The organism is Dictyobacter sp. Z7_2 (assembly GCF_057551105.1).
The window spans coordinates 633,991-691,661 of record NZ_BAAJPE010000001.1 but is presented as its reverse complement, the minus strand read 5'-3'; the positions used below and the strand labels follow the sequence as shown (position 1 = coordinate 691,661).

General features: G+C 49.3%; 47 protein-coding genes and 1 pseudogene (2 of these 48 only partly in view). 16 read left to right on the top strand and 32 right to left on the bottom strand.

What is annotated here, in order from left to right:
• Window positions 1-636, top strand: partial view of an alpha/beta hydrolase gene (locus AC27N8_RS02730; RefSeq protein WP_487063705.1) — the 3' portion only. Its footprint begins 501 nt before the window's first position; 636 of the gene's 1,137 nt are visible here — the last part of the coding sequence; its start codon lies off the left edge, out of view; the stop codon is at window positions 634-636.
• A gap of 92 nt (window positions 637-728) precedes the next feature.
• Here AC27N8_RS02730 and AC27N8_RS02725 read toward each other — a convergent pair whose 3' ends face one another.
• A complete protein-coding gene (locus AC27N8_RS02725) occupies window positions 729-1,670 on the bottom strand; it encodes a hypothetical protein (RefSeq protein WP_487063703.1) in 942 nt (313 codons plus the stop codon).
• Between the two features lie 235 nt (window positions 1,671-1,905).
• Window positions 1,906-2,598, bottom strand: a complete 693-nt coding sequence (locus AC27N8_RS02720; protein ID WP_487063701.1) for an HAD family hydrolase — start codon at window positions 2,596-2,598, stop codon at window positions 1,906-1,908.
• A 304-nt stretch (window positions 2,599-2,902) separates the two neighbouring features.
• Here AC27N8_RS02720 and AC27N8_RS02715 point away from each other — a divergent pair, with 304 nt between their 5' ends.
• On the top strand, window positions 2,903-4,528 hold the full coding sequence (locus AC27N8_RS02715; RefSeq protein ID WP_487063699.1) for a UxaA family hydrolase: 1,626 nt from the start codon (window positions 2,903-2,905) through the stop codon (window positions 4,526-4,528).
• A gap of 222 nt (window positions 4,529-4,750) precedes the next feature.
• Here AC27N8_RS02715 and AC27N8_RS02710 read toward each other — a convergent pair whose 3' ends face one another.
• On the bottom strand, window positions 4,751-5,686 hold the full coding sequence (locus AC27N8_RS02710; RefSeq protein ID WP_487063697.1) for a D-alanyl-D-alanine carboxypeptidase family protein: 936 nt from the start codon (window positions 5,684-5,686) through the stop codon (window positions 4,751-4,753).
• Window positions 5,687-6,238: 552 nt separating this feature from the next.
• Here AC27N8_RS02710 and AC27N8_RS02705 point away from each other — a divergent pair.
• Window positions 6,239-6,709, top strand: coding sequence for a carboxymuconolactone decarboxylase family protein (locus AC27N8_RS02705; protein WP_487067893.1), 471 nt, complete (start codon window positions 6,239-6,241; stop codon window positions 6,707-6,709).
• 67 nt (window positions 6,710-6,776) lie between these two features.
• On the opposite strand, the gene AC27N8_RS02700 is transcribed toward AC27N8_RS02705, so the two are convergent.
• Complete coding sequence (locus AC27N8_RS02700) at window positions 6,777-8,063, bottom strand: MFS transporter (protein WP_487063695.1); 1,287 nt, start codon at window positions 8,061-8,063, stop codon at window positions 6,777-6,779.
• A gap of 651 nt (window positions 8,064-8,714) precedes the next feature.
• Here AC27N8_RS02700 and AC27N8_RS02695 point away from each other — a divergent pair.
• Window positions 8,715-11,198 carry a LuxR C-terminal-related transcriptional regulator gene (locus AC27N8_RS02695; protein WP_487063693.1) on the top strand — a complete coding sequence of 828 codons (2,484 nt, stop codon included), beginning with the start codon at window positions 8,715-8,717 and terminating at the stop codon, window positions 11,196-11,198.
• Window positions 11,199-11,293: 95 nt separating this feature from the next.
• On the opposite strand, the gene AC27N8_RS02690 is transcribed toward AC27N8_RS02695, so the two are convergent.
• The 22 genes from AC27N8_RS02690 to AC27N8_RS02585 all read right to left on the bottom strand — a co-directional run bounded on the left by AC27N8_RS02690 (window position 11,294) and on the right by AC27N8_RS02585 (window position 42,288).
• Complete coding sequence (locus tag AC27N8_RS02690; protein WP_487063691.1) at window positions 11,294-13,018, bottom strand: acetyl-CoA carboxylase carboxyltransferase subunit alpha; 1,725 nt, start codon at window positions 13,016-13,018, stop codon at window positions 11,294-11,296.
• A 168-nt stretch (window positions 13,019-13,186) separates the two neighbouring features.
• Window positions 13,187-13,399, bottom strand: coding sequence for a hypothetical protein (locus AC27N8_RS02685; protein WP_487063689.1), 213 nt, complete (start codon window positions 13,397-13,399; stop codon window positions 13,187-13,189).
• Window positions 13,400-13,413: 14 nt separating this feature from the next.
• Window positions 13,414-14,622 (bottom strand): cytochrome P450, encoded by a 1,209-nt coding sequence (locus AC27N8_RS02680; protein ID WP_487063687.1) that lies wholly within the window; start codon window positions 14,620-14,622, stop codon window positions 13,414-13,416.
• Between the two features lie 85 nt (window positions 14,623-14,707).
• A complete protein-coding gene (locus tag AC27N8_RS02675) occupies window positions 14,708-15,649 on the bottom strand; it encodes a DUF1702 family protein (RefSeq protein ID WP_487063685.1) in 942 nt (313 codons plus the stop codon).
• The gene (locus AC27N8_RS02670) at window positions 15,646-16,644 is read right to left on the bottom strand and encodes a DUF1702 family protein (protein WP_487063683.1); all 999 of its coding nucleotides are present in this window, start codon (window positions 16,642-16,644) and stop codon (window positions 15,646-15,648) included. Before AC27N8_RS02670 ends, AC27N8_RS02675 begins: the two co-directional genes overlap by 4 nt.
• A gap of 16 nt (window positions 16,645-16,660) precedes the next feature.
• Window positions 16,661-17,959 (bottom strand): cation:proton antiporter, encoded by a 1,299-nt coding sequence (locus AC27N8_RS02665; protein WP_487063681.1) that lies wholly within the window; start codon window positions 17,957-17,959, stop codon window positions 16,661-16,663.
• Between the two features lie 9 nt (window positions 17,960-17,968).
• The gene (locus tag AC27N8_RS02660; protein ID WP_487063679.1) at window positions 17,969-18,922 is read right to left on the bottom strand and encodes a DUF1702 family protein; all 954 of its coding nucleotides are present in this window, start codon (window positions 18,920-18,922) and stop codon (window positions 17,969-17,971) included.
• Window positions 18,919-19,884 carry a DUF1702 family protein gene (locus AC27N8_RS02655; RefSeq protein ID WP_487063677.1) on the bottom strand — a complete coding sequence of 322 codons (966 nt, stop codon included), beginning with the start codon at window positions 19,882-19,884 and terminating at the stop codon, window positions 18,919-18,921. Before AC27N8_RS02655 ends, AC27N8_RS02660 begins: the two co-directional genes overlap by 4 nt.
• Before the next feature lie 10 nt (window positions 19,885-19,894).
• On the bottom strand, window positions 19,895-25,486 hold the full coding sequence (locus tag AC27N8_RS02650; RefSeq protein WP_487063675.1) for a type I polyketide synthase: 5,592 nt from the start codon (window positions 25,484-25,486) through the stop codon (window positions 19,895-19,897).
• 57 nt (window positions 25,487-25,543) lie between these two features.
• Entirely contained in the window at window positions 25,544-27,268 is a 1,725-nt protein-coding gene (locus AC27N8_RS02645) for an NAD(P)/FAD-dependent oxidoreductase (RefSeq protein WP_487063673.1), read from the bottom strand.
• Complete coding sequence (locus AC27N8_RS02640) at window positions 27,265-28,995, bottom strand: NAD(P)/FAD-dependent oxidoreductase (protein ID WP_487063671.1); 1,731 nt, start codon at window positions 28,993-28,995, stop codon at window positions 27,265-27,267. The genes AC27N8_RS02645 and AC27N8_RS02640 overlap by 4 nt, the downstream gene beginning before the upstream one ends.
• A gap of 41 nt (window positions 28,996-29,036) precedes the next feature.
• The gene (locus AC27N8_RS02635) at window positions 29,037-30,821 is read right to left on the bottom strand and encodes an NAD(P)/FAD-dependent oxidoreductase (RefSeq protein WP_487063669.1); all 1,785 of its coding nucleotides are present in this window, start codon (window positions 30,819-30,821) and stop codon (window positions 29,037-29,039) included.
• Window positions 30,822-31,116: 295 nt separating this feature from the next.
• Window positions 31,117-31,536: an ester cyclase gene (locus AC27N8_RS02630; protein WP_487063667.1), complete on the bottom strand. Its 420-nt coding sequence runs from the start codon at window positions 31,534-31,536 to the stop codon at window positions 31,117-31,119.
• Between the two features lie 90 nt (window positions 31,537-31,626).
• Window positions 31,627-32,076 (bottom strand): hypothetical protein, encoded by a 450-nt coding sequence (locus AC27N8_RS02625; protein WP_487063665.1) that lies wholly within the window; start codon window positions 32,074-32,076, stop codon window positions 31,627-31,629.
• Between the two features lie 320 nt (window positions 32,077-32,396).
• Entirely contained in the window at window positions 32,397-33,089 is a 693-nt protein-coding gene (locus AC27N8_RS02620; RefSeq protein WP_487063663.1) for an NAD(P)H-dependent oxidoreductase, read from the bottom strand.
• A gap of 83 nt (window positions 33,090-33,172) precedes the next feature.
• Entirely contained in the window at window positions 33,173-33,490 is a 318-nt protein-coding gene (locus AC27N8_RS02615) for an SCP2 sterol-binding domain-containing protein (RefSeq protein WP_487063661.1), read from the bottom strand.
• 74 nt (window positions 33,491-33,564) lie between these two features.
• Complete coding sequence (locus AC27N8_RS02610) at window positions 33,565-35,622, bottom strand: GMC family oxidoreductase (protein WP_487063659.1); 2,058 nt, start codon at window positions 35,620-35,622, stop codon at window positions 33,565-33,567.
• Between the two features lie 79 nt (window positions 35,623-35,701).
• Window positions 35,702-36,646, bottom strand: coding sequence for a DUF1702 family protein (locus AC27N8_RS02605; RefSeq protein ID WP_487063657.1), 945 nt, complete (start codon window positions 36,644-36,646; stop codon window positions 35,702-35,704).
• A gap of 166 nt (window positions 36,647-36,812) precedes the next feature.
• Window positions 36,813-37,277 carry a nuclear transport factor 2 family protein gene (locus AC27N8_RS02600; protein WP_487063655.1) on the bottom strand — a complete coding sequence of 155 codons (465 nt, stop codon included), beginning with the start codon at window positions 37,275-37,277 and terminating at the stop codon, window positions 36,813-36,815.
• A gap of 384 nt (window positions 37,278-37,661) precedes the next feature.
• The gene (locus tag AC27N8_RS02595) at window positions 37,662-40,166 is read right to left on the bottom strand and encodes a LuxR C-terminal-related transcriptional regulator (protein WP_487063653.1); all 2,505 of its coding nucleotides are present in this window, start codon (window positions 40,164-40,166) and stop codon (window positions 37,662-37,664) included.
• Window positions 40,167-40,569: 403 nt separating this feature from the next.
• Window positions 40,570-41,034: an SRPBCC family protein gene (locus tag AC27N8_RS02590; RefSeq protein ID WP_487063651.1), complete on the bottom strand. Its 465-nt coding sequence runs from the start codon at window positions 41,032-41,034 to the stop codon at window positions 40,570-40,572.
• Between the two features lie 396 nt (window positions 41,035-41,430).
• Window positions 41,431-42,288, bottom strand: coding sequence for a thioesterase II family protein (locus AC27N8_RS02585; RefSeq protein ID WP_487063649.1), 858 nt, complete (start codon window positions 42,286-42,288; stop codon window positions 41,431-41,433).
• A gap of 343 nt (window positions 42,289-42,631) precedes the next feature.
• Between AC27N8_RS02585 and AC27N8_RS02580 the strand changes: the two genes are divergently transcribed.
• The 6 genes from AC27N8_RS02580 to AC27N8_RS02555 all read left to right on the top strand — a co-directional run bounded on the left by AC27N8_RS02580 (window position 42,632) and on the right by AC27N8_RS02555 (window position 48,607).
• Window positions 42,632-43,072: an SRPBCC family protein gene (locus AC27N8_RS02580; RefSeq protein WP_487063647.1), complete on the top strand. Its 441-nt coding sequence runs from the start codon at window positions 42,632-42,634 to the stop codon at window positions 43,070-43,072.
• Window positions 43,073-43,146: 74 nt separating this feature from the next.
• Complete coding sequence (locus tag AC27N8_RS02575; protein ID WP_487063645.1) at window positions 43,147-43,857, top strand: DUF899 family protein; 711 nt, start codon at window positions 43,147-43,149, stop codon at window positions 43,855-43,857.
• Between the two features lie 218 nt (window positions 43,858-44,075).
• Window positions 44,076-45,308, top strand: coding sequence for a cytochrome P450 (locus AC27N8_RS02570; protein WP_487063643.1), 1,233 nt, complete (start codon window positions 44,076-44,078; stop codon window positions 45,306-45,308).
• Window positions 45,309-45,442: 134 nt separating this feature from the next.
• A complete protein-coding gene (locus AC27N8_RS02565; protein WP_487063641.1) occupies window positions 45,443-46,306 on the top strand; it encodes an LLM class flavin-dependent oxidoreductase in 864 nt (287 codons plus the stop codon).
• A gap of 30 nt (window positions 46,307-46,336) precedes the next feature.
• Window positions 46,337-47,200 carry an LLM class flavin-dependent oxidoreductase gene (locus tag AC27N8_RS02560; protein WP_487063639.1) on the top strand — a complete coding sequence of 288 codons (864 nt, stop codon included), beginning with the start codon at window positions 46,337-46,339 and terminating at the stop codon, window positions 47,198-47,200.
• 30 nt (window positions 47,201-47,230) lie between these two features.
• Complete coding sequence (locus tag AC27N8_RS02555) at window positions 47,231-48,607, top strand: cytochrome P450 (protein WP_487063637.1); 1,377 nt, start codon at window positions 47,231-47,233, stop codon at window positions 48,605-48,607.
• A gap of 141 nt (window positions 48,608-48,748) precedes the next feature.
• Here the strand turns inward: AC27N8_RS02555 and AC27N8_RS02550 are convergent, their stop codons facing one another.
• Together AC27N8_RS02550 and AC27N8_RS02545 are read right to left on the bottom strand one after the other, a co-directional pair.
• Window positions 48,749-49,192, bottom strand: a complete 444-nt coding sequence (locus AC27N8_RS02550; protein WP_487063635.1) for an SRPBCC family protein — start codon at window positions 49,190-49,192, stop codon at window positions 48,749-48,751.
• A gap of 107 nt (window positions 49,193-49,299) precedes the next feature.
• Entirely contained in the window at window positions 49,300-49,557 is a 258-nt protein-coding gene (locus AC27N8_RS02545) for a muconolactone Delta-isomerase family protein (RefSeq protein WP_487067892.1), read from the bottom strand.
• A gap of 214 nt (window positions 49,558-49,771) precedes the next feature.
• On the opposite strand from AC27N8_RS02545, the pseudogene AC27N8_RS02540 reads away from it, so the two are divergent.
• Window positions 49,772-50,074: pseudogene (locus tag AC27N8_RS02540) on the top strand (UxaA family hydrolase); the annotation flags it as partial.
• A gap of 303 nt (window positions 50,075-50,377) precedes the next feature.
• Here the strand turns inward: AC27N8_RS02540 and AC27N8_RS02535 are convergent.
• Window positions 50,378-51,040, bottom strand: coding sequence for a hypothetical protein (locus AC27N8_RS02535; protein ID WP_487063633.1), 663 nt, complete (start codon window positions 51,038-51,040; stop codon window positions 50,378-50,380).
• A 576-nt stretch (window positions 51,041-51,616) separates the two neighbouring features.
• On the opposite strand from AC27N8_RS02535, the gene AC27N8_RS02530 reads away from it, so the two are divergent.
• The 4 genes from AC27N8_RS02530 to AC27N8_RS02515 all read left to right on the top strand — a co-directional run bounded on the left by AC27N8_RS02530 (window position 51,617) and on the right by AC27N8_RS02515 (window position 54,220).
• Window positions 51,617-52,231 carry a TetR/AcrR family transcriptional regulator gene (locus AC27N8_RS02530; protein WP_487063631.1) on the top strand — a complete coding sequence of 205 codons (615 nt, stop codon included), beginning with the start codon at window positions 51,617-51,619 and terminating at the stop codon, window positions 52,229-52,231.
• 109 nt (window positions 52,232-52,340) lie between these two features.
• Window positions 52,341-53,321, top strand: coding sequence for a TIGR01777 family oxidoreductase (locus AC27N8_RS02525; RefSeq protein ID WP_487063629.1), 981 nt, complete (start codon window positions 52,341-52,343; stop codon window positions 53,319-53,321).
• A gap of 159 nt (window positions 53,322-53,480) precedes the next feature.
• Window positions 53,481-53,807 carry a hypothetical protein gene (locus AC27N8_RS02520; protein ID WP_487063627.1) on the top strand — a complete coding sequence of 109 codons (327 nt, stop codon included), beginning with the start codon at window positions 53,481-53,483 and terminating at the stop codon, window positions 53,805-53,807.
• A 20-nt stretch (window positions 53,808-53,827) separates the two neighbouring features.
• Complete coding sequence (locus AC27N8_RS02515) at window positions 53,828-54,220, top strand: hypothetical protein (RefSeq protein WP_487063625.1); 393 nt, start codon at window positions 53,828-53,830, stop codon at window positions 54,218-54,220.
• A gap of 59 nt (window positions 54,221-54,279) precedes the next feature.
• Here the strand turns inward: AC27N8_RS02515 and AC27N8_RS02510 are convergent, their stop codons facing one another.
• From AC27N8_RS02510 to AC27N8_RS02500, 3 genes are all read right to left on the bottom strand, one after another.
• Window positions 54,280-54,873: a TetR/AcrR family transcriptional regulator gene (locus tag AC27N8_RS02510; RefSeq protein ID WP_487063623.1), complete on the bottom strand. Its 594-nt coding sequence runs from the start codon at window positions 54,871-54,873 to the stop codon at window positions 54,280-54,282.
• Window positions 54,874-54,909: 36 nt separating this feature from the next.
• Window positions 54,910-55,845: an SDR family NAD(P)-dependent oxidoreductase gene (locus tag AC27N8_RS02505; protein WP_487063621.1), complete on the bottom strand. Its 936-nt coding sequence runs from the start codon at window positions 55,843-55,845 to the stop codon at window positions 54,910-54,912.
• Window positions 55,846-56,063: 218 nt separating this feature from the next.
• Window positions 56,064-57,584: a carboxylesterase/lipase family protein gene (locus tag AC27N8_RS02500; RefSeq protein WP_487063619.1), complete on the bottom strand. Its 1,521-nt coding sequence runs from the start codon at window positions 57,582-57,584 to the stop codon at window positions 56,064-56,066.
• 52 nt (window positions 57,585-57,636) lie between these two features.
• Here AC27N8_RS02500 and AC27N8_RS02495 point away from each other — a divergent pair, with 52 nt between their 5' ends.
• Window positions 57,637-57,671: the beginning of a TetR family transcriptional regulator gene (locus AC27N8_RS02495; RefSeq protein ID WP_487063617.1), read on the top strand. Its footprint extends 562 nt past the window's final position; the window shows 35 of its 597 coding nt (coding positions 1-35); the start codon lies at window positions 57,637-57,639; its stop codon lies off the right edge, out of view.

The following is a 57,671-nucleotide window of genomic DNA, read 5'->3' as shown; positions in this document are numbered from 1 at the left end:
TTTTTCTCAACCATCTCTGAACTTGGATTTCCCATCCTGGACATTACCTATCGAGGCGATGAGGGCGCTCCCGCTAGTCCTGATGGACTGACACACCTTGGTGAGACAGAATGGCAAGATCTCGAGGCAAGTGTCACCTATGCTCTGGCAGCAGGAGCGCAGCATATTGTGCTCTATGGTCTTTCGTTAGGCGGAACCATTGTACACATATTTCTTCAGCGTTCTGCTCATGCAAGCAATGTTCAAGCCGTCGTTCTTGATTCTCCTATCCTGAACTGGAATGCAGCACTCACACGTGTAGCCAGGAAGAACGCGCTCCCATCGTGTATTGTCGCATTGACGAAGAAGATTATTTCGATCCGCACAGGCATTCACGTTGATCGCCTTGATTTCACGCAGGATCAACATGTGATACCAACACTCTTATTTCATGGTGTCAGTGATACGACAGCTCCTATTGAGGTAAGTGATACGTTTGCGGCCAGGCATGAGGCAACGATCACCTATCACCGTATTGCCGATGCGGAGCACACGCAGTGCTGGAATGTAGATCCCCACATGTACGAGGCTGCATTGCGCTCATTTCTGACCCGGGTGCTGGAAAGCAACGCCAGTAGTGCACAGCTACCTCACTGAGGAAGGATGCTCTATCCCTGAGATGATCAAGTGGAGAAAGGCTACTTTTGCTCTGCGCATGGTGCTCTTCTCAGAATATTTTTGATGCTTTTTTATACATCGATAGTAAAAAGTGGAGGCTGTCCTTTATACGTGCCTTGCTTCGTGTCTGAGAGGTGCAGAGAAAATGCCATTTTCTGAAGCTCCATACTTTTATCGAGCTTGAAGAACAGTTTGCTCTCCACGAGATCTTTGATTATGATGTTCTGCTTGACATGTGTAAGAGCGAGAGCACTACCAAACACAATATCGTCGCTATCATCATTGTTGGGGATTGGCGGAAACTGGAGCAGGGTGTGAGGTACATGTACATATGGTTTGACACCGTCGAGACAAACTTCTTCAAGTTGTCCCCAGGCATAGATCTCATTGGAGGTATTATTTTTGAATGTGCAGTCTAATTCGATAAACCATGTTTCGGGCTGGCCTTTCTCCTTCCAACCTGGCTCAGAATGATCGGGGATGGGACGGAACACACGGCGTTTTCTATATGCATGAACTATCACGGTCAGCATGCCAGAGCTATAGGGGGTATGGAAAAGCAAAGCTGGTGGAGTAGACAATAGAGTGATATGTGGAGGCACTACTCGTGAGAGAGGAACATGGGACGATGTAGGAAGAGGAACCTCAATGCTCTTCCGTGTCGAAGCACTGGAGTATGTCCTTCTCGGTAGAACGTAAAACCAGACAAATACCGCGAGGAGATTCACAAGTATGGTTATGCCCTCACAGAGCAAGGTGAAGGGCAGTGAAAAATGTGAGGCTTGTGCTACTCCAAGAACCAGCAAAACCTGACCAATCATCCATGGTCCTATGAAAGCCCAACCTCGTGTGTACGCGAAGAGTAAGACGAGAAAAAAGGCCAGCGTTTCTGATCTGGTCCATTTTCTCCCAAATCCTTTGGCCTGAAAATTTTTGCTGTAAGATATTATAAAAATGAATAAATAGGACAAAGCAGGCATAAGGAGCAAAACGCCCCCAATAATAAGCTGCATAGTTTTTTGTTCTCCTTTCTATTATGTAAACTTGTTTCGCTTTTGCCGAGAGGCTAGTAAAGAAAGAAGGGAAGGGATGAGTATAGAGCATTGATTTATACTATACTAGATCAGGTCGTTTTTCACAAATTATTCCAAACCGGTGCTTTTACAACCATTATCCTGGTGGGCAAGCCGCTCTGGATAGCGTGTTCATCAGGATAATGTGGGATTTTTGCTATAATACTGTTGGGATTTATATCTTATCCAGGAACTCTACGACATCGCTGAGTTTGGAAATGCGATGCCCTCCTTTAGAAGGCAAACATTCCAGTGGGTCGTATAATACCGAGATGGCTCCCACGGACAAAGCCAGTAATTCATCCGCATCTGGACTGTCCCCCACATGGATACATTGTGTGGGTTCTAGTTTAGAAGCCTGCGAGAACATGCGAAAAATCGCAGGATCTGGTTTTCGGACCCCTACGACGTGCGAATCCAGAACCATTTCGAAATAGGAAAGGATATTGAGATCCTGCAAAGTTTGGCGCAGGTTTCCATCCCAGTTGGATATGACAGCAAGACGAATACCGCGTTGACGCAAGCTTTCCAACGTGATGATGGTTTCAGGATCAAGAACCCACGTCTCTGGTCGTTGGTTCCAAACTTCATGTATATCTTGAGCCAGTTGTTTGAGATTCCCTTGAACGCCAGCAGCTTGAAGCCCAACTTCATGGTGAGTTAGCCACCATTCCAAGTGCATGCTTGGCCCCTTATAGCGCTCTTGAAAAAAGCGTTCACAGGCAACGGCAGCCAACTTGGCTGCATCAGGCGCTAATGGAATGCCAATTTGTTCGCACAAGTATGCGAAACGCCTTGTTTTATGCACCCAGAGGTGTATCAGGGTGTCTCCCGCATCAAAAGTGACGGCTTTAATTATGGGCAACAATTATGCTCCTTTCGACTATATGGGAGCAGTTCATGGCATCGCGAGATTGACACTCAAGCTTAATTCTATTAAAGCGTAGAGATAATGATGGAGAGTAATTGAGTTGCTGTACAATATCTTTGCTGATAGAGAAATCTATTATCTGGAACAAAGCGGCTCCCATACACAATCGCTGGCTATATTTTACCATACAGCGCTGGAACACGCAGAAGTTTATGGGTTATAGTGTATTCATGATACATACGTTGGGACTCATCACGACATGGGCAGAACATTGTCGCTCTGCCCACATGAAAGGTTGCTCATGGATATCCAATCCTCTCCGTCTCAGATCCATTCAATTATGCCTGGAATTATCTCGGATGGAAAACCCATCGCACTCAATGAGGTAGCTGTCCTCCTTCATCCCAGGGACAACGTCGCCATTGCGCGCATACCACTCAATCGCAACGTACGCTTGCTTCTGCCGCCGGAAATAGTTGGTGAGCAGACCTTTATCACTGTTACGCAACGCATCCTTTCGGGACATAAAATCGCGTTACGTGCCGTCGAGGTGGGACAACCTCTCTTGCGCTATGGCTCAATCATTGGATATGCCACGCAGCCGATTCCCGCAGGAGCGCATGTCCACAGCCATAATCTCGCGGTCGGCGAACTGATGCAGAACTACCAGTTTGGTGTAGATGCGCAGCCCCTTGAGCTTGTGCCCTCTGAACAACGTCTCACGTTTTCAGGCTATCGACGTCCCGATGGAAAAGCCGGGACGCGTAACTATATTGCGATTATCAGCTCGGTCAATTGTTCCGCCAGCACGGTACGCTTGATTCAACGTCGCTTCGGTCCCGAGGTCTTACGCACCTATCCCCAGGTTGATGGCATCATCGGCCTCACACATAAAAACGGCTGTGGGATGCGCCTGGGAGGTGAAGCCCTCGCCCAACTGCAACGTGTGCTGGCAGGTATGGCTGCCCATCCAAATATTGGAGCCTATCTTTTTATTGGGCTTGGTTGCGAAAGTAATCAATTGCAGGATTTGATCAACCAGTCACAGCTCGATCGGCAACCAGATTGGAAAAAGCCGCTCTTCTTAACGCTACAAGAACAGCATGGTATCGCCCAAACAGTTGACGAGGCTGAGCGTCTGATTCACGAACTACTACCACAGGTCAACGCCGTCCAACGAGAGCCAATCCCCATCTCTGAGCTCACGCTCGCACTCCAATGTGGTGGCAGCGATGGCTGGAGCGGCGTGACCTCGAATCCCAGCCTCGGCTATTGTGTTGACGAACTGGTGCGTCAGGGAGGAACAGCCGTACTGAGTGAGACTCCGGAGATTTATGGAGCAGAACATATTTTACTGCGACGTGCACATCACAAAGCTGTGGGTGAACAACTCGTCGAGCGTATCCGCTGGTGGGAACACTACACGGAAATTAATGCAATGGAGATGGATAATAATCCTGCTCCCGGCAATAAACTGGGTGGTTTAACCACTATTTATGAAAAGTCGCTGGGAGCTATCGCCAAAAGTGGTTCGACCACCTTGAACGCGGTCTATCACTATGCCGAGCAGATTACCGAGCACGGACTCGTCTTCATGGATACTCCCGGCTATGATCCTGTCTCGGTTACTGGACAGGTCGCAGGAGGATGCACGATGATTGTCTTCACGACCGGCAGAGGTTCTTGCTTCGGCTTTAAGCCAGCACCATCGATCAAAGTCGCATCCAATACAGAACTGTATGAGAATATGGCAGGAGATATGGATATCAATGCCGGGAGTGTCCTCAACGGTGTCAGCGCGCAGAGCATTGGGATGCACATTTTGGATGAGGTCATTGCGGTCGCCAGCGGTAAGCAGAGTAAGAGCGAGGCCCAGGATCTTGGCGAGGAAGAGTTTGCCCCCTGGATTCTTGGCGCTACGATGTAAGGCACGAATGGCTTGCTACTACCCTCAGGTGATGGTCAAGGGATCTTGTGTCTATCGACGGAGCAAGAAACCAAACAGTTATTAATTGCCTGGTTTCTTGCTCACCAGTGCTCAGGTTGATGCCATATTGTACGACACCAGAGTATTGTCTATATTGGCATCTGGCCTTGTTTTACAACCTCATTAATGATTATTTGGCAGCAATAAGTATATTCTCGATACTTATGCAGCCTGCTGGCTAGATGCTGAAAGGCTAAATCCCCAGTTCAGAAGCGCCTGTGCATCAGCGTAGCGCTGTGGATCGCTCGGACTGGAAAGGACTACTCCCAGCAATGTCACTCCGTTGCGCGTTGCGGCAAAAACGAGACAATAGCCTGCCGCAGGAGTGGTGCCCGTTTTGACTCCGATAGCACCAGTATAGGTTCCCAGTAATCGATTGGTATTGGACCAGGTATATGCATGATGCGCCGATGTCGCAGCCAGTGAATAGGTCTGGGACGCTACAATCTGGCGGAACAGAGGCGATTGCATTGCAATGCTTGTCAATTTGGTCAGGTCTGAGGCCGTAGAATGGCCAAAATTGCCCTGGCTATCAGGATTATGCAGTCCATCGACGGTAGTGTAATACGTCTGCGTCAGACCCAGTTGAGCTGCCTTCGCATTCATGCGTGCCACAAAATTTGTATCACTGCCAGCCAGAGCCCCGGCCAGTGCAAAAGCTGCATCACAACCTGATGGCAACAGCATGGCGTAGAGAAGCTGATTCACTGTCAGACGATCATTCACAAGCAAGCCTGCGTTGCTTGCATCATTCTCATTGACATAATCAACATCGGCCTGCGTGATCGTCACAACCTTGTTGAGCTCACCCGAATTAATCACCAGCAGAGCGGTCATAATCTTGGTTGTGCTCGCTATATCGGTCTCTGTCGTAGCCGCAGTCGATGTCAGCGTAACACCATGCGTCAGATCGTAAAGTTCCGTGTAAGGAGCACTAACCGTTGGCGCGGTTGTAGTACTTCGAGCTGAAGCATAAGCTGTTCCTTGTGGAAACAGGGCATAGGTTCCTACCATTAATAAAACAATGAACAAGCTCACAAAGAGAGGCAAATGTAAAATGGGTCGTTTGGAGCGTAAAATGTGTACAGACTCTTGCATCGTAATTCCTTTACATTATGTTATATATTCTCTGGCTTCATACCTTGATGGTTCTATTAGATGGATAGGTGGCAATACGTGGTAGTATTCCGGGTGGAAAACGTCGTAAATCCGTTACGGTGTAGTTTACCATCTGACCATCTTTATAAGATATCGTTGGAGATGGAGATAATGAAACCTATGAAGAACAAAGTACTATGGCTTCTCGCCTCATTCTACCCACTCATCCTGGGTTGTGCTTCTCAACCATCATTGAGATTTTGCGAGTCTCTCCCATTTTTGCAGCAAAAATAAATTACACCATTTTATTATTATTTACTTGAAATATATAATAAAATGGTGTATTATTATATAATGAGATAATGTCAAAGGTAATGTATAGTCGTCGTTATAAACATGTCCCATCTCTAGCATAGCATTTGACCACCGCCCTGACATCGTCAGAATTGAGTACTTCCTGGGAGGAGTGTTATCGAATATCCCTGCTCGGACTTCGTTGTGCTTTTATGCTCAGGATATCTATGTTGTGCAGTGAATAGCAAAAGAAGGAATATAGCTATGCGTCTTGACTATATAAAAATTGCACCGGAAGCGTACCGAGCCCTGGGCCGAGTTGAATATTATATTAAGAATTGTGGCCTGGAAGGATCATTGATTGAGCTTATCAAGATACGGGCCTCGCAGGTAAATGGCTGTGCTTACTGCATCGATAGACATACAAAAGATGCTCGTATCGCTGGAGAGAGTGAGCAGCGTATTTATCTTTTGAGCGCCTGGAGAGATGCTCCATTCTATACTGAGCGAGAGTGTGCAGCATTGGAATGGACTGAGGCTCTTACTTTAATTGCCAATGACCATGTTCCTGATGAGATCTATCAACGTGTGAAGCCTCATTTTACTGACGAGGAACTGGTAAACCTCAGTCTCACCATTGCTACTATTAATGCGTGGAATCGTCTTGTGATCAGCTTTCGTAGCGAGGTAGGTAGTTATCAACCAGTGCAAACTTCTGCTGCAACATAGTCGCATTTCTTTCTTTGATCCGCCTACGGTTTTGATAGAAAGAAGCACGGATACTCGTCACATCAGATCAGTTTGTAGAGACTTCTGTTGGTAGCTCGACCTCTTTGGCTATGGTGGTTGTAGACGTATCAGGAGTCACAGTATTGTGCCTGCTACTACGTGCAGCCAACCATGTCAGGAAGAGAGCGATGCCACACACGACAGCGAGCAACAGCATCCCTGCAATCATCTGGACATCAGGATTAACCAGAAGAGACCAGATAATACTTATCGCGATCGGTCCACAAACAAGACCAATATTCTGGCTCACATTTGCCAGCGCACTGGCCGTTCCCATCGTCTCGCGAGTACCAGAGCTCATTAAAAGCGTACGATTGGGACCGAAAAAGAGCCCCGCTCCACAACCGGTTAGCAAGAGTCGCCAGGCTACATTTATGCCAGTGGTTGGTTGCCCCACAATCAGCGCCAGAGTAATCAATCCAACCAGCATCAAGGTCAACCCGGTTAACATTGGTAACTTTACATTGAAGCGATCTGTCAGATAGCCTCCCACAGGACCCATCACAAACAGGCCCAGAGGTAAGGAAAAGAGAATAATACCTGCAACTTCAGGCGCAAATTTTTGCACACTACTCATGTTAAAAGGTATAAGATAGTAGACTCCACTCATGATTGTCGTACAACATAAGAGAGCTATCAAAGCCAGTAAAAACGGAAATCGATGAAACAACCTTCCCATCTGACTTTGCTCATTATTTGCCTGTTGTCGCTCTGCCTGGGGTTCCTCTGCCATCGTTACCATACGCAAACTGAAGAGCGCCATGGCAGAGACCAGCACACAGATAGGAAGATTGACAAAAAAGATGATAGACCATGTCTGGTGACTCAAGAGAAGACCTCCGAGGCTTGGACCAATCATATCTCCCAGTGGACCCAGTGTCAGCAATAGGCCCATGGCACGCCCACGTTCGGAGGGCTTAACGATGGCAGCGGTTACTGCAATGCCCTGTGTAAAAATCACCGCTCCAAAGAGTCCTTGTACCACACGCCCAACAAGTAACATCCAAAAGACCGTTGAGAGTCCACAAATGAGACTCCCGACCCCAAATCCGAGCACAGAAATCAGGAAGGTCGTAAGTGGATGGAGGCGATGCAGGACGAGACCCACGGGGATCAATGCCAACGTCATTGGTATCGTATAACTCAAAGTCACTGTAGAAGCCATCGTATTCGTCAGATGAAACGCGTGTGCGATAGTGGGCAACGCGATAGACACAATGGTCATATCAATTGTTACGATAAACAACGATAGGCCGAGGGCAAAAACGGCCCACCAGCGATACTTGTGGTACATAACATATCCTTTCTCTTGAACAGGCATCTCTCGTATACTTAACCTACTGGTTAAGTATACGAGAGATGGTAAACGGTGTCAAGGGATAATTATAGTGGAGGGAACGCCTCAAAAAGGATGAATAAAATAACGCACAAAAATTTGCAGCCATGATTAAAAAAAAACTAGTAAAATAGTTGTCGAGATATACAGATGCCTGTAGGTTTCGGACTTGACACCTTATTTTAATAAGTGTTATATTGAAAAAAGGCGTTATGACGAGTGTGTATTCATTTTTGATGAAAGGCTCTCATCCATCGGGACATTTCATTTAGCAAGTTATGTGGCTTGATTGATGCTTTTGATTTATTTGCTTTGTTACTGGTGACAACATCTTATTTGACCTCTCAGGACCAATAGCGGTTGAGGTAATTGACGAGGAAAGCGATGTGCTAAGTACGAGATGCCCCCAAACATACACAAACACATAGCATTTTTACTATCATAGATAGACAGGGAGAATAGTTACTATTTATCTATGATAGTATATCTATCATTTTGTAGTGCCAATCATGAGGAGATAGAAATACCGTAGAGAGATTTTTTGAGCGCGCCAAACAGTAAAAAAGCTTATATCGAATGTAGCTGCGTATATAAGTGCCTGGGAGATATATGCAAAATCAGCAAGGTCACAGCTCATATCAGAATACATCAGCCCACATTTTTAATCGCAATAACTCCTTTCAATTCCCCGGATTTAAAACAGAAAACGTATCGCAGCAGCAGTATTCCTCTTTTTTATTTTCATCCCAACGACTTTTAGCGTTGACACCGCTGATTGGACGAGCGCAAGAAGTTGCTGCTATCAATGAGCTTTTACGCAGACCAGAAATACGCCTCCTGACCCTGAGTGGTCCAGGTGGAGTAGGCAAAACGAGACTAATCATGCAAGTGCTGGCAGAAACAACAACTGCCTTTGCTGATGGCGGCTGTTGCGTTTTCCTGGCGCATATTCATACGCCTGATCTGCTCTTGCCTACGATTGCTCAAACGCTGGGACTCAACGACAGGCAGGATGAGAGCTTGCAATTATATCTACAGTCTCAATTGCACAATAAAGAATTCTTGTTGCTCCTCGATGGCTTCGAACATGTTATTGAAGCAGGGCCACAGCTGAAAGATTTGCTGGTTGCCTGCCCTCATCTCAAGATTGTGATTACAAGCCGTACCGTATTGCAATTACTGGAAGAGCAAGAATTCCATGTTGCCCCTCTGGAACTTCCCGAACTCACGCATCTCCCACCATTGGACGACCTGTCTCACATTGCCTCAGTTGAGCTCTTTTTGCAGCAGGTACGTACTATCCGACCAGACTTGATCCTGACCAACGAAAATGCCCACGTCATCGCCAGTATATGTGTCTGCCTGGATGGCCTACCACTGGCATTAGAGCTAGCTGCTGCGCGTATGAAACTTTTTTCACTCCATACCTTACTGGCACGCCTGGACCGCCGCCTATCCTTACTGACAAACGGTCCCCGAGGAGCACCAGATCGTCAGCAGACATTACGCAAGACTATGGAGTGGAGCTATCAACTTCTTACCGACGAGGAGCAGCGTCTGTTCCGACACCTTGCTGTCTTTGCCAATGGGTGCTCCTTGCAGGCTATTGAAGCTATAAGTGATGTAGTGGATGGATCGACTGAGAATACTGTGTTAGATATCATCAGCGCTCTGATAAATCACAGTCTCCTGCAACGAGAAGCACAAAGAGGTACCGAAGAGCAACGTTTCAAGATGCTTGAAACGATTCGAGAATACGCCCTGGAATGTTTGCAACAGAGTGACAACGCTCAGGTGGTCCATCAGGCGCATGCAGAGTATTACCTCTCTCAGATTCAAAGCATCGAACATCAGATGATGGATCGTGCACAGCCCTACTGGATGGAATGGATCGCCAACGATTTTGGAAATATCCAGGTTGCCTTTGACTGGTTTATTACAATGCGTGATGCAGAAAGAGCCCTGGCATTAAGTGGGGCGCTCTGGGCGTTCTGGTTACAGAATCCAAGCGATGAAGGGCGACGCTGGGTCAGATTGGCTCTTGAGTGCTGTCCGCAGAGCATCACTGAAGTACAGCCCGGTACCAGAGCTCAGGCCATCTATACAGCGGCACTATTTGAATATAATCGAGAGAATTGGGGCCAGGCCAAAACTCTGGCAGAGGAAGCACGGCACCTGTTCCAAAGCGAAGACAATACCTATGGTACTGCGAAAGTTCTCCTGATCCAAAGTAATGGAGCATTGCGGCAACAACACTACGAGGAAGCCCAGACCATCGCGGACCAATGTGTTCAGATCTTAAAGGAAACACACTATACCGGCCTTATGGTCGAAGCCTATCTCATTCTGGCATATAGCTACTACTTTCGTAACGATAATCATCGTGCCTATAAAATTGGGAAACAAGGTCTCCATCTTGGTCATAAGACAGGAATGCCTCATATTGTCATGCAGGCGATACATGCCCAGGCGCTCTTTGCCAGAGTGCTGGGTGACCAGGAGGAAGTTGGACAGTTATATGAAGAAGGATTAGCCATCACAAAAAAAGTCATTGAGACGAGAACGCATCTGCTGCTCGCGGTTTGTCTCGTAAGCATGGGGGCTATCATTGCCCAACAAAAGCAATATATGAGAGCGGTACGCCTGTGGGGAAAAGCTCGAACTCTCAGTAAAGAAGAAAGGCTCCCACAGCCAAGCACACATAGATGGCTCTCCACTATTATGAATAGCAACTATCTTTTTTCGCGCTTCACAAATGAGGTTCACCAGCACCTGGGCGAACGTGATTTTATCACGGCATGGAACCAGGGACAAAGCATGACATTGGAACAACTACTCACAGATTCTGAAAGCACAGACAAATCTGGAGTGAAAAACGAGAAAACATTAGAGCATGACGCAACTGATCTGACTGCCCGTGAAAGAGAAGTACTCATCCTGCTCGCTCAGGGCTTGAGTAGTGCATCAATTGCCCAGAAACTGATTATCAGTCTGGTAACAGTAAACTCTCATATCAGAACAATCTATAGCAAGCTTGGTGTCTCCTCGCGTAGCGCTGCCACACGCTACGCGATAGAGCATCATCTCGTCTAGCGCCTGTTCAGGGTCGCGAGTATGGGAGGGCTGATCTTCGAGAGCCCATGTATCTGGCAAAGAAATGCTATGAGTGAAACAGCCAGGCCAACACCTTATGCAGAGAACTGACCAAACTGTCGGAACCTGGTATGTCGCTGTGTTATCCTTGTCTGAGCTGGTATCTCGATGAGTTCAGCCAGAGTCTGATACAATTGTATGGTAAGCATCTGGCTTGCGACACTATAATCATGGTGTGCTCCACCGATCGGTTCAGGAATAACACCATCAATGATGCCTAGATGTAGCAGGTCATGGGCAGTAATACGCATCCATGCCGCCGCCTGTGGTGCTAACCTATCATTGCGCCAGAGAAGAGCCGCCGCCGCTTCAGGAGAGACGACGGTATAGATACTGTTTTCCAACATCAAGACACGATCGGCCATACCCAACGCAAGAGCACCACCACTTCCTCCTTCACCAATGACCACCGCAACCACTGGGACGCTTAAAGAACTCATCAAAGCCAGGCTTTCGGCGATAGCCTGGGCCTGCCCCCGCTCCTCTGCCTCAAGCCCGGGGAAAGCTCCCGGCGTATCGATGAACGTAACGATAGGGAATCCAAATTTCTCTGCATAGCGCATGAGTCGCTGCGCTTTGCGGTATCCTTCGGGCTTAGCCATTCCAAAATTGTACTTTCGTTGCTCTTGCGCATTGTGTCCCTTCTGATGCCCGATAAGCATAACTGCGCGACCCGAAAACGTTGTAATGCCACCAATAATAGCCGCATCATCCCCATACCTGCGATCACCCTGAAGCTCGAAGAAGTCTGTGCAGAGGAGACGGATATAATCACTGGTATGAGGGCGACTTACATGACGTGCAATTTGTACCTGATCCCACGAATTGCTAGAAACGTGTATTTCTTCTGACTGCCTGCTATATACTCCGTCCTGGATCTGGGGACTGGATAAACAATGATCATGTGCCTCATGTATCTGGAGCACGCGAGCTATAGTTGGGCGTAGTAGCGATCGTGGGACAATCTTATCGATCATACCATGTTTGAGCATAAACTCGGAAGTATCAGCATCAGCTGGCAATTTTTGGGCGGTAAACTGCTCCATTACACGCGGCCCGGCAAAACCGATCGCAGCTCCCGGTTCGGCCAGGATAATATCACCCAGCATAGCGAAACTGGATGTTACTCCGCCGGTTGCCGGATCAGTGAATAGAGATATAAAAGGGAGTTGCGTGGCACCCAGATGCTGTAAGGCAATGGTCGTTTTTGCCATCTGCATCAGAGAGAAGGCTCCCTCTTGTATGCGTGCGCCACCAGAAGCTATCACGATAAGTACTGGAAGATGTCGTGTGCAGGCCAGTTCGATCAGACGAGTAATCTTTTCGCCCACGGCCGAGCCCATGCTTCCCCCGATAAAACGGAAATCCATCACGGCCAGGGCCAACGTATGGTCAGCGATACGACCGATACCAGTGATAACTGCTTCGGTTAATCCCGTACGCTGTTGTTCATGAAGTAATTTTTCTCTATAGGTTGATGACTGGCCGCGAAACTGAAGCGGATCGTCAGAACAGATATGTGCATCAACCTCTTCAAAACTATCGGCATCTACAAGACTGACTATCCTTTCGGCTGCGGAGAGACGGAAATGATAGCTACAGTGAGGACAGACCTTGTGGCTGAGCTCAAAGTCATGTGCAGAGATGGGCATCTTACACTGCCTGCACTTGATTACCCCATCATTGTGCAGAGCAGCGTCGCTATTCTGTTCAATGGAGTCCTTATTACCAGATACGGCCATATGAATATGCTCAATCATGATTTTACTCCCCTATGTATTTCAAGTAGGTTTACTACTCTGCTCTTTTTGCTGTTATTACAACGACAATTCAACGCTGGAAGTATTACTCTGTCAAAGGTCATCGTGCCGATGCGGTATCAGTGATGTGCGTCCAAAACATCTCCGGAAGGCAATGGGGTGAGACGCTCACCGGCGTAGCGGCGCGGCTCCGCCGTGCTGTCTGTGACTCGTATGATCATGCTCCACATGGGGTTCCATTGAGACGACCTTCCCACGGTGGGACGTTTTCGTGCGTCCAGTGACAGCACGGCGGAGCCGCGCCGCTACGCCGGCTGTCCTGAGCGCCTGGCACGTCGCGATCAAGCGAATTGTAAGGGGCCATCCTTCTTTGCCTGGCAACGTTCCTATGTATCTTACTCCCATGTCACTTCGAGCCGTTCATACCCACGAAACAGGAGCGTAGGAATATGCGTCAAATGTTGGTCTGGAACGATTTTGAGGTGTGGTAAACGTTCACAGAGGACCTCGAATGCAACCTTACCTTCAAGCCGGGCCAGCGCTGCACCCACACAAAAATGGACTCCATGTCCAAAGGCAAGGTGATGATTGTTTGGACGCTGCATCTGAAACTCCTGGGCCTGGAGAAAAGTCGCTTCATCACGATTCCCCGAGCCATATAGGAGCAGCAGAGATGCATCCTCCGGCAACGTGACTCCACTTATTGTCACCTCGCGCGTCGTTGTACGAGCAAACATTTGAATGGGAGCATCATAGCGTAGAATCTCCTCAACCGTGGCTGGAATAGCATCGCGATGCTCACACAGGTAGCGCCAGCGTTCAGGTTGTTCAAGCAGCAACTGCAAGCCAGTGCCAATCATATTGGTTGTACTTTCGTGACCGGCCAGAATGAGTCCTTGCAGTGTAATGACTAACTCAACCTCTGTTAATGGTTCCTGGTCAGGAACATTTGCGTGGAGTAACGCGCTGATCAAGTCATTCTGTGGTCTCTCTCTACGTTCTGCAACCATTCGCGCCAGATAATGTTGGAAGGCGACCGTACTACGAGCACAGATAGCCTGCTGCTCTTCTTCCAGTTGCACAGACATGAGCATTAACCAATCATGGCTCCACTGGCGTGTCTGAGCGATGGCATCATGATGAACTCCCAGCAGCGTCAGGATCACCTCCAGGGCCAATGGATAGGCGAACTGGCTGATGATCTCTGTATGCTGGTGCTCGATAAAAGCGTCAACGAGCGTATTGGCTACCGTACGAATCATAGGGTCTACTGCTCTGATCCGTGCGGGGGCAAAAGCCTTCGTCAGAGGCAAACGCAGGCGTGTATGCTCTTCTCCATCTGTATTGAGCACAATTGGTACGGGAAGGTAGCCTTTGATGAGTTCCTCCAGGGTCGATGGATAAAAGGTAACGGGCGATGTGAGCGTGTCTTGTGATGAGAATACCTCAGGCTGGAGCAAAATCTGTTGGATTTCCTTGTATCCTGTAATCAACCAGGCATTCAATGCAGGATCGAATGCCACAGGATGCTTCTGTCTGGCGTGAGCATAAAAAGAATAGGGATTTTCAGCAAAAGGATTAAACATGTCTTCAAGAGCCTTCATGGTTCTGCTTCCTTTCTGTTGATTGTCGAACTGCGTCAAAATGCGCAAAGAATAACGACAATCAACCTTTTCTGAATGTCTCGCCTCAACGTGTTTGCACTGGCCTGGAAAATTGTTCCTGTATCCGCTGCCGCCAGAGTTCATATGCAGGCAGATCATCTGCAAGAGGAAGATCTTCGAGGGCGACATCAGCGATATGGGCAGCCGTAGCGCTGGAGCATCCGCAAAAAACATCGCATGCGATATCCGTATGTGCCGCAAAGTTGCTTGCGTGTGCACGACCCTGGGCAGCGATGGCCGTTCCACGTGCCAGCTGAGGGCGATAAGGAGCGGCTACTGCATAAATGGCCTCAATATCCTGGCGTCCTGTGCCACCTGCGTAGGCGCTGGCACAGCCGATACCGCTCCACAACTCGGCCTGTCGCTCCTGTGGGAAGGCATCAATAGTGCGGGCGATCCGCTCGATATTTGCACCACTGGAGAACCAGATCGCACGGCCTAATCCCTGGTCGAAGATCTTACGTCCATAGGCCGAGATCTTTTTGGAGACCTGACGCTCCTCAATCGTGCGTTTATACGCGAAAAAGCCTTCATGAAATCCATAGCCATCGACAATCACCCAGTTGAGCACCGGGTCGAGTCGAGCGAGGAAGCGCTCGGGATTGCGTCGCATACGTGCCAGGGCCAGACCGACCCCAATATAGAAAGGATAAATGTAAGGTGCGCCTGGTCCCTGGGCAAATTCATTGACGCGATTTTTCCAGGGAGTCAGACAATCAAGCGCGGCCAGTCCCATGCCTACCCCTTCAAAGGCAAAGCCCCGCAGTTCGATATCAACCTCCTGCATACGAGCAACCAGCACATCGACCCGGCTATCTTCGAGCGTGGCATGGTATCCAGCTACCAGTCCATGAGCAACTGGTTGAAAACGTTGGAAGGCATCTGATGCAAATCCCGGCTGGCTAAACACCGTTTCTTCGGAAGGAATACCAAAGAGGGAGCGGCGTACTTTTCCCAAAACAGTCATTGGACTGCCTCCTTCTGCTTGTGCAGATGCTCGGTCTGAGCAACAAATTCTGCCTCAATACGTTGGCGCCATGTTTCATAGGCTGGCTCGTAGACGGGGCCATCACCTTCCAGGGGGAGATTTTGCAAAGCAAGATCCGTGATATGGGCGACCAGCGCGCTGGACTGGCCCCAAAGTACATCACAGGCCAGTTCGGTGTGTGGCGCGGCATGCCCCGATTGCAGACGGAAGCGTGAGGCAATCGCTGATCCCACTCCCAGTTGCGAACGATGGAGACCAGCCAGAGTCTGTAACTTCTCAATCGCCTGACGATCAACGACGCCAGCGGCATAGGCACAGGCCAGACCAATCCCGCTCCACAGATCGGCGCGTCTGTGCAAGGGGAATGCCTCGATGGCTGTAAGGATGCGATCCGGATGAGCGCCCGTTGAGAACCAGAGACTACGACCAAGGCCCTGATCGAAGACACGACGCGCATAGGGAGAAAGGTGTACAGGAATCGCTTTATCCTCGACATAGCGTTGACTGGAGAAGAAACCTTCGTAAAATCCATAACCATCCAACACCAGCCAGCCAAGGACTGGATCAAGCTGCTTGATGAACTGCTCTGGTTTTTTTGGCACTCTGGGTAGAACCAGACCGGCACCTATATACACCAGACCAGTATAGTGGGCACCGGGTCCGGCCAGAAACGCTTGCAAGCGTTTCTGCCAGGGGAAAAGCGCATCCAGCACGGTCAGACCCATCCCGGCTCCCTCATAGGCAATGCCTCGTATCTCGGTTGGAAAAGCGTTGAGCCGGGGGACAAGCACCTTGAAACGACTATCATCCAGCACCGTGTGAAAACCAGCCACCAGTGTCTCGGCCACAGGTTGAAACCCGAGCCATGTTTGTTTCATATCATCCTGAAAACCGTAACGTTCCCCCGCCATCTGCTCAAAGGCATCAGCCGAGAGGCGGAAAATGGATTTCAAGATGCGACCAGAAATGGACATAAGACGACCTCCTTTTTTACTCTTTGGTTGTGATATACGCGAATTGTTTTTCGGCCATTTCAGGTCCAGGTGCCGCTTGCGGCGAGCGGAAGCGTCCATAGACGAACTCGAAGATTGGTGAAGACATAAGCGTCGTAATAATGGCCATGAGAACCAGCATTGTGAAGAGCGTCGTCGTGATGACCCCCTGCTGTAGGCCAATATTGAGTAAAATGAGCTCCATCAAACCACGTGCATTCATCAAGCTACCAATTGCCATCGCTTCCCGATTGTTTTCCTTGTTGAGAAGCGCCGCGAACCAGCATGCGATGCCTTTGCCTGAGATCGCCACGATAAGGATCAGTGAAGCATAAAGCCACAACTGCCAGGTATTGACTAACCTGAGGCTGGTATTCAAGCCCGAATAGACAAAGAACAGAGGGAGCAGAAAGTTGGTTGCTAGTGGCTCCAGCACGGCCCTTAATCTTTGAGCGAAGAGGCCGCGAGGCATTGCGAGACCGAGAATAAAGCCACCGAAGATGGAATAAATACCAATTGTATCGGTTAACCAGGCACAAAACATCAGGAGTAACAGGACCATAGCTAGCATTGGTCCTGTAATGCCACCAATGCGATCAGTCATCGTCCCCAGATGCTTGAGCAAGGATTTCCCCACCGTCAAGGTGATCACTGCGTAAAGACCTCCTCCAACGACAGCCAGTAACGCAATCACCGCATTCTGCTTGAAGACAGCCAGAACCATGGCCAGAATGCACCAGGATATGACATCGTCGATCGAGCCAGCGGCCAGTGCCAGAGTGCCCAGCGAGGTACCAGCCAGTCCACGTTCAAAGATAATGCGTGCTAACATCGGAAAGGCCGTGATCGAGACGGATGCGCCTAGAAAAAGCATGGCTTCTCCGATGTTGATACTGGGAGCGAACAGACCTGGCTGCTGGATCAGTAAGAGTGTCAGTGCTCCCCCCAGCAGTAATGGCGTCAGGATACCTGCCAGAGAGACAGAAGCTGCGCTGCGTAAGCGGGAACGAATAAGGCTGGTATCGAACTCAACGCCAATCAAAAACATGTAAATCACCAGACCGACCTGGCTGACCACATAGAGCGTATTCATCGGTGCCCCGCCTGGAAAGATTTGTTTTTGCAACTGAGGCAGGAACAGGCCAAAGAGTGTCGGACCCATCAGTACACCTGCGATCATCTCCCCTACGACCTGTGGCTGCCCGATCTTGCGGGACAGAAAACCAACCAGGCGACATACTCCCAGGATAACAGCCAGTTGGAGAAAAAAAAGTATCGATGATTCGGTGCTTGTCATTTTACCTCCCTATTGAACTAAATGCGCTTCACGTATTTCAGGAGAAGAGAGTGATGCTGCAATGCGTTGTCGCCAGATCTTGTAGATTGGTTCCCGGCTCTCCTGTGGCATATTTGTGCGTGCAGCATCGACGATGCGTGAGGCTTCTTCACTGGGCAAGCCGCATAAGACATCGGATGCTAATTCGGCATGGGGAGAGAGGTTACCAACACCATGGCGTGCATTTGTCGCCAGGGCTGCTCCCACAGCCAGATGCGTTTTATAAAGACCAGAAGCCTGCCGGAGAGCCTCGACCGTCGAGCGGGACGCTCCCCCCGTGTAGCCGCAGGCCAGTCCGACGCCACTCCATAAATCGGCCTGCCTGGCCACTGGGAATGATGCAATAGTGGCAGAGACACGCTCAACGTTGGTCCCACTGGAGAACCAGAGACTTCTTCCTAGACCATGATCAAAAACGCTCCGAGCGTAATGTGAGAGGTTCCTGGGCACCTCTTGCTTCTCCACAAAGCGCTTGCGCGCAAAGAATCCCTGGTGAAATCCATAGCCATCGATCACCAACCATCCATATAATGGATCGAGACGCGACAGGAAACGTTCAGGATTGCGATGCAGCCGTGCGAGCGCCATACCGCCACCGAGTGGAACCGCATAGACATAGGCTGATCCTGGCCCATGCAGAAAATCTAGCGTGCGGTTCTTCCAGGGAAACAGACAATCCAATGCGACCAACCCGATGCCAGCGCCCTCATAAGCGAAGCCGCGCAACTCGGTCTCGACCGCGTCCAAACGAGGCACCAGGACCTCATAACGGGGATTTTGGAGCGTCATATGACAACCTTTGGTCACCAGACGAATCACCGTTGCCAGGCGTTGTGCCGCCTGATGATCTCCTGTGCTAAAGGCAGTGGCCTCCTTTTCAGTGACTCCAAAAAAAGGCCTGAGCACCTTTCCTAAAACACTCACAATGTCGCCTCCTTTACCTGATAGCTCTGTGCGCACCTATCGGCGAACTGCGCTAAAATTCGCTGTTGCAGAATCTCAAACGCGGGCTTGTCAGCCTGCATGGGTAACTCCTCAAAGGCCTTGTCCGTCAAAGACGCTGCGACGTCACTGGTGATACCACAAAAAATTTCACATGCCATATCACTATGCCGCGTCGGGTTTCCGGCTAATTGCCGTCCTTTTGCCACCACCGCAGCGCCCAGGGCAAGGTTCGGGGCGTATGGGCCTGATGCCTGTTGCAATTGTTCGGCCTCGGTGAGTACAATGCCTCCCGCATAGGCACTGCACACGCCGATACCACACCAGAGATCGCCTTGTCGGACGGGAGGGAAGCCATTTACTGCCTTTACCACACGTTCAACATTGGCTCCATTTAAGAACCAGATGGCGCGTCCCAGCCCCTGGTCAAAGATGCGGCGACCATAGAGCGAGAGATGGGTGGGGAAAGCCTGTCCCTCAATGTAACGACGGCTTTTAAAGAAGCCCTCGTGGAAACCGTAGCCATCCAGAGCCAACCATCCCAGTACAGGATCTAGCCGCGAGAGATAGCGCTCAGGCTTGCGGCGGAGACGCGCCAGTGCCTCACCTGCTCCAATATGAACCATGTAGGTATGGTTACCACCAGCATCTGCCAGGTACGCTTGAAAGCGGCTCTTTCCGGGCAAAAAACAATCCAGGCCCATGAGCCCCATGGCCGCCCCTTCATAGGCGAAGCCGCGCAGATCCGGCTCGATAGTATTCAGCCGGGGTATAAGGACAGCCAAGCGGTGATCGTCGAGTGTTGCATGATAGCCTTCGATGGCGGCCAGGACAGAGCGTTCCAGGCATTGCCAGGCATAGCTATCGCCTGCGCTGAAAGATGTTACGTCTTTCAGCGGCACGCCGATGATTGGTTTCAGGATTTTCCCTAATGTGCGGCTCACAACTCCCTCCTTATACGCTTGTTTCTTGTTCTTGTGTATGCTCCAGTTCGGCGAGCATACGCTCCAACTCATCGCTATCCAGTTCATTTACCAACTGCTCAATCTCTTCATGAGAAAGATCCTCTTGGGGCGTGGCACCATCGAGATGCAACGACTCTAACAGGCGAGCAGCAAGCTGAGTAATGTTGATGCCCTGGAGCAGTTCAAGCACGGATATATCAACTTTTAGGCTTGTATCGATGCGACGCTTGACTTCGACGGCCATCATAGAGTCCATACCAAGACTACTAAGAGACTCCTGGTTGCCGAACTGCGCTGCATCGAGCTGAAGTACGCGTCCAATAAGCCCTTGAAGATGCGTTTCCAGGCATTCCTGACGATCATCTGGCTGTATTTCATCCAGCTGAGATAGGATGGAAGTATCCTCGGCATTTTCTTGTATCGCGGTCTCCTCGTCTTCCACTCCCAAAAGCTTGAACATCGGCGGCATCGTCCCCAGAGGCGATGTCTCACGGGCGATCATCCAGTTTGCACTGATGACTGTCAGGTGCGCAGGCATCTGATTCTGCACGCGTGCCAGCATCTGCATACCGATCTCCGGCGTAATCAGGTTGATACCACGGCGTGCATAGAACTGTTGCAGGTTCAGCTGCTCCACCATACCGACAGACCAGGGTCCCCAGCTAATACTCAGTGCCGGTAGACCTTTGGCGCGGCGATAATAAGCCAGCGCATCAAGAAATGCATTCGCGGAAGCGTAGTTTCCTTGACCAAGCGATGCAATGACCGAACCAGTCGAGGAGAAGAGCGTAAAGAAATCGAGTGGCGCATCTTTCAGCAATGTATGTAAAAGCCAGCTGCCACGCAGTTTAGGCCGCAATACCCGTTGGAATGTTTCTTTCTTCATGCGTAGGAGCAACTCGTCTTGAACCACGCCAGCCGTATGGATCACGCCACGGATGGGTGGCCAACCCTGCCGCTTATAATCAGTCAGGAATGCAGCCAGCTGATCTTTTTCCGTCACATCGAGCGCCGCAAGATGAATTGTGGCACCCAGTGCTTCCAACTCCTGAATATGCTGAACCAGTGACTTTTGTGGATGGGCTTCGGTCATGTGATACCATTCGGCACGCGCTGGTACTGAGGTACGACCCATCAGAATCAATCTTCGTGCGCCCTGATTTATCATCCAGCGAGCCACGAGCAGACCAAGTTTGCCCAGACCACCAGTGATAATATAGCTTCCATCCGGACGGAAAGAAGTCGGCAATGCTGGAGTGAGATGAGTGCTTGTCACCATACGTACCACTGAACGTTGACCGGCACGGAAGGCAATCTGATCCTCTTCAGTTGGTTGCGCCATTTCCTGAAACAAGAGAGGGATCTGCTCCAGTGCGCCAGATGGATCGATATCTATCAATCCGCCCCACATATTGGAGAACTCCTGGTGACCAATGACACGCCCTAGTCCCCATAGAGGAGCCTGTGCAATAGCAATCTCGCGTTGTGTTTCGACGACGAACTGCGCACCGCGGGTCACTAACCAGAGGCACGGCATCTGAGACCAGCCGCTCTGGGCTAGAGCCTGAGTCAGATGCATAACCGCCAGTGTGCCTATCTCCTGCGTCTGTTCCAGCGTATCGACATCTATCTCATCATCCGTTGTGGCATCGATGCCCCACAGGTGAACAATGCGGGAGAACGGTCCTTGCTCGGACAGCGCAGCGAATAATTGCTGAAACTGCTCAGGCTGGTTGGGATTGATCGCATATGTATTGTCATCCTGAAGCATCTGTGGCGCATCGGAGGACGCAACAAGTACATAGGCTTGCTGCTGCTGCTCCAGATACTGGCCGAGTGCCTGGCCGTAGCCACTGCGATCGCTCAGAATAATCCAGCCACCTGCGGCAGTGACACTTTTCTTCTGCGTATCGCTATCGTCCTCCTCAATGTGACGCTCCTGAGGCTGCCACTCAATCTCATAAAGGGAGCGATCAAGCCGCTCGGGTGAGAGGCTTATCGCTGTTTCTAACGATTGGGCACGGAACCCCTCAACCTCGACTAACAAATTGCCCTGCATATCGAGCATTTGAATGTTGCCGACGATAAGTTGAGTATCTGCTTGTAAAATCTGTGCATAAACTTGCATCTCCTGTGTTGGGCGTTCAAGGATATGCAGCCGATCTATGCTGACTGGCAGATATGGTGTCGGGGAGCCCTGTAGGGCGCTATCATCATCTGGCCTGGCGACAAGCAAGACCTGAAATGAAGCGTCCAGGAGCGCCGGATGAAAACCATAGTTGTGCATCTCTGTCTCTAATGACGCGGGCACTTGTAACGTTCCCAGACCGATATTCGGACCAGCTTGTACCTCTTGAATTGGCTGGAAGCTTGGGCCATACTGGAAACCCATCTGCTGCGTCTGCTGATAAAACTCCTCATGCGAGAGCGTCGTTGTGCAGATGCGTCGCGCCTGCTCAAGTACTTTCTGGAAATTCCTGGCAATCGCTGGTTGGCGACGTAGCCGGGCGCTGGTATGAAGGGTCCAGCGAGCATCACCAGTTGGCGTGTAGCTATAAATTTCCACGGTCGCCTGCTGCGAATTTACAACAGTCTGGAGCCTGGGGTCTGAGGCTTCAGACAGGAAGAGAGCTTTGCGGAAGATTAGATCTTCAAGCAGATAGGGGCCAGCGCCAAAAGCCTCGTGCGCCGCAGCCAACGCCATCTCAATAAATGCTGCGCCGGGGAGTAAGACATTTTCCTGGATACGATGATCATTGAGGTAGGGAAGGAGATGAGTACTGATCTCACTTTCCCACGTTGTGTGTGCCAGGCTCATACTCTCCCCAAGCAGTGGATGAACCGCACCTGAGAGGCGATCATCGCGCGTCTCAACAGACTCCGTCCAGTGGCGTTTTAATTGCCATGGATAACGGGGCAGGCGCACAAAATTACCTTTTTGCGGATAAAATGTTGGCCAGGAGATGGGGTACCCTTGCGTATAGAGTTTGCCCAGCGAACCTAAAATGATGGCACGATCTTCTTCACGCCTTCGTAACGATGGGACAACTGTTCCCGTTTTATCTTCCTGGGCAAGCAACTCATTGATCGAATTTGCCAGGACTGGATGAGGAGCTAGCTCGATGAATGTCTTATAGCCATCATTGATCAACTGTGTCATAGCATCGGCGAAAAGGACGGTCGCACGCACATTGCGCCACCAGTAGTGCGCGTCCACCTCTTTGCCATCAATCTGCGTCCCGGTCACGGTAGAATAAAGTGGAATCGTTGCAGTATTTGGTTGCAAGCTGGCCAGGGATGCAAGAAGCTCATCATGTAGAGGCTCCATAAAGTGGCTATGATATGGCACTTTTCCAACCAGGAACCGATGGAAAACCTGAAAGGTTTCCAGTTGCGAGGCCATATTTTCGAGGACCGCCGCCTCACCAACCAGGGTAATGGCACTGGGACTATTAATGGCGGCAACCGATACGCCAGGACCTGCATCATCAACTGCTTTATTGAGTGTTTCGGCGGTCAGGCCGACCGCCAGCATACGTCCTTGCCCACTTGTCTTCTGCTGTAAGCGGCTGCGATGGTAGATGACCAGTACAGCATCTTCAAAGCTCAAGGCTCCTGCGAGATAGTGTGCCGCTACCTCACCAGTGCTATGACCAACGATGGCATCTGGCTCAATACCCCAGGAGCGCCATAGTTCAGCCAGCGCGATCTGAAGCGCAAAATTGGCTGGCTGAGCATAGGCTGTCTCCTCCATTTTGGAGTTTTCCTCATCGGCCATAAGCTCATCGATCAACGACCAATCAACATAGCGGCTCAACTCGGTCGCAGTGCGCTCCATGCTGGCTCGAAACAACGGCTCATGCATCAATAGATCACGGCCCATGGCCCACCATTGTGGACCCATGCCTGAGCAGACAAAGACGGTCTTGGGACGATCATTCAGGGCACTGCGTCCCGATGAGATGCCGGCACGCGGCGTATCTGCAAGATAGGCGTCCAGGCTGGCGATCGCCTCTTCTTTTGAGTGCACAACCAGCGAGAGGCGATAATCGTGATGACTACGTCGCAATGCACTTGTATACCCGATGTCGTAAAGTGATGCGGACTGCCCTGAAGTGGACAGATAGGTTTTTAAACGCTCGGCCATCGCGTTCAGAGCCTCTGGGCTGCGGGCAGAAATTGGCAACAGATAGGGGTGATCTGTCTGATCCTCAGGGCCTGCAAAATTCTGTATTGATGGTGCTTCCTGTAGCACAACGTGGGCATTGGTGCCACCAAAGCCAAATGAGTTTATCCCTGCCAGTGCAGGGCCAGTGGTCGCAGGCCATGGCTCTAGCGTGGTTGGGACGTGTAATTTCAGCTCATCGAAAGGAATATTCGGGTTTGGATTGCGAAACTGGATATTCGGCGGAATCTGGCGATGACGCAAAGAGAGTGCTGTCTTGATCAATCCAGCCACACCAGCCGCCGCTTCCAGGTGTCCAATATTGGCCTTGACCGAACTCACCACACAGCGATCATTATCAGGGCGATCGCTTGAAAGGACAGTCCCGATGGCCGTTGCCTCAATAGGATCACCAACGGGAGTACCTGTACCGTGTGCCTCGATATATTGAATATCTCTGGGAGCGATACCGGCTCGTTTGTAGGCCTGACGCATGGCGGCTTCCTGGGCAATCTGGTTAGGAACCGTAATACCGTTGGTATGACCATCCTGTGTGACCGCTGTGCCACGAATCGTCGCATAAATGGGATCACCATCCTGCTGAGCCCGGGCCAGCGATTTAATGATCACGACCCCAGCCCCTTCACCACGGGCATAGCCATTGGCTGCGGCATCGAAGGTTTTGCAACGGCCATCAGGTGAAAGAAAGCCACCCTTTGATTCTGCGATCGTCATTGTCGGCACGAGCATGGCATTCACACCACCAGCCAGAGCTAGCGAACACTCGCCGTTCCAGATACTCTGACAGGCCAGATGTACCGCCACTAACGAGGATGAGCAGGCGGTATCTACCGCCATGCTGGGTCCCTGGAAACCGAATGTATAGGAGATACGATTTGCCAGCATGGTCATCATCATGCCAGTGGCCGAATGTGTTTGCAATTCGTACCGACTTAAGACGCCATAATTTTGTAGGAGCTGATAATCCAGGGTAAAGCCCCCCATAAAGACGCCTGTATTACTGCCGACAAGAGCTTCTGCAACCTGCCCGGCATCCTCCAGAGCTTCCCAGGTAACCTGTAGCAAGAGCCGCTGCTGCGGATCAAGCCACATGGCTTCACGCGGGGAGATGCCAAAGAACTGGGCATCAAACAGATCAATTCTGTCTAAGTAGCCACCTCGATATGTGTTCATTTTGCCAGACTTACTCGGATTAGGATCGTAAAACTTGCGTACATCCCAGCGGTCTGTTGGAACTTCTCTTGTTGCATCAGTTCCCGTACATAATACATCCCAAAACTCATCAGGGCCGGTCGCACCGCCAGGGAAATGGCAGCCAACACCAATAATCGCCAGTGGTTCGCTCAATGGCTGTCCTGGAGCGACCGTCTGCTCTTGTTCTTTTTCACTAAACATGGCACCTCTCCATACAATGTGTTACTATCTGCCTGGACACTATCAGTATGAGATCCTTCACCTGGTAACCTCCTGCCGCTCTCCGGTATGTCGTCCCAACGTGACCCATCCACTATTGATTGGATATGCTTCCTCTTCAAGCTGATATTTTTTGATCAAATCCTGAAGGTAGGTATCATCGCTCCACTGCTGAAGCTGCTTCTGGATAGCTTCGGATGCTGAAGAAGAGGAGAACGAATCGATAACGGTTCCCACCATTCTTCCAGCCAGGCGCTCAAGAAAATGGACGTTTGCAATGAGTTGAGCTTCGAGCTTGTCATCCGTCAGCTGCTCCGTCATTCCGATATGGAGCCGTTCCATAAAATCAAAATCGTAGTAGCGGATAAACGTGTCTCGTGCATCCCGCGGGGCAATTGCCAGCCAATCAAAGAGAAACTTTTGCACATGCTCACTCAAAATTGAGAAGCGCAAGAGGTTCATCAGAATGGCTGAACTGTCGACGGCATGACGAAACGTGTCATGGAAGTAGAGGAGGCCAGGGACAGCCCAGTAAACGGCTGTATCCCAGACGACTTTGGCGACCATGATCTGGGCATTGCCCATGATCGGATACTGCCCTTTGTAGGTGCTGAGCCACGAACTGGTGAAGATCAGGAATAACTGATTATGCACCGCTGCGCGCTCTTCAACGTCCTCACCATCGAGAGCGTGCATAAGCAGGTCACAGATAAGACCATTGGCGATCGCGATTAAATCACCACCAGGGGAATAAAGCGGGTCCAGCGAAACGCCTGCTTCGCCGGTCAGGCACCAGCGCTGATCAGAAAAGACCTGCTCACAGCTATAGGAGTAATTTTTCATCACGCGGAAATCCTGGATCATCTCTCGATGCTCCTCAACTACCTGTGCGCATTGCGGCTCATGTACATGTAGCCAACCGAGGGCACGCTCGAAGAGATTCATCTCATCGAAATTGTGCATACTGGCATCGGTCACGATACCAACGCTTGTCGAGCCCGAAGATAATGGGATAAGCCAGATCCAGTAGCCTGGACCCATCAAATGATTTGTGCTTAATGCCCGCCTACCTTCGCGAATGCGTCCTCGCCACCGCAGATCATCGGACCATTCATTGATATCAATTGCATGCCTGATACGAAACCAGACAGCATTGGCATTGTGATCAACCTTCTTTGCCAGTCCCAACTGTCTTTGTAGCATGGTACTACGACCACTCGCATCAACCACCCAGCGAGCTTGTATCTCCTGATCCCTTCCAGCATGATGGATACTCAGGTGATGAAATTCCTGCTCTGGCTGTAACGTGACGTGTTGTACCTTGCAGTTATCTAGAAATGTAATCCCGTGACCGAGTAGCTTTTCGCCGAGCACATTTTCCAGTCTCCCACGATCTAACTGATATGTTGCGACGGGGCGGGGTGGAAGTACTGCATGACCAAGCTCGACACGTTGTGCAATATCTTGATTACCATCCACGCTAAAAAACAGGCGCAAGCCATATTTCGGTAATTGTTGCGTTTGCAGGTGCTCACCTAGATCAAGGACATCACGCAGATAGTGGGCAGCGATCTCCACCGTAGACTCGCCAACTTTATGGGCCGCTTCTGGTACAGGATGCTCCTGCTTCTCAAGCACAAGAATCCGTGCTGTCGCCCGCATCTTCTTGAGTTGCAAGGCCAGTGTCAGGCCGGAGATGCCACCACCCAGGATCACGACATCATACTCATTGGTGGATAGTGGCTTTTCTTGCGTGTTACTCATCCAGCGACCTCCTGTTTCTCGCGGTGCTGGTGTCCCAGCGTAATCCAGCTGCTATCGATCGGATTCACTGTGCTATCCTCCTGGTAGGTCTCAAGCAGTTCTGCCAGGAATGGTTCTTCTTTCCAACGTTGGATCTGGTTCTGTGCGGCCTCATCGGTGCGTTCAGATAGCTCAGAGATAACTGTGCTGACGAGTTGACCTGCCAGTTGTTGCAGCAAGCGTGCATTGCTCGCGAACTGAGCATCGAGCTCATCGTCGGGAAGACCTGCAGCCATACCTGTATGAAGATCTACCAGAAAATCGAGCAGCGAATATGGATCGGCGAACGTATCGGTGGCGACAGGCTGATCAAGCTCATGCCACTCACGGAAAAAGGCCTGCACACGGCTATGGAGGTTCCAGCACGTATACAGATTGGCTATAGCAATCGGACTGTCTGAAAGGCGACGAATCTTATCATGGAAGTAAAGGAGTCCAGGGAATGCCCAGTAGATGATCGTATCCCAGATGACTTTAGCGACCATGACTTTGGCATTGCTCATCAGTGGATACTGATGCTGATAGGCCAGCAACCAGACATCCGCAAAGATCAAGAACATCTGACTATGGCCTTCCGCCAGATCTGCAATCTCCTCACCATCCAGATCGCGATTGATCAGATCGCAGGTCAGGCCATTCCCAATTGCTATCAGATCGCCGCCGGAAGAGTAAAGCGGATCAACCGAGACCGCAGCCTCTCCTACGAGCGCCCAGCGATCACCCGAGTAGACCTTTTCACAGCTATAGGAGTAATCCTTCATCACGCGGAAATCTTGCAGGGTGTCCTTCTGCTCCTCGACCACCTGCGCACACTGAGGCTCATGCTCATGCAGCCAGCTGAGGGCACGATCAAAGCGATTCATTTCATCGAAGTTGTGCATACTGGCATCAGTCACGATGCCGATGCTGGTTGAACCAGAGGATAAGGGAATGATCCAGACCCAGTAGCCTGGTCCCATCAGGTGATTTGTGCTTAATGAGCGGCATCCCTCCTCGTTGATACGTGCGTGCCATTGCTCATCCGTTGACCATGCATCAATATCCACTGCATAGTCAAGGCGAAACCAGACGGCATTCGCATGATGGTCAACTTTCTTGGCCAGACCGAGCTGACGTTTCAGCAGCGAGCTACGACCACTGCCATCGACTACCCAGCGAGCCTCGATCTGCTGTTCTTGATCGGCATGTTGCACGCGTAGACGATGCATGCCAGCAGACTCTTGTAAAGCAATCTGTGTCACCTTACTATCATCCTGGAAAAGCACCCCTTGTTTGAGCAGCTCTTCGCCCAGCATATTTTCCAGGCGGCCTCGATCGAGCTGATAGGCCGGAAGCGGAGCATGGGTGATCTGACCATACTCGACGCGGTGAGTAATATCTTGATTGTCTGCGGTGCTAAAGAACATACGCAGGCCAAACTTGCGTAACTGCTGCGTTTGCAAATGCTCTTGCAGTCCCAGGACATCGCGTAGATAATAAGCGGCGACCTCTACGGTGGACTCACCAACCTTATGCGCCGTCTCGGCAACCGGATGTTTACTCTTTTCAATCACGATGATCTTGATCTCGGGGCGTCCTCGTTTGAGTTCCCGTGCCAGTGTTAGACCAGCCATCCCTCCACCAATGATTGCCACATCATAGTGTTGCAGTGTCACTTGAGTGCTCTCTTGATCCACATTATCTTTCATTAAAAGATGCTCCTTTCCACCGTTGTGCTCTACTATGGGCGTTATCTGATAACTTTTTCGCGCTCCTTCTCATGTTTGCCCAACCTTATCCAGCTATTATCGAGCGGGCGCTGTAGGCGTTCACGCTGATAGAGTGCCTGCAACTCCACAATATATGGCTCTGACTGCCAGAGCTGAAGTTGACGTTGGATGTGCTCCTCGGGATTGTCGGCATGGGTCTCGATCACCGTATTGATAATCTCTCCTGCCAGGAGCTCAAACAGGCGTACATTCGCGGAAAATTGAGCTTCCAGAGCGGATGGCGACAATTCTGCGGCCATACCTGTATGGAGCTGGACCATGAAATCGAGCGGCGAATACAGATCAACAAAGGCATCCGCGGCCTCGGGTTGATCCAGTCGATGCCATTCGCGATAAAATGCCTGGACACGGTTGCTGAGCAATGCGATCCGCGATAGGTTAGCTGCGACACCGGGATAATCAGAGATATTGCGAAATGTATCGTGAAAGTAGAGCAATCCAAAGACACCCCAATAGAAAGCCGTATCCCAGATAATCTTTGTCACCATAATCTGAGCGTTATCCATCAATGAGTATTGCTGCTCATAGATGCTTAGCCAGATTTTGGTCAGACTTAAGAATAGTTTGTCACTGACAACAGATCTCCCACGTATATCCTCACCAGCTAAAGACCGGATGACGAGATCGCAGATAAGGCCATTGGCAATCGCGATCAGATCGCTGCCCGGTGAATATAAAGGATCCAGGGATACCGCAGCTTCGCCGGTCAAACACCAGCGATCGTTGGAGAAGACCCGCTGACAACTGTAGGAATAGTTCTTCATGACACGGAAATCCTGGATATCCTCTCGATGGGCTTCGATCACTCGGGCGCATTGCGGCTCATGCTCATGCAACCAGTTGAGGGCACGCTCAAAGAGATTCATCTCATCAAAATTATGCATGTTGGCCTCGGTCACGATGCCAACACTGGTCGAATTTGAGGCGAGACGAATAATCCACACCCAGTAGCCAGGACCCATCAGATGGTTTGTGCTCAGCGCTCGGTCTCCAGTCTTGATACGCTCATGCCAGGCTGCATCATTTGTCCATTCCTTGATATCAATGGGATGATTGATGCGGAACCAGGCAGCATTGGCATGGTGTTGGACCTTCTTCGTCAGACCAAGTTGCCTCTGTAACAAGGTATTACGTCCACTGGCATCAACCATCCAGCGTGCCTGAATCTCACGAACGTTGCCGTCTTCAGAGATCTGGATCTGGTGATGGCTACGCTGTGGCTGAAGCGTAATCTGTTGAATCTTGCCCGTGAGCATTTCGATGCCTTGCTCAGATATTTTTTCGCGCAGTGTATTTTCCAGGCGCCCTCGATCCAACTGATAGGTGGATAATGGAGGAAATAGCGTTGAACCCAGTTCGACACGTCGGGCAATATCTTGATTGTCTTCGGTACTGAAGAACATACGCAATCCAAACTTGCGCAATTGTTGTGTATTGAGATGATCCTCTAACCCGAGTACATCACGCAGATAGCGAGCGGCAATCTCAACTGTGGACTCGCCAACTTTATGGGCAGCTTCGGGAACAGGATATTGTTGCTTCTCTACAACGATGATACGCGTGGCCGGACGGGCCTGTTTTATTTGCAGAGCAAGTGTCAAACCGGAGAGGCCACCACCCAGAATTACCACATCATAGAGGCTGGCGTCTGTATCTGCTAACGTTCTTTGCTCTTGTAACTGCTGGAGGAGAAGTGCGCGCTTTGCCGCTGGCAGCGCGGCAATACGATTCAGGACATCACTCATAGAAACCTTCCTTGCAGTAGTTCTACCGCTACAATACGTAAGTGAGACGCACTACTGGTAACCGGCAGCTCCTATGAAAAACAAGCTACCCAGCATACTGGCTATAGAAATCTGTCGTTGAAACCAATCCGGAAGCTGTATTTGTCCTCCATTCGCGTCTGGAAGACAAACACAGATCTTCCCATGCTACTCTCACAAATGTCTTTTCATCCTCTCTCTGTATGCGTATTTTCGATCAATGCAAACAGTAAGCAAAGGAACGGTCATCTGCGAGTAACATCATTGCTGACAGCGATTATTTCGGGGCCGGAATAGCACCGAGTTGTAGCGCCAGACTAAAGATATCGGAATTGAACCAATCTTCAATCACTTTTCCATCTGCAATCTGGCTGACCGAAATTCCTGTCATCATCACCTGTTTACCGGTTGCGGGCAAGCCCCTCCACTCCCTGGAATGCGTTCCACGGACAGTGAAGCGGCAGACCGCCTTATCGCCTTCATTGATGACATCATCGACTGTAAAGTTGAGATCCGGGAAGATGGCACAAAGGCCAGTCAGGTATTTTCTATAATCATCACGGCTATGAACCTGAGGGGTATCAGGATCATGGCGAATGTAGGTAGAGGCATAGATTTGATCAATGGCCTCAAGGTTTTTTTCATTGATTATTTCTAAGCAACGACGTGCAAGTGCTTTGTTCTCTTCTGATGACATAGGTATTCTCCTTTGAACAGGTGTAACACGACGCGTATAAAAATGGGACAACGATACGTGATGCTCTAGAACGAGCCTGGAGCGACCGGGCTACTGAACGGCCGCTGGTTTGACGGCTTCCCAGTACTCATTGGGCAATACAGTCGCGGCCGACATCATCATCTCTTTCAGAATGAGAGCCCCAACCTGAAGCGGTCGCACATAACTTACGACTGTGTGGATAAGCCCATCCTCGCCCTCGGTAATGGCTGTGGAGCCCTCAAGTGTGAACGTACGGCCATCTGATCCCTGGATTTTCCCTTCCCATAGAAGCAGAGTTGTATGCTGGTCATCGGTAAACTCATGCGTGTATTTGGGATATCCGCCAGAGCGCATATACACTTCGTTGATGAAGCGCAGGGTAAGCTTTTTATCATGCAACTGTTTGAGTAGATATGGACCATAAAAGGTAACATCAGGCGCAAAGAGAGCCTCAAATTCTGGTGTGTTGATACCGCTTTCACCTTGTTCGGTGAGAACAGCGAAACGATGGTGTGACATTGATAACCTCCTCATTAACTCTGTAATAGGACGATGGGTACATCCCACGTTCATGCTTTCACACTGCCCCGGCCCTTCACAGAGTGGGGCTTTCGAAATGGCCATCCCAGGCTTTGTCGAAATGCCAGTTTCCATAGAAAACTTTTCGTGTGCGATTGTGTCTGTTTCAGCTTGCATTTCTTGCTTTAAGTATAGGATCAAGCTTCCCGAACAGAGACCGTCAGAACTGAGGAACTCTCCAGGAGAGATATGATCTGCTCCTTCTCCTCAGAATAGGGGGATGAGATGCATCTCCTCTATCAGGCACGTTGATGCAGTTGTCAGTGACTGGCTCCCTCTGAAGCCATCTCAGGTTGGTTCATCGTGGGAGCCTTGTGGTACCATTCGCGAGCGATAGCGCGCACCTGCTCGATGGATTCTTCCAGCATACGAGCTTTGACGTTTTCTTTTTTTGAGGGACTCATTCCTTCACCCAGAACACCGCGTATATCCGAAAATCCCATGAACGTAAACTCAATCCTGGCAAGCGACATGGCATGCTCATAGGTAGGTCCAAACAAGCTCCCAACCGTTCCGTCTCCACTACTATAAGTACCAAAGCCTGTCATTAAAGTCAGCGCTTTTTTTCCTGTCATTAAGCCAAGGAATGCACCCTGCGGATTCGGCTTGAAGGTGTCGCCATGCAGCATAACGGAATCGAACCATGCTTTTACGGTCGCAGGGAGCGAAAAATTATAGATAGGGGTCGCGAGGACGAGCACGTCGCAGGCTTTGAGTTGTGCCGTCATGCGATCCATCTTAGTCAGTGCTTCAATCGGGGTATCCCTTGGAATCATTCCAGTAATACGCCCGAAGTACCCTTCCAGTGCTTCAATTGAAAACAGATCGGGTACATCACGACAGAGATCAAGCTCCTCAATTTCCGAGTCAGAGACCTCTTCAAGAAATGCATCGAGCATTTTTTTTGTGCGCGATCTTGTGTTAGGCAGATACTTCACAACGAGGGTTTTCATTGGATGGCTCCTTTCCCAGGGCTCAAAAACATGTGTTTAAGACGTTATCAATGAGAAGCTCTTGCATGTATGCATAGGGTGCTTCACAGCGGGAAGAATTGAGGTACTCTAATCGCCAGGGTTAGATCACCCGATACTTTGAGCTTGCCCGTCATAAAGGCTTTGGTAGAGTCCAACTTTCCTTCAGCGATATCGAGCCAGATTTTACTCGTCGTTGTAAATGTAGCGTCAGGCTTTTCGACACCGCCTGGAATCAGCTGGCCATTCCCATCGGCGATCTGAAAGGCCCAGACACCTGGATCATCTCCAGTAATATTCCATTGAAGCGTTTTGCTGATCCCGGCGGCGGCTGAAGGGTTAAATTTCTCAGGCATGGCTTCAAAGAGTTCAGTAATGGTCATGAGTATCATCTCCTTTACTATGAGATAGAGAAAACTAGCAAGAATGGATCGGAGCACTCGTTACTGCAAACTGTTTACTGCACCTCCTGCTTGATATACTGGCTGGCTTTATGGGCCAGGGCCATGATCGAGAGCATGGGATTCACTCCACATGCATTTGGAAAAACACTGCTATCGCAGACAAAAAGCCCTTTAATGCCATGCACCTGCTGGTGTTCGTCAGTGACCGAGCTTTGAGGTGTGGCCCCCATACGACAGGTCCCCATCTGATGAGCAGAGAACATCACAATCTGGTTGGGATTTAGACCACGCCGTGCGATCAAGCGATCAAATTTATGGAGCTGCTGTCTTTGCAGCTTCTCCTGATCTGAGCGTTTCAGATCGGTTGGTTTATTCTGGAGCGATATAACCCGCTCCGCGCCAGCAGCGAGGTGAATACGTGTCCCTTGACGAAGTCCATGTAAGAGATGTTTACGATCATACGCGGAGACCGTATAGTCTATGATGGGTTCACCGGAACGATCGATGGTTACGGTTCCTTCTCCTCGGTCACGGGTGAGGACGATGACTGAGGCAAAATGGGAGACTCTGGTCATTTCATCTCGATAATCACGTGCCGAATACCAGGGTGTCGCTAACCCAAAGAGGCCAGGATGGGTAGGGGCAACCTCTAACGCATAGCCATAGTTTTTATCCAACTGCATAAAGTGGTCGGAATATGCTGACTGTAATACTCCTTGCCAGGCATAGACCTTTTCGGGATAGACACCAACACTTACGGCTGTGGGATGTAGATGCAGGTGGCGTCCAATATGTGGATTTTCTAGTCCCGAACGAAGCAGAATAGCCGGAGAGTAGAGCGCACCAGCCGCTACAACCACCGTGCCTGCACGTACCGTGATGCGATGTGTCTTTCCACTTTCTACATCATAGACACTGGCTTTGGCACCAACCGCTCGTCCCTGTTCCAGGAGCACTTTTTCTACGTCACACTGCACCAGCATGCGTGCTCCATGATTGTATGCATCCTGCAAATAGGTCTTCAGCGTTGACTGACTGCACCCATAGCGGCAGCCGAGATTGCAGGAGCCACAGCGCTGCTCACAACCAATCGCATTGCGGGGAACAACGTCTACTTGATAACCGAGGGCAGCTGCACCATCAAAGAGCAGTTGATTCTGGCGATTATGTTGGCTCTGTCCCGTGTTGACGCTGATACGCTGCTCAACGGCGGCAAAGCTCTGCTGTAATGTGTCAGTAGTGAAGCATGAGCGAAGTCCAGAACATTGCTCCCATTCTGCCAACACCGTATCTGGTGTACGTAAGGAGGTCATCCAGTTGACGACAGTGCCCCCGCCAAGTGTACTCCCGGCCAACATAATCACACCCAGATCTCTTGTAGCCAGTGCGCCTCGCTTCAAGAAAAGTTCCGGCATCGCCTGCGCTTCTTGCCCGCTAAAGTTTCCCTCGTGGTTATAGCCTCCTTTCTCCAACACAATGACCCGCTTTCCCATCCTGGCGAGCTCGGCAGCAACCACGCTACCACCCGCACCAGAACCGATCACGACGACATCAGCCTCCAGCGTCATATCCTTTGAGATGACCAGAGGATCAATCGTCGGTGCGACGGCAGGCGGCGGCGGCGGTGGAGTGAAGTCCAGAACAGGCCAACCAGGATTAGTTCCCTGATCGTCGATGGCCGAGAAATAGACCAGACCGGCGAGACGTTTCAATCCCTGGTAGCCCTGACGAAACGGCCCAATGGGACTGTTTGCCAGCGCCATCAGGTAGCGTTCCCGCCGCTCCTGGGGAAGATCGATAAAACGGCGTGCACGTCCAGCCAGCAGCAGGCCAATCGGTGGAGCAGAAAACAATGATAAAAAACGATGAATATCTGCCTGTACCGCCGGACTTTCCTGACCAAGCTTCTCGGCGATCGCTTGCGCTACATGCAAATCACGGGCACTTCTTTGATAATATGCCCTGACCGTTTCAGTGCACCCCTCCGGCGGTTCCAATGCAGGAAGCATGGTCTCACAGATCGCTTCGAGGAGCGTAAACTCCTTTGAGGTGAGCCAATCTGTGCCACTGTGCTCTGTCATGTTTCCAGGCATAGACGATGTGATGGTCATAATACAAAGATACCTCCATGGCTGGCAGACTGGATGTTTTGTCATCCAGACGACTACAAAACTATGCTTGATGCCGGCTTTATCGAACGTCAATCTCATGTGGCTCTTGCTGAGGCATTAGCTCCATAAGCTGTGTCATAATGCGCTCACGCCAGAGCTTATGATGCAAAGCTATATCTCCGGCTGGCATATGCTCCAGGGCCTCATTTGCAATGCGCGCCACCGTTTCTCCAGAGAGGCCACAAAAAACCTGGCATGCCATTTCTGTCTGCGGTGTAATGTATCCAAAGCCATGGCGTCTCTTGGCTGCAAGAGCACCAGCTAAAGCTAGCTGAGGTTTGTGGGGAGCCGCCGCCGCCCATAACCGTTCAAGTTCTTGATATTCCATTGGACGACCGGCATAGGCACAGGCAAAGCCAGTACCATTCCAAAGATCAGCCTGTCGTTCATCTGGAAAGGACGCGATCGTAGCAATCACCTGTGCTACATTTTCAGCGGAAGTAAACCAGATACTTCTTCCTAGCCCCTGGTCAAAGACGCGACGTGCATAGCTGGAAAGATGTACAGGAACTTTTTGATCCTCCAGAAAGCGCTGCCGGGAGAAGAAACCTTTATAGAAACCATAGCCATCCACCACCATCCAGCGGAATACCGGGTGATCCAGTCGTGCCATAAACCTCTCGATGCGCCGACCACCGATGCGTCCAAACGCCAGTCCCACACCAATATAGATAGGGATGACGTATGGAGCTCCTGGACCACGCACGAATGCCTGGATACGCTTGCGCCAGGGCAAAAAGTAGTCAAATACCGTTAACCCCAGCCCTACTCCCTCATAAGCAAACCCTCGCCACGCCACCTCAATTTCGTTTAAACGAGGAACGAGGAACTCAAAACGATCATCTTCAAGCGTCGCACGAAACCCCTGCATCACGACCATCACAACTTTCTGATCGGTGCCTGTTGTTTTAGGCACAGAACGCAGTATCGATGTACGCAGAAATCGGAGCAAAGAAAAGGTCACGGTTTCGCCTCCTTTCGCTGATAGATACCCGGTAGCAAAGCTCTCAATGCTCTGTGGTCCGTTGCTACCGAACAACACCGGGGCGGTCAAAATACCTATGCTGCATTTTGACCGCCCCGATGCTATCCAATCCCCATGGCAAAGAAACGCATAGGAATACAAACAGTTAGCCTTTATTGGTCAAAAGAGAGGGATCTCCAGCGAAGCCTTCGGGCGAAGCTTCCCAGTAAGCTTTTGGCAACTTGGCACCAGCAGATGCAAACAGGAATTCGCGCAGGAAAACGACAACTTGCTGCGGACGCAGATAACTTTTTGCCGAGTGGATCAGTCCATTTTCATCGAACGTCAGAACCATGGTTCCCTGAACTTCATAGCCATGGACGCGGCCCTGTGAACGCCAGAGCAGAACAATAATATTCTGACCGTCCGTAAACTGATGAGTATATTTTGGGTACCCAACATTTTTAAAAGCCTCAGTAAGGAATTGTAAGGTGAGCGACTTACCTTCCAGATGTTTGACCAGGAAGGGGCTATGGAGCTCTGCATCAGGAGCAAAAAGTGCTTTAAACTCTGGCGATTGTACTCCACTGTCACCCTGTTCGGTGAGAACAGCAAAACGATGATATGACATGATAACCTCCTCATTAACTACATGCTAGGGTGATGGACATTGATCTGTTTTTGACTTCCCATACGCTGCGCTTGCATCTCCTGTCATGCTCTGTACTCAAGAGCACCAAATTGACAGTTTATCATCACCTGTCGGAAAGGGGATAGCGCACCTGTCTTTTACGTCTCGCACCACCTGCCCTCAGTATAGTATCCAAAAGCCAAACGGGTATCGTCAGAACTGAGGAACTTGTAGAAAGAGAACGATCTGTGCGTCCTGCTTAGAATTGGGGGCATGAGCAGAAACGGCAAGAGGCAAAAAGGAAGAAGTGTTATCAGCACTGGTAACACTTCTCCATCTAGCGAATTGAGAGCACCTCTTTGTGCATGCAGGCATAGATAGCGATCATACCAGGTTGTGCTCGATAGCGAAACGCGTCGCAGCACTACGTGAAGAGATGCCCAGCTTGCTATAAATCGCACGGATATGTGAATTAACCGTCACCAGACTGATGCCGAGTCGCTTGGCGATTAATGCGCTACTCAATGCCTGGGCCAGCAAGGCCAGAACCTCGTTTTCACGCGGCGTTAATTCATCCGAGTAAGCCAGTGTGACACTCTCTGAAGCGGCATACGTCACATGTTTTTGCTCAGCCTGCGGCTTCACAAGCAATTGCTCTACCGTCATGGCCTGTCCTTCGTTCCAGGCATCGATAAAGTCCTGCTCTGCAAGCCGTGTATAGACCGTCTCCAAAACCTGGGCGTAGAGCAGGTGCGTGCGCAGAATAATGGATAACCATGCGCGTGACTTCAGGTCAGAAAGTCCATCTCCCCGATGATAAAGAGACTTGGCTTTTCCCCATAAACGGGCAGACCATTTGTATTGCTTCTGAAACGCCGCAACCGCTCCCAGGCCTACCAGGCAGACAGCAAGAGACGAGGACGCATCGATCTTGAGTGTGTTTCTTGTGATAGTCATCGTCTCCTCATACAAAGATTGCACGTCGTCGTTATATCCCTGTGCCTCGGCGAAGAGCGCACAGGCATGCACCGCTCTGATCATTGTATAGAGTTCGCCCGTCTGTCGACTCAGTTTGAGCCCTTTTCTGCCTACAGCATAGGCATTACGAATATCCCCCTGAAAATAGTAACTATAAGCCAGAATCAGGAAAGCCTCAGCCAGCAGCCAGGTGTTGGGTGTTTTAGATAATGCCTGTACACTTTCTTTTGCGGCCGTGTAAGCGTCTTCATATTGCCCCTGTAATAAGGACCCGATGCCCTGGGTAATAAGCACCCAGGCACATCCACGTGTATTATTGGTTGTCCTAAAAAGGTGCAGTGAGGTATCAGCAAATCTATCCGCCTCATCCCAGCGGCTGCGATAGTAGCTGAGCATTGAGGCGGTATGCATTGCTTGCGCTTTTGTGTTCGTCTTTATCGTTGTCGTACTATGTTTACTGCATTCTAGTGCCTGGCTGATCCAACTGTGGCCTTCCAAAATAGAGCTTTGCAGCCAGAAGGCCCAGAGAGCCGCGCTGATATCTAATGCTCGTTCAGCATCCTGCGATTGAAGAAACCAGTGAAAGGCTGCTCGCAAATTTTCGAATTCGCCCTCGATCCATGCCACCCATTGTGGTGATCCCCCATTCATCACTTTTACTTCGAGCGTTTTTGCCAGAGCCAAATAGTATTCAGCATGCATCTGACGTGTTATCGCTTCCTCATCGCTATCCCGCAATCGCTCCAGCACATATTCGCGAATGGTTTCCAGCATAATGAAACGTTGCTCGTGTGTGTGCGATTGCCCTTCGCTTTGCAATAAGCTCTGATTCAACAGTGATGCAACTACATTTAAGATCGGTTCATCCTGCTGACCAAGCATATCGCTGCTGATAGCTTCGATGGCCTGGAGGGAACATCCTTCCACAAATACAGAAAGGCGTCGGATAAGTCGTTGCTCCTCTGGTGTGAGCAGATCATAGCTCCACTCGATCGTCTTGCTGAGAGTACGTTGTCGTCCCGGAGCATCACGAGGTCCATCAGTCAAGAGGGAAAGTCGATGATCCAACCGCTTGAGTAAGCTCAGTGGAGAAAAAAGCTTCATACGAGCAGCCGCCAGTTCAAGAGCCAGGGGCAGACCATCGAGATAGACACAGATCCTGGCAATCGCGGGGGCATTACGACTCGTCAACACAAAATCGGGGCGTACCGTTTGCACGCGCTGTAAAAAAAGCGCAACAGCGGCTACTTGAGAGAGATCCTCGCAGGGAAGAAGATGGGTGATATCAGGCAACTCCAGAGGTGTAACATAGAATTCCTGTTCCTCCAATAGCCCCAGCACAATTCGGCTTGTCACCAGGATCTTTAACTGCGGACAAACAACGAGGAGATCCCGTAATAATGGGGCGGCAACAGTAACACGTTCGAAATTATCAAGAATCAAGAGAAAGCGCTTATTTCCGATCGCGGTCTGTATCTGGGTGAGTGGGTCATCATTTTGCCTTTCCATAAGACCCAGCGCCTGTGCGATAGCTGGAAACACCAGATCAGCATGGCTAATTGGGACGAGAGAGACAAAACAACTTCCGTCGACAAATAGCTCACCTACCTGGTTGGATGTGTGTAGCGCAAGACGAGTTTTGCCGACACCACCAGGTCCAGTCAAGGTCAACAAACGTACTTCCGGCTGTTGCAGAAGGGTACTGATAGTTTCTACATCTTGTTGGCGTCCTACCAATGGCAGAAGAGAAACTGGAAGATTTTGCTTCAGAAACGCTACATCTGTCTGCGTACGTGTGATGATCTTGTTTTCAGATAAGAGAGGCTGGCTTACCTTTCTTTGGGTCGATACTGTGGTATGAGGTTTGTTCACCAAGGTTCGAAATGAGTTGCCAGACAGCTTGTTCTTCATAAATCGTCCCCCACGAATGAGATGCAAAGATCTGTCAACGAAGAGAATCAGTATGCTCTATTTTTCTCTATCAGCTTGAACTCCATCAACCACCTTGCTGGCAGCGGGTAAAGATAAAATATGATTCTCTCCTATTAGTTTACTTCTCATCTCACTATTCCGTTTCAATTTAAAAATTATTATTTGACGCATTCTATCTGCATAAGATGTGATGAAAACATTTATAAGTCTAATTTATTCCAATGGAACATTTGTACTTGATGTTCTCATCATGTTATTCAATGGAGTGGTAGATCTGTACTGTAAAATTACTTAACCCACTGGTTAAGTATAAGGAGAAATGAAAAGAGTGTCAAGCTAGTAGAAGTTTCTAAGGATTTTTTGTGGCCTTTATTGGTTCAGGTTAATCATTGCACAGAGGATTAGTGGCAGTCTGGGTAGAAAGCGCGGTTGCAAGCGCATCTAACAATGATAGCCAGCCGGCACTAAATGTCTCATGCATCTCTGGTTCAGTTAACCTCTGATGCGTCAGGATAAGTTCTGTCATTGGTCCCTGCTCAAGGAAATCCAGAGTCACAATAGTCTCTTTCCCCATATTTGCATCACTGGACCAGGTGAAGACTAATTGTTCGGGAGGAGCGACACGTAAGTACGTACCAACTGTGGAGTTACCATCTTCAACATCGAAGCGGAATGAGCCACCCACACGAACATCGAGTTCACTAATGGTCACATTCATTCCGAGGGGTTTGAACCAATGACGCAATGCTTCTGGTTCAATCCAGGCCCGAAATACGCGTAATCTTGAAGCCATAAAGGTATGCCGTAGCACAAGCGTTGTATTGTTGTGAGGTAACGGTGGTATCATCGATGGCTTGCTCCTCTTCCAATGTAGTGCGGTGAGTAGTTTTCTAGAGAATTGAGTTGTGCTGTTCTAAGCCAACCCGCAACATCTTTCTTGGAAATGGCTGCAAGGCTAAAGTGATGTGTCTGTTCACCTCTTCAGAGTAGAAGAGTAGAAGCAAAGAAGCAGTTTATCAGGCTGCTTGATGGGTAGGAGCAGCGAGCGCCAGAAAGATGATATTTGGTTGCCCAGATGAACTAGCATCATATAATTCATTATACTGATGGCAGGAGATATTGTCAAAGTCTCACTTTGGCAGCTTTTTAGCTTTTAGCATAAGCATAGCCAAAACCATCTTCCTGATTTATCTGTCGCTGTGAAGGATCTTTTTCCTGTTTATATGCCTTTATGTGTAGAAGATCACAGATATCTTTCCATGCTTTGAGAGATTTCTGTTAATAAAAGATCTTGTGCGCTATGCAAAAACAGGTGAGAGCCTGGGAGCATTGAGAGGCTACATGCGGCACTGCTATGGATAGGCCAGGCTTCAATATCCTGCTTATTGACCCTGATATCATCCAGACCTCCAAAGAGAGAAAATGGACAGCTCAGGGGAGGCTCTTCAGTAAATTGATAGGTATCGCATAACTCATAGTCCGATCGTAATGTTGGCAACATCACTTGCATTAACTCATCATTTTGCAAGACGGTCTCTGAAATGCCATCGGCGCGTAAAACGACTTTAAACACCTCCGATGGGAGATGATAAATTTTGATGTTGGGATTGGGCAGCTGGGGCGCACGATATGCTGCGAGATAGAGATGAAGAGGAAGCTTATCATAGACTCTACGTAGTTGACGTGCCAACTCAAAACTAAGCAGGGCTCCCATACTATGACCATAAAAGACAAATGGTTTATCCAGGTAAGGGTAGATGGCTGTTGCAAGTGTTTGTATCATAGGCGTCAGGCGCGTGTAGGGTGGTTCCGCCAGACGCTCTTCTCTACCGGGCAATTGAATGCAACAGAGTTCAACTTCTGGTGGTAATGCATCCAGCCACGGCCGAAAAATGGATGCTCTCCCTCCCGCATATGGTAAACAGAACAGGCGCAGTCTGGCTTGCTCATTGGGTCGATAGCGCACAATCCACTTATCAAGTGACACGTGATCTGGAAGCATAGTATCTGTTGACTGGCTAGCAGTATGTTTGAGTCGTTGTAAGAGTAGCTGTTGCTTATCTGCGGGCAATGCTGCAATGCGTTCAGTAACGTTTTTCATCCTGCGACCTCCTGGTAAGTAAACTTCTAGCAGCCTGACTGTAACGAACGTACCTTTTGTAGAAGGCGTAGCTCTATCAACCAGCACTGCGCCTGTATAGCTTAATTATAGAAAAGCCTGACTTAATCCACATCGCAAAAACTAAGGTCTTCCGAACAGGAGGCGCACCAGGAAGAAGCCCTCAATTTTGAGGATATCCTGCTTAAGAATAAGCGAAGCAGGAATCGTCTCTTTAAAGGAGAATGCCACATAGTATGTAACCCTTGACAGCATTTCTCTTCTTTTATATACTTAACCAGAAAGTTAAGCGATGGCGTGTAGCGATGTTCGAGAGAAAGGAACGATGATGCCAGCCATTATTAAAGAACTTACTATTGCAACGACTTCGAGCCGTGTCTTCACCGCTCTAACGCAGTCAAATGAAATAGCACAATGGTGGACGAACGATTTGAGTGTCAATGCGGTGGTAGGTTCTCTCGCTGAATTCCGCTTTCAGCAGTGGGGTGGAAGAACTCTCAAATTTGAGATCGTTGAATTGGAACAGGATGAAACTGTTACCTGGAAATCAAAGAATGAGCCCCCGCAATGGACTGGAACCTATGTCACCTGGCGACTCTCACCTGCTCCCGGAGGAACAAAATTGGTCTTTACACATGATGGGTTTACCCAGGTTGACGAGGTGTACAGGCAAACACGTGGAAATTGGGAATATTTCCTGAATAGCTTGAAAGGCTATCTTGAGACAGGGAAAGGCACTCCAGGTATTCCTCCTTATATAAAATAGCGTTCTCCGTACTGCTGGCTTCAGCCCTTTGTCGAGTGGGCTTGTTTTGCTATGAACAGATGAGAAAAAAAGAGATGTCAGAGATTGTGTTTTCAGGTGAAAGCGAAACGTATCGCCAACACCGTGAAGAATTGCTTAAAGCAGAAAGAGCGCTGACTGCGCAAGTGGAACGCGTGGCAGCTTTACGTCGTCAGTTGCCGTCAGGTAAAGACATACCGGAGTATGTCTTTCGCGAAGGGCCGGCAGATCTGAGTCAAAATTCTCCGTATGACATAAGAGATGTCTCCTTCTCGGATCTTTTCACGAACGGTCATGACACACTTATTATGGATCATTTTATGTTTGGTCCCGATGATGAGCTGCTTTTTGGCGCACATACCCGAAATGAGCCATGTGTTATGTGCAGCATGTGGGCTGATGGCTATAACGCAATTGCGCCTCACCTCGAGCAACGTGTGAGCTTTGTTGTTGTGGCCCAGGCAGAGATTACAAGATTACGTGCCTTCGCTGCGCGACGTGGCTGGCATCATATACGTCTGCTCTCCTGTCATGATAATACTTTTTATCAGGATACGGGGATTATCAGGCATCGCCATGAAGTGGCTCGTCCGGGCCTGAGCGTTTTTACACGAACTTCTGAGGGGAAAATCGTTCATCGCTATACAACCAGTGCAGGCCAGGAGCGTGATATCGATCTGTACACGCCTGTCTGGCACCTTTTTGATCTCATTCCTCAGGGAAGAGACAACTGGTATCCAGGCCACGACTATATGGAGCCACAATAGCTTTCTTTAAGGTAAGCTCCCTTTCTGCCCTTAATTCTGAGGAGAATAAGCTTGTTTGTGTGTCCTGGCAAGAGTTCCTCACTTCTGACGATGCAGGTTCAGTTGGCCGACACTATACTTGAGCCAGAGTACATCAGATGCATAGACAAAAGCATGGGAAACGCATGAAAGCAGTTTCTGCGTCAATTTCATAGATATTCTAAAGAAAGGGAGAACCTATGACAACCTCTCGTACGGATACCAGCAACTCGGGGACGCTTACCTATGCGACATTGCCATTTCTCGATGTTTTCTCGCCGCAATATGCCAATGATCCCATTGGGACGATTCGTGCACTCGGTGAGAACCAGATCATGGCTCGTAGTCCGCGTGGCCTGGAATGTTTAAGCTATGATCTCTCCAGAGATCTCTTGCGTGATAAGCGTTTTCCGGCTGATTGGGTAGATCTGCTCGGTGCCTGCGGACTCGTACCAGAAGATGAGGCATATCAACTCTTCGCTGTAAATCTTAATTCACTGGAGGGTGAGGCGCATCATCATCAACGCCATCTGCTCAATCCTCTATTTAGTGCCGCCGCGCTCGCACCAACCAATGCATTGGTGCGAGGCATCGTCTCAGATCTCCTGGACAACGTGCAAGGAAACGAGTTCGATTTTGCTACTGAGATAGCACCGTATGTACCATCAGCACTCTTTTGCCATCTCATTGGCGCTCCATTGAGCGATCGTGATCTGATTGCTGAATGCTCAGCGAATATCCTGAAAGTGTTCCGTGCGGATGCCCGGTATCGTGATGACATTGAAAACAACACACATACACTTGTCCGTTATGTGCTTGATCATATTACGCGCAAGCGTGCCGATCCAGGCGATGATGCTCTCTCTCAATTGATCAAAGCCGAGCAGCGTGGCGAAACGACAACAGATGAGATCGTTCAGATCTTGTTTACCTTGTTGACAGCCAGTACTGACAACTCAAGTGCCAGCCTATCACAGATGGTCATCGCGTTTGCCGAACATCCTGACCAATTGGATCTGCTGCGTAGTCGCCCCTCGTTGATACCAAATGCAGTTATGGAATCTGCTCGGGTCCGTCCGGGGATGTGGTCTGATCCCAGATTTGCACGCGAGGACCATGAATTCGGCGGCATTACTATCCCTGGGGGTACCTGGGTATTTGCCTCGATTATTGCTGCTGACCATGATCCATCAGTTTATGAAGCTCCAGAGGAGTTACACATCGATCGGAAGCATCCACGCCCCATTTTCAACTTTGGTTTTGGACACCACGCATGTGTCGGTCGTCCAGCGGCACTTGTTGAGCTTGAAGAAACATTGCGCTTGCTCGTTGAACGTTTCTCGCGGATTGAAATTGTCGGTGATATTAAGCGCGACGGTCACCCACATGGAGACTATATCCGCACTCTGCCGATACGAGTGACCCCGGTGTAATCCAACGCTCAGACAGGCAGGAGGACTTGTGTGGAAAACGGCTGACATGATGGCGTTTGTGTTTTTAGATTAGAGCGAGCTTAAAGCTGGCAGTCTGGCTTTAAGAGGCAAGAACGGATGTATTGGAGGCACCCATGAAAATCGGTATTGGACTCCCATCGACTATTCCCAACGTTTCTGGTTCATTGATTCGAGAATGGGCTCGGCGAGCTGATAAAGGGCCATTTTCAAGCCTGGCTGTCCTTGATCGCCTGGTTTATGGAAACTTTGATCCGCTCACCACGCTGGCGGTTGTTGCTGGAGAAACACAACGTATCCGCTTGATGACTGCGGTCCTGCTGGCACCTTTACGGAATACTGCTATGCTGGCCAAAGAGACGGCCAGCCTGGATGTTCTCTGCGACGGTCGCTTGACTCTAGGTGTTGCGGTCGGAGGCAGAGAAGATGATTATCTGGCGGCCGAGGTTCCATTTCACCAGCGCGGTAAACGCATTGACCAACAACTGGAGCAGTTAACACGTCTCTGGTCAGGGCAAGCGGTAGATACACAAACTGGAGCAATTGGGCCAACGTCAACGCAAGTCGGAGGGCCAGAATTGCTTATCGGCGCAACGTCCCCGGCAGCGATCAGCCGTCTGGAACGTTGGGGCAATGGCTTTCTGGCAAGCGGAAATGATCCACAACAACTCAACGAAAGTTTACGCCTGGCTGAAAAGCATTGGCAGCGAGCTGGAAGAACTGGGAAACCACGCCTGGTCGTTTGTACCACCTATGGACTTGGCCCTGACGCCGCTGAACGGGCGGCCACCTATATGCGTGACTATTATGCCTTCCTGGGTCCAATTGCAGAGATGGTTGCACAATCGGTGCCTTCATCACCTGATGTCATCAAGGCCAATCTACAGGCATTTGAAGAGCTCGGAGTGGATGAGGTGGTATGGATTCCATGTATTGCGGATCTGAGTCAGATTGATCTGCTCGCTGAATGTCTCGTGTAAGGATATCAGAAAGAAATTATGGAGGCACGTATGAAAATCGGCATTGGACTTCCATCAACTTTTGTCAACATTTCAGGCTCGTTGATTCGAAAATGGGCCAGACGAGCAGACGAAGGACCATTCTCAAGCCTGGCACTTTTGGACCGCCTGGTTTATCAAGACTTTGAAGCACTCACGACATTGGCGGTCGCCGCCGGGGAGACACAACGTATCCGCTTGATGACTGCGGTCCTGCTGGCCCCTTTACGTACTACAGGTATCCTGGCAAAGCAGGCGGCCAGCCTGGATGCTCTTTCTGATGGCCGTTTGACCATTGGCCTTGGTATCGGGGGACGGGAGGACGATTATCAGGCGGCCGAGGTTCCATTTCACCAGCGCGGCAAACGCTTCGAACAACAGCTGGGACAGCTCACACGCCTCTGGTCTGGCCAACCGGTAGATGAGCAGATTGGACCTATTGGTCCTGCGCCAGCACAAGCTGGAGGGCCAGAATTACTGATAGGTGGCTTTATGCCAGCCGCGATCAGTCGTCTGGAACGCTATGGCAATGGCTTCATTTCAGGTGGCGGGAACCTGGAACAAATCAATGCATGTTTCCGCTTCGCCGAGAAGAGCTGGCAACAGGCCGGCCGGCCTGGAAAACCTCGTCTGGTGGCGGATGCCTACTTTGGGCTTGGTCCGGATGCTGCTGCACGTTCAACTGCATATATCCTTGATTATCATGCGCCGCTAGGTCCAATGGCAGAGCAAATGGCACGTTTTGTCCTGTCCTCACCGCAATCTATACAGGCCAGTATCCAGGCATTTGAAGAGCTTGGTACGGATGAACTGGTGTTGATGCCCTGTATTCCTGAACTGGATCAGGTTGCTATGCTGGCTGATTGTCTGGCATAACGTTTCTAAACAGAGAAAAGGAGTTTTCCCGTGCTTCGTACTTCAACACGTACTCAGGATACACCGGCAGCTTCCGCTCGCACCAGTATTCCCGGGCCAAAGAGCCATCTGCGCAGTATGTTCGCGTTCCAGCGTACCCCCTTACAGTTCCTTACTCATATGACGCACACATACGGAGATGTCAGCCAGTTTCGCCTGATGAATGTGCCGATCACTATTATTAACCATCCAGATGATATTCAGCGCGTGCTCCAGAAAAATCATATGAACTATGACAAGGACGCGATTCTTTTTACAGCGTCCAAGACGGTCTTTGGTAATGGACTGGTGACGAATGTGGGTGGTAAAGGATGGTTACGTCAGCGTCGTCTTGCGCAACCGGCATTCCATCATCAGCGTATCGATGCAATGGGATCTCTGATGACCAGCGCAGCATGCGATATGATCACAGATTGGGAAAACGCGAGCACTGAGGATCAGGTCATCGATATGGATGATGAAATGATGCGCCTGACCCTGCAAATTACCAGCAAAGCGCTTTTCTCAGTAGATATTGCCCACGAATCCAATCCATTTAACCAGGCCTGCCATGAAGTTAATAGAACACTTACCAACTATATTCGTTTCCCTCTCATTCCGTTGAACTGGCGTCGACGGTATCAACGTGCAATTCATAATATGGATGAGATCTGCTATGCGTTGATTCGCCAGCGACGTGAAAGTAATGAAGATACCGGCGATCTCCTCTCAATGCTTCTGCAAGCCAGGGATGAAGAGACCGGTGAAGGGATGGATGAGCAGCAATTACGCGATGAGGTGATTACTCTGCTCTTTGCGGGCCAGGAGACCAGTGCCGAATCGTTGGCCTGGACCTGGTATCTGCTCTCACAACATCCCGATGTTGAGGCGCAATTCCACGATGAATTGGATACAGTCCTCAATGGGCGCATTCCAACCATCAGAGACCTTCCCAGGCTTCCCTATACCAAAATGCTGGTTGAAGAATCAATGCGTATCTATCCATCGGCCTGGGAAGTGATGCGTCATACTATTCATGATGATACGCTGGGAGGCTATCATATCCCCGCTGACTCGATGTTATTCTGGAGTCAATATACGGTTCATCGTCATCCAGATTTCTGGGAAAATCCAGAGGAGTTTATTCCTGAGCGTTTCCGGCCTGAGGCGGTTGCCAATCGTCATAGCTTCGCATATATTCCATTTAGCAATGGACCACGTGTCTGCATTGGCAATAGCTTCTCCATGGCAGAGATACAACTGGTTCTGGCTACCATTGGTCAACGCTATCGCTTCAGGATGCCAGCTGGAGCTCCTCCGGTGGAGCCTGTCGCAGTTCTGACACTCCATCCCAGCTATGCAAAGATGCGTATGGAAGCACGATCATGACGGGGATGATGATTGCAAAAATATGAAGACGAGCTCTTATCCTCATCAGCTATCAGCAGCCTGCTTATCACAGGCTGCTGATAGCTTTCTATCTCCTATATGAAGATGATTGACGTATGGACCTCCTGGTCAGGGGGCTTCTCACCAGGTTGTCTCTTTGCCCGTTTCCAGCCAGTCAACCAGATGCTGGAGGTGAATACTCCAACCATTATTTCTGGAGTCATAATAGTTACCCCATTTTGCTCCCTCCCCAATCTCACTGTGAGTGAGATGGAGGCGAGTACCACCGTTTTGTGCTTGTACATCAAAGTGAATGGTGGTAGGACTGGGTTCGAGTAATTCCCATGTATAGCTGAAAAGGCGCGTTGGTTCAAACGCAAGTATCTTGCCAGCGTTTTTGGTACCGGTCCCCCACTCAAATTTAATGGTCCCACCCGGGTGCAAAGCGACGTCGGCATGTCGTACAAACCAGTGTTCCAGGTCTTCTTTTTCCGTTATTGCCTGAAAGACACGCTCAGGGGTCGCTTTAATCAAGAGATCTTTCTCAATAATACGACCACGCAGATTGTTTTGTTCCCTATTCACTGTACAATCCTTTCTATTCAATCGTTTCAGCTACTATACAGAACGACTCATCTCAATCATCTGGAGCAAGAAAGAGCCGGTAAGTATAATAGGCGCGTAGATGTCGGCTACCTGACCAGCTGTGGATCGAACAGGGGAATTAATTGAGTCTCCATGAAAGGGAAGAGAGGAAATGTTGTGAGGATGTGCTCAATATGTTCCTGTGATTCTCCTTGCATGATTGTCCATCCTTGTGCCCCATCCTGGGAAACATACACGCCCTCAATGACATTCTGCTCCATCATTTTCTGAACATGAGCTTCTTCGGCGGGAATGGTTGAACTGAATGCGCTTTCGTTACTGTGATCGAATGTCACAAGTACCATATATTTCACGAGTTACCTACCTTTCTGAGAGAGGAAAATGGTTCCTCTTTGGAATGAAAATTGCCGTGTTCTAGCCCAAGTATAGTTTCTGGCTATGAAACTTGCATCGTCAAAACTGAGGAAGTTACAAGAAAAAGACAAGTATTTTGCCCCTCATCAGGATTAGGGATAGGATCTATTCCATTTAAAATTCACCTTTTCAGGCTATCGATGTCCAGATGGAAAAGCCGGGACGCGTAACTATATTGCGATTATCCGCTCGGTCAATTGTTCCGCCAGCACGGTACGCTTGATTCAACGACGCTTCGGACCCGAGGTCTTACGCACCTATCCCCAGGTTGATGGCATCATCGGGCTCACGCATAAAAACGGCTGCGGGATGCGCCTGGGGGGTGAAGCCTTTGCTTAACTGCAACGTGTGCTGGCAGGTATGGCTGCCCATCCAAATATTGGGGCCTACCTTTTTATTGGACTTGGTTGCGAGAGTAATCAGTTACAGGATTTGATCAGCTTTTAGAGCGTAAAATGCGTACAGACTCTTTCACCGTAATTCCTTTACATAATTTCTGGTGATGAGCGTACACAAGCATTCAAACGAGCAGTGGAAGTCTAATCTGTCCCGGAGAGAAATGTTTTTCAAGTATTTCTCTCCGAGGTAACGGCTCTTATCTTTGACACATGGATCGAAATGCATGGTGCAGAGCCGCTTCAGTACGCTTTAAAAGAGGACAGGAAGTGAGATTATCTTGGACAAGGTAGCTTTTCCCGCTTTTTCCTGATACGACATAGTTCTGAGAAAGACGCGATTCATGCTTGCCTCTTAACCAAAGCTTTGCCAATCGTCCTCCATCACTTCGATCTCGTCGCCGTTCCACTCCTTTACTTTATGGAGACCGTACGCGAACACCGTACCAGAAGAGAACGTTATCTTTTCTGATCCGCTCCACGTCGCACCGCCCTTGGCTGTGATCGACAAGCCCTCCGACACGGTCCCCGACACCTCAAGTGACACTGACGTATTGAAACGCTCGGCCAGGTCGCCGGACATGACTACGTAGATCGACGAGCAAACGCGAGCATCGTTGCCTTCCTTTTTTAATGACGCGCGCACTGGTTTGGCATCCGTATTGAGGATGTTCTTTAAGGTTCCCCCTTCGATGTGAAACTGTATGAGCTTGAGATGAGCATCAATGGCCTTCGCGTGGGTGAATTTCGCCGTGCCACCCGCAACGAAGTACAACGAGACATTGGCTTCGACATCGGTCTTCTTTTCGCTCGCCCAGTCGATTTCGATGGAGGGGAGCTTCTTAATCTTGCCGTTGAAAAGGTCGTATTGGATATGCCCATCGACCTCAAGGTAGTTCGCCTGAGTAACAGGTGTCTTCTTTGGGCCTTTCGATCCGATTGACGTCTCTGGTGCATTGCGCCGGAAGTAGCGATTACCATCAGGCGCCTTGAAGTAGTTGTCTTTGATCTCGATCATGGTTGATCCTCCTTTGTATATGAAATGGACACGATTTGCTATATATCAAACGCTTGAAATCTCTCCTTTTGGTGGCAGATTTTGATATCATTGCTAGGAATAGCGAAAAATGCTATAATTTCTCACTATTCATGATAGATATTAATCTACTCGAATATCTCGTCAAATAATTTCTGAAACTTATATTGATGTTTGACGATTTACTAAATAAATTTTCTTGTGCGTATAACCATTTTCATAGATGTTTATCACTACTGTTTATTTAATATGGTATTTGAGGTGTTTGAATGATATTTTCAGGGAGTTAATTATCCCAGGGAGATTTATGATAGATAAGAGATTTGTCGGAGAGCAACAGAAAAAATGTGTACATGAAGGGAATACGTGTTACTCTGGATGGTGATGTTCCATCCAGGTATGATGGCGAACATCAGGAAACATGTGAGACTCGCTCTTGGGAAAAGAGACACTCATTGATCAAGGACAATAGTAGAACCGGCAAAAATCTTGACAGGGGCGTTCTTATCTTGTATACTATCAGTAACCATTGGTAAATAAATAAACAAGGGTAGAAATGTGGCAACGAAACAGAGACGTGATCGTGAACGTGCAGAGTTACGCCAGCAAATTTTGCAGGCGGCACGCGAGATAGCGAGTCAGGAAGGATGGCATGCTGTTACCGTTCGTAAGGTTGCAGAGCGTATTGAATACAGCCATGCGGCTATCTATGCCTACTTTGACAATAAAAAAGCGCTTCTTTTTGCACTTTTAATCGAGGGTTTCGCGCTTTTGCGGGATGAGTTGCGCAGGGCACAAAGTGTTCCTGGTGCACCAGAAGATGTGTTACAGCGCGTCGCACTGGCATATTGGAACTTCGCGCACGTACACCCGGAGTTGTATCAAGTGATGAATGGCCTGGATGGCGTCCCCTTTGGAACGGATCAGACACCAACTGAGGCGCGAGAATCCTTCGCCCAGCTTAAAGAGGCTGTCGTACGCGTGCTTGAACAGTCTGCCGATCTTTCGCATATCGATGTAGATCGTGAAGTTGATATATTCTGGGCTGCGTTACATGGTCTCGTCTCGCTTTCTCTGGCTGGACGATTGGCTGGTGATAAGCAACGAGCGACGGAACTGGTTGTTTCCACCAGCGAGCGCTTTTCGGCAGCCTGGCGCATGAAGTTTCAATAACGCTTTTTTTTGCGCGTTATTTACCATTGGTCAATAAATATCCACTGGTTATTTATTAAAAGAGAAATAGCATATGGCATTTCCTATGCAGAGAATTTGAAAGGAAAAGATGATGACAACAAGACCAGGAATTGATAAACCCCGTACAGTGGCTATTGCAGGTGCTAATGGTATGGTCGGCCACCACCTGGTGGAGGCGTTGCAAGCTTCAGGGGATCGGGTCATTGCGCTGGTGCGCCAGCCTGCGGCACAGAAGTTCCCATCTGCTGTAGAGATGCGGAGATGGCAGGCCAGTGATCCGGTAGCTCCAGTCGATGGGGCCGACGCGGTGGTCAACCTGGTGGGCGATCCCATCTTTGCCAGGCCCTGGAGTCCGGAACGCAAGCAGGAGCTCACTCAAACCCGGCTGCTTTCGACGCGCTCGCTCGTAGAGGGCATCCGCAAGATCGGAGGAGAAGGACGCACCTTCATTTCTTCCACTGCCGTTGAGTATGCAGGCGATACTGGAGATCGGCTGGTCGATGAGAAGGCGGCCCCAGCGACTGAAGGCTTCCTTGCAGGAATGGCCCAGGCGTGGGAAGCCGAAGCGCAGCGCGTGCGCGAAACTGGTGCCCGGCTGGTGTTGCTGCGCCAGAGCCTGGTACTGGCGCGAGAAGGAGGAACGTTAGCTGCCCTGCTTCCCATGTATCGCAGCGGCTTTGGTGGCACGTATGGTCCTGGGGGACAATGGTTCTCCTGGATTCATGTCAATGATGCTGTTCGCTTGATCCTACACGCCCTGGATCAGGAAACTATCTCAGGTCCACTCATCAGCGCCAGCCCCAATCCTGTCACCAGTCGCGAGTTCGCCAAAGTGTTCGCGCAGACTCTTCATCGCCCCAGGCTTTTTCCCATGTCCAGCGGAATAATGAAGATGATGTGGGGAGAGCGTGCAGACCTCTTTCTCGATAGCCATCGCATGGTGCCACAAGTGGCTCTCTCTACTGGATTTCAGTTTCGCTTTCCCACGCTCTCGGAGACTCTCTCCGATCTGCTGGGACCCCAGCCCATACCCATAGCACAACTGATGCAAGAGCCGAGCCGTAAATAGTATGAATGTCGACGCTAGCTTTGCACTGACAGGCCTGGAGGATACTCCAGGATATTTTCCTCATTCCATGCTAAATTTTTCTGCCATTGTAAATTATAATGATAATAGGCAGAAGTGTCATTGCCGATTTTTGTGATATCTCCTTAAAAAGGAGATATTGTGGACAGAAGAGCCGCTTCACATGAAGAAATACCTCATAAACCGCACCAGCAAATAGAACGAAAAAACACATGGAATCCACTTTTGGAAGCGGCTCAACGTTCAAGTTCTGACCAATCAGCACGTGAAGGAACAAGGGAAAGTTTCCTCAAGACAGAAATAGCTAAAGGGCAAGAAGTATTAGACAAGGCAAAGCGCAACATGCCTGATACAAAAGAGGCTTTTGAAGCACGTTACAATGTAACTGTTTCACCTAGAGGTGATGGTTTTACTTATAGCGTTGCTATCGTAGATAAAAAAATCCGCTTGAAACTTATACGAATATAGTAAACCTTGAGAAGGGAGAGATGACTCTTAACTCTAACTATGGCGACCGCAATCCAAAGAATCATTTTCCACATTCAGAAATAATTTATCACTCTTATCGCAGGACGGCTGAATATGCAAGAGTGTCTCCTTCTAAACATCCTATCACCAAAATTACTGGTACAACAGTTTATGAAGAAGAAATAAATGCTCTTGCAGATAAAATGTTAGCGCCAGGCAAGACAGAGTTATCAGCTAAGCGTACTGATAAAGATGCGTTTCGGGCGCTTATCAGTACGCATGCAACCAGAGGAAAAGAATATGTATCGCAGCAGCATCGAGACATATTTAAAGGTCAACTTACCAGGATTTCCTTGCAAAAGACGAGTGACTACAAGATAGATTTTATTGCCTATGAGTTTGGGGGATCATAGACGGAGGCAAGTTCAGATGACACCGTTTCGCAAATTGCACCTTCCGGGCAAATATGTAATTATTTACTTGGAAGATGTCCCCCCAGCGCTCTTAAAACAATGTTGATAAGCGCTTGTTTTTTTTGATGTATATCCTGATTTAATGGATATAAGCCAATAACTCCATTAAGCCCATGCAAAATAAATCTTGCTGTTTCTTGCGGATAGGTGCAATTCCAGGAACCGTCCGCATTTCCTTGTTCAATCAGAGACAGTAACAATGGTTCAGTAGACATAAACATTTTTTTACTGACGTATTCCATGATCCCCTGATCATCCTTGAGACTTGAAAATAGAGGGCTATATTTGTCTATCTTTTCTTTGTTCATGAGGTGCATGAAAATAGCATTCAAGCTATCAAACGCGGTTCCATGATAACCAGACATATTTTGTCTTGTAATTTCCTCATTTTCATCTGCTATTCCATCAATTACGGCGTACAAAACTTCCACCTTTGATTTGAAATAATGGTACACGAGTCCTTGCGCGACCCCCAACTCCTTGGAAATATCCGCTATCTGTGTTTTGCCGAAGCCATTCTCGATAAATAGCTTCTTTGCGGTGTCGATGATTTCTTGACGCCGTTCCTCCACAGGTTTTGTTATTCTGGTCATAGTATTACGTCCTCAATTATGCGGTTGTAGTTCGTTCTACTTTCCTTTTTCAAATAAAGTCTCACTTTGGCTCAACTTGGATAGCTCCATGCTTGTTTCCCAGAGCTCTCTGGCATTATCTTTGTTGTAGGAAAGCGGGGATGATTTTATATCCTTGCCTCTATCCAGATATTTTCCGGTCATAGTACTAAACGACGGATCGGTTATCAGCGAAGCTAAAATTGTACCAGATTTTACAGAAGAGCCTGGTTTCCCAACGATATGGCCCATAATATAGGAGAAAGATCTCACAATCCCTTGTAATAGAACGTTCCCTTCTATCCTCACAAAATTTGTATCCGACATTGCACCAGGATTGAATGCATTTACAGTGATTTGCCTATCCGTTTGTGTCGCGATTCGCCTTGCCATTTCATATGTGCAATATATATTGCACAACTTTGAGGTGCAATATTGAAGCATTCCCGAATTGTGGACGCTAATAGTTTTCGCATTATCATACACTACTTTGAGCCCAAAGAAAGCAGGGGGCTCGTGCATGTCGCTACTGACGAAAACGATACGTCCACATTCCTGCATACGATTCAATAATAGATTTGTTAATAAGAAATGTCCTAAATGATTTACGCCAAATATCATTTCAAAACCGTCTTGTGTGTATTTCTTGCCGGGGACACCACCGGCACTGATGCCAGCATTGCAGACCACTGCATAGAGTGGTGGGAAATTTGTTTGAGAAAAGGCATCATAAAACATACGAATCGATGACAAAGATGCTAAATCCAACTCCATTGTAAAGATATTTGGATTGTTCGTTTCTTTTTTGAGCATTTCAGCAGCCGTATCAGCTTTTTGAGCATTCCGGCAGGCCAATACAATATGGTAGTTAGGATCACACCTGGCGATGTTTTTTGCACATTGATATCCCAACCCGGAATTACCTCCGGAAATGATGACAGTCTTTTTTTCCATATCTATCCTCAATGAAAGTTCTCTTTATTCGTGTGAGTATAGATATGAGTATAGCCCATTGACTGAATTCAGTCAATGGATTTTGAGTGCTCTCTTTAATGCGGTTTTGATAAAGGAAAATTCGGCTGCCCTTTGCCACTTTTTGCGCGCACACGAGCGGGTAGAAGTAGTTTCCAGGGATAGTTTTGGATTGTGCTCATCGGCAGTGATGAAATGCACTACTCAGGATCTGGATAAAAAGCCGCCGCTGGAAGAGGCTTTTCCTGGATCGTGATATTACTCCCAAAAAGGTGGACGTTTCGTTCGTTTGCTTTAAAGGTGGGCCAGGGCGTCAACCCTGTACTTGCAAACTCTCGCCAGACGCGATGCATCTCGTCCGCGAGTTTTTGCGGTGGATTATTTCCTGCAAGGCCGTGCGAACCGGTTATCGTTTTGAGGTTATCAAATACAAACGCAATGTCCATGCCGTGTGCGGCACCTAGCCGACCACCGCTCGCTGGCGAATGCCAGTCAAACTCATACACGTACGTCTGTCCCTGATGCGCTTCCGCGTATTGACGTGCTGGCCAGCGGAACGAGAGATCGGTCAGGATACGGGTGAACGTTTCACCACCTCGTGATCGTCTCTCCTTTGTGTATGCTTGTATGAGTTCGTTAGAATGAGAAATCATACGTCGAAGAAGCGGGCGAATGATAATTGTTGGGAGTAATATCAATCTGTTTGGCGCAAACCAGGAGTTGGTTTCATCCTTCGTGGTGCCGATGATCAACGGTACATCTTTGGCGGCATCCGCACGCAGTGCCAGGAGTGGGTGCCTGGGGAGAACATCATCTCCAATGATTGGATTGATCACCCCAATCCCAAAGGATGGGTCGAAGCCATTTTCGTCTTTGAGGTTTACAACTCCAGGACGTGCGACACGTCCAAAAGCGGCAACGGTTTTCTCAATGTCGACGGATCGAAAGCCGTCAATGTCGGCAGGTATGTTGAGGATCTCGGCTACTTTTTTTGTTACTCGATGGGCAATCTCAAGTGGGTATACAGCTGATCCATGACCACTCTGAACAATTGCTTTTGCGAACAAGCCTCTGGATAGAGGACTCGATAGGAGGCATGCAACAGCAATGCCGCCACCAGATTCTCCGAAGACGGTGACATTATCAGGATCTCCACCAAACGCTGTGATGTTCTCTTTTACCCATGCCAGCGCAGCCAGCATATCGCGCAGTCCTAAATTTGTTGGTGCCCCTGGAATAGCGAGGAAGCCATCTATCCCAAGCCGATAGTTGATATTGACGGAAATGACACCATCTCGTGCAAAGTTTCTTCCGTCGTATGCAGGAGCATCTTTCGTACCAAGCATGAGGCCACCGCCATGAATGTATACCATCACAGGAAGAGTTTTGGCAGCCGATGGAGTCCATATGTTTAGTGTCAGGTAGTCATCGCCTCTCCGCCACTCTGAACCTGTAATCGCAATCATATCGAGTCCAAAGAATCTCTCCACGCCTTTTTGGGGTGCAGATGGTCCTGGCTCAAGAGCATCGCGTATACCAGACCATGCTGGCGCTGGTTCTGGTGCCGCATAGCGTAATCTCCCCACAGGCGGTGCCGCATATGGTACGCCGAGATATGTATCAATATCATTGATTCTTCGTCCTCTAATTATGCCAGTATGTATTTGTGTCGTAATGTAGTCGGTCATTGCTTCTCCAATCATGATTTCTTCTGGCATCATACGCCTTATTGGCACTCTGTGTCAAGTGTACACTCTGGTGTATAATGCTAACATGAATAAAACAGAGACCGTTGAGAATTTATGGAG

Bases quoted from the DNA above. Each gene is read 5' to 3' on its own strand.
- AC27N8_RS02725 (WP_487063703.1), bottom strand. From the start codon at position 1,670: ATGCAGCTTATTATTGGGGGCGTTTTGCTCCTTATGCCTGCTTTGTCC.
- AC27N8_RS02715 (WP_487063699.1), top strand. From the start codon at position 2,903: ATGGATATCCAATCCTCTCCGTCTCAGATCCATTCAATTATGCCTGGA.
- AC27N8_RS02710 (WP_487063697.1), bottom strand. From the start codon at position 5,686: ATGCAAGAGTCTGTACACATTTTACGCTCCAAACGACCCATTTTACAT.
- AC27N8_RS02700 (WP_487063695.1), bottom strand. From the start codon at position 8,063: ATGTACCACAAGTATCGCTGGTGGGCCGTTTTTGCCCTCGGCCTATCG.
- AC27N8_RS02695 (WP_487063693.1), top strand. From the start codon at position 8,715: ATGCAAAATCAGCAAGGTCACAGCTCATATCAGAATACATCAGCCCAC.
- AC27N8_RS02690 (WP_487063691.1), bottom strand. From the start codon at position 13,018: ATGATTGAGCATATTCATATGGCCGTATCTGGTAATAAGGACTCCATT.
- AC27N8_RS02680 (WP_487063687.1), bottom strand. From the start codon at position 14,622: ATGAAGGCTCTTGAAGACATGTTTAATCCTTTTGCTGAAAATCCCTAT.
- AC27N8_RS02675 (WP_487063685.1), bottom strand. From the start codon at position 15,649: ATGACTGTTTTGGGAAAAGTACGCCGCTCCCTCTTTGGTATTCCTTCC.
- AC27N8_RS02670 (WP_487063683.1), bottom strand. From the start codon at position 16,644: ATGTCCATTTCTGGTCGCATCTTGAAATCCATTTTCCGCCTCTCGGCT.
- AC27N8_RS02665 (WP_487063681.1), bottom strand. From the start codon at position 17,959: ATGACAAGCACCGAATCATCGATACTTTTTTTTCTCCAACTGGCTGTT.
- AC27N8_RS02650 (WP_487063675.1), bottom strand. From the start codon at position 25,486: ATGTTTAGTGAAAAAGAACAAGAGCAGACGGTCGCTCCAGGACAGCCA.
- AC27N8_RS02645 (WP_487063673.1), bottom strand. From the start codon at position 27,268: ATGAGTAACACGCAAGAAAAGCCACTATCCACCAATGAGTATGATGTC.
- AC27N8_RS02640 (WP_487063671.1), bottom strand. From the start codon at position 28,995: ATGAAAGATAATGTGGATCAAGAGAGCACTCAAGTGACACTGCAACAC.
- AC27N8_RS02635 (WP_487063669.1), bottom strand. From the start codon at position 30,821: ATGAGTGATGTCCTGAATCGTATTGCCGCGCTGCCAGCGGCAAAGCGC.
- AC27N8_RS02630 (WP_487063667.1), bottom strand. From the start codon at position 31,536: ATGTCATCAGAAGAGAACAAAGCACTTGCACGTCGTTGCTTAGAAATA.
- AC27N8_RS02625 (WP_487063665.1), bottom strand. From the start codon at position 32,076: ATGTCACACCATCGTTTCGCTGTTCTCACCGAACAAGGTGAAAGCGGT.
- AC27N8_RS02620 (WP_487063663.1), bottom strand. From the start codon at position 33,089: ATGAAAACCCTCGTTGTGAAGTATCTGCCTAACACAAGATCGCGCACA.
- AC27N8_RS02615 (WP_487063661.1), bottom strand. From the start codon at position 33,490: ATGACCATTACTGAACTCTTTGAAGCCATGCCTGAGAAATTTAACCCT.
- AC27N8_RS02610 (WP_487063659.1), bottom strand. From the start codon at position 35,622: ATGACCATCACATCGTCTATGCCTGGAAACATGACAGAGCACAGTGGC.
- AC27N8_RS02600 (WP_487063655.1), bottom strand. From the start codon at position 37,277: ATGTCATATCATCGTTTTGCTGTTCTCACCGAACAGGGTGACAGTGGA.
- AC27N8_RS02595 (WP_487063653.1), bottom strand. From the start codon at position 40,166: ATGAAGAACAAGCTGTCTGGCAACTCATTTCGAACCTTGGTGAACAAA.
- AC27N8_RS02590 (WP_487063651.1), bottom strand. From the start codon at position 41,034: ATGATACCACCGTTACCTCACAACAATACAACGCTTGTGCTACGGCAT.
- AC27N8_RS02585 (WP_487063649.1), bottom strand. From the start codon at position 42,288: ATGAAAAACGTTACTGAACGCATTGCAGCATTGCCCGCAGATAAGCAA.
- AC27N8_RS02580 (WP_487063647.1), top strand. From the start codon at position 42,632: ATGATGCCAGCCATTATTAAAGAACTTACTATTGCAACGACTTCGAGC.
- AC27N8_RS02575 (WP_487063645.1), top strand. From the start codon at position 43,147: ATGTCAGAGATTGTGTTTTCAGGTGAAAGCGAAACGTATCGCCAACAC.
- AC27N8_RS02570 (WP_487063643.1), top strand. From the start codon at position 44,076: ATGACAACCTCTCGTACGGATACCAGCAACTCGGGGACGCTTACCTAT.
- AC27N8_RS02565 (WP_487063641.1), top strand. From the start codon at position 45,443: ATGAAAATCGGTATTGGACTCCCATCGACTATTCCCAACGTTTCTGGT.
- AC27N8_RS02560 (WP_487063639.1), top strand. From the start codon at position 46,337: ATGAAAATCGGCATTGGACTTCCATCAACTTTTGTCAACATTTCAGGC.
- AC27N8_RS02545 (WP_487067892.1), bottom strand. From the start codon at position 49,557: ATGGTACTTGTGACATTCGATCACAGTAACGAAAGCGCATTCAGTTCA.
- AC27N8_RS02535 (WP_487063633.1), bottom strand. From the start codon at position 51,040: ATGATCGAGATCAAAGACAACTACTTCAAGGCGCCTGATGGTAATCGC.
- AC27N8_RS02525 (WP_487063629.1), top strand. From the start codon at position 52,341: ATGATGACAACAAGACCAGGAATTGATAAACCCCGTACAGTGGCTATT.
- AC27N8_RS02515 (WP_487063625.1), top strand. From the start codon at position 53,828: ATGACTCTTAACTCTAACTATGGCGACCGCAATCCAAAGAATCATTTT.
- AC27N8_RS02510 (WP_487063623.1), bottom strand. From the start codon at position 54,873: ATGACCAGAATAACAAAACCTGTGGAGGAACGGCGTCAAGAAATCATC.
- AC27N8_RS02505 (WP_487063621.1), bottom strand. From the start codon at position 55,845: ATGGAAAAAAAGACTGTCATCATTTCCGGAGGTAATTCCGGGTTGGGA.
- AC27N8_RS02500 (WP_487063619.1), bottom strand. From the start codon at position 57,584: ATGATGCCAGAAGAAATCATGATTGGAGAAGCAATGACCGACTACATT.